Origin of the sequence: Nostoc foliaceum FACHB-393 (genome assembly GCF_014698505.1) — a bacterium.
Classification (GTDB): domain Bacteria; phylum Cyanobacteriota; class Cyanobacteriia; order Cyanobacteriales; family Nostocaceae; genus Nostoc; species Nostoc foliaceum_A.
Map to the genome: position 1 here is coordinate 1 of NZ_JACJTD010000059.1, position 42,576 is coordinate 42,576.

At 41.1% G+C, this 42,576-nt stretch carries 33 protein-coding genes; 18 read left to right on the top strand and 15 right to left on the bottom strand.

Going from position 1 to position 42,576, the window contains the following annotated elements:
- Positions 1 to 13 precede the first annotated feature (13 nt).
- The 5 genes from H6G92_RS30410 to H6G92_RS30430 all read right to left on the bottom strand — a co-directional run bounded on the left by H6G92_RS30410 (position 14) and on the right by H6G92_RS30430 (position 2,762).
- On the bottom strand, positions 14 to 772 hold the full coding sequence (locus H6G92_RS30410) for a hypothetical protein (protein ID WP_190899440.1): 759 nt from the start codon (positions 770 to 772) through the stop codon (positions 14 to 16).
- 169 nt (positions 773 to 941) lie between these two features.
- Positions 942 to 1,187, bottom strand: a complete 246-nt coding sequence (locus H6G92_RS30415; RefSeq protein WP_190899441.1) for a hypothetical protein — start codon at positions 1,185 to 1,187, stop codon at positions 942 to 944.
- Complete coding sequence (locus tag H6G92_RS30420) at positions 1,184 to 1,399, bottom strand: hypothetical protein (protein ID WP_190899443.1); 216 nt, start codon at positions 1,397 to 1,399, stop codon at positions 1,184 to 1,186. Before H6G92_RS30420 ends, H6G92_RS30415 begins: the two co-directional genes overlap by 4 nt.
- A gap of 98 nt (positions 1,400 to 1,497) precedes the next feature.
- Positions 1,498 to 1,917, bottom strand: a complete 420-nt coding sequence (locus H6G92_RS30425) for a hypothetical protein (RefSeq protein WP_190899445.1) — start codon at positions 1,915 to 1,917, stop codon at positions 1,498 to 1,500.
- Positions 1,918 to 2,195: 278 nt separating this feature from the next.
- Positions 2,196 to 2,762, bottom strand: a complete 567-nt coding sequence (locus H6G92_RS30430; RefSeq protein ID WP_190899447.1) for a hypothetical protein — start codon at positions 2,760 to 2,762, stop codon at positions 2,196 to 2,198.
- 559 nt (positions 2,763 to 3,321) lie between these two features.
- Between H6G92_RS30430 and H6G92_RS30435 the strand changes: the two genes are divergently transcribed.
- From H6G92_RS30435 to H6G92_RS30455, 5 genes are all read left to right on the top strand, one after another.
- On the top strand, positions 3,322 to 3,690 hold the full coding sequence (locus H6G92_RS30435; protein ID WP_114086169.1) for a helix-turn-helix domain-containing protein: 369 nt from the start codon (positions 3,322 to 3,324) through the stop codon (positions 3,688 to 3,690).
- Between the two features lie 180 nt (positions 3,691 to 3,870).
- Positions 3,871 to 5,475: a hypothetical protein gene (locus H6G92_RS30440; RefSeq protein ID WP_190899449.1), complete on the top strand. Its 1,605-nt coding sequence runs from the start codon at positions 3,871 to 3,873 to the stop codon at positions 5,473 to 5,475.
- 92 nt (positions 5,476 to 5,567) lie between these two features.
- The gene (locus tag H6G92_RS39805; protein WP_242059366.1) at positions 5,568 to 6,932 is read left to right on the top strand and encodes a hypothetical protein; all 1,365 of its coding nucleotides are present in this window, start codon (positions 5,568 to 5,570) and stop codon (positions 6,930 to 6,932) included.
- A gap of 100 nt (positions 6,933 to 7,032) precedes the next feature.
- Complete coding sequence (locus tag H6G92_RS30450) at positions 7,033 to 10,503, top strand: helicase-related protein (protein ID WP_190899451.1); 3,471 nt, start codon at positions 7,033 to 7,035, stop codon at positions 10,501 to 10,503.
- 610 nt (positions 10,504 to 11,113) lie between these two features.
- Entirely contained in the window at positions 11,114 to 15,178 is a 4,065-nt protein-coding gene (locus H6G92_RS30455) for an Eco57I restriction-modification methylase domain-containing protein (protein WP_190899453.1), read from the top strand.
- Between the two features lie 325 nt (positions 15,179 to 15,503).
- Here H6G92_RS30455 and H6G92_RS30460 read toward each other — a convergent pair whose 3' ends face one another.
- Positions 15,504 to 15,653 (bottom strand): hypothetical protein, encoded by a 150-nt coding sequence (locus H6G92_RS30460; RefSeq protein ID WP_190899455.1) that lies wholly within the window; start codon positions 15,651 to 15,653, stop codon positions 15,504 to 15,506.
- Here H6G92_RS30460 and H6G92_RS30465 point away from each other — a divergent pair.
- The 3 genes from H6G92_RS30465 (at position 15,644) to H6G92_RS30475 (ending at position 20,373) form a co-directional block, all read left to right on the top strand.
- Positions 15,644 to 17,533, top strand: a complete 1,890-nt coding sequence (locus tag H6G92_RS30465) for a hypothetical protein (RefSeq protein WP_190899457.1) — start codon at positions 15,644 to 15,646, stop codon at positions 17,531 to 17,533. The genes H6G92_RS30460 and H6G92_RS30465 overlap by 10 nt on opposite strands.
- A gap of 61 nt (positions 17,534 to 17,594) precedes the next feature.
- A complete protein-coding gene (locus H6G92_RS30470; RefSeq protein ID WP_242059367.1) occupies positions 17,595 to 18,959 on the top strand; it encodes a hypothetical protein in 1,365 nt (454 codons plus the stop codon).
- 220 nt (positions 18,960 to 19,179) lie between these two features.
- Positions 19,180 to 20,373: a hypothetical protein gene (locus H6G92_RS30475; protein ID WP_190899459.1), complete on the top strand. Its 1,194-nt coding sequence runs from the start codon at positions 19,180 to 19,182 to the stop codon at positions 20,371 to 20,373.
- On the opposite strand, the gene H6G92_RS30480 is transcribed toward H6G92_RS30475, so the two are convergent.
- Positions 20,363 to 20,980 carry a response regulator transcription factor gene (locus H6G92_RS30480; protein ID WP_190899461.1) on the bottom strand — a complete coding sequence of 206 codons (618 nt, stop codon included), beginning with the start codon at positions 20,978 to 20,980 and terminating at the stop codon, positions 20,363 to 20,365. The genes H6G92_RS30475 and H6G92_RS30480 overlap by 11 nt on opposite strands.
- A gap of 509 nt (positions 20,981 to 21,489) precedes the next feature.
- Positions 21,490 to 22,356 (bottom strand): hypothetical protein, encoded by an 867-nt coding sequence (locus tag H6G92_RS30485; RefSeq protein WP_190899463.1) that lies wholly within the window; start codon positions 22,354 to 22,356, stop codon positions 21,490 to 21,492.
- 324 nt (positions 22,357 to 22,680) lie between these two features.
- Between H6G92_RS30485 and H6G92_RS30490 the strand changes: the two genes are divergently transcribed.
- The 10 genes from H6G92_RS30490 (at position 22,681) to H6G92_RS30535 (ending at position 37,293) form a co-directional block, all read left to right on the top strand.
- The gene (locus H6G92_RS30490) at positions 22,681 to 23,118 is read left to right on the top strand and encodes a helix-turn-helix domain-containing protein (protein WP_190899465.1); all 438 of its coding nucleotides are present in this window, start codon (positions 22,681 to 22,683) and stop codon (positions 23,116 to 23,118) included.
- Positions 23,119 to 23,255: 137 nt separating this feature from the next.
- On the top strand, positions 23,256 to 24,665 hold the full coding sequence (locus tag H6G92_RS30495; protein WP_190899467.1) for a PDC sensor domain-containing protein: 1,410 nt from the start codon (positions 23,256 to 23,258) through the stop codon (positions 24,663 to 24,665).
- A 98-nt stretch (positions 24,666 to 24,763) separates the two neighbouring features.
- Positions 24,764 to 25,552 (top strand): MinD/ParA family ATP-binding protein, encoded by a 789-nt coding sequence (locus H6G92_RS30500; RefSeq protein ID WP_190899468.1) that lies wholly within the window; start codon positions 24,764 to 24,766, stop codon positions 25,550 to 25,552.
- Positions 25,553 to 25,600: 48 nt separating this feature from the next.
- Positions 25,601 to 26,791 (top strand): DUF7005 family protein, encoded by a 1,191-nt coding sequence (locus H6G92_RS30505; protein ID WP_190899470.1) that lies wholly within the window; start codon positions 25,601 to 25,603, stop codon positions 26,789 to 26,791.
- 123 nt (positions 26,792 to 26,914) lie between these two features.
- Positions 26,915 to 28,009 carry a cyclic nucleotide-binding domain-containing protein gene (locus H6G92_RS30510; protein ID WP_190899472.1) on the top strand — a complete coding sequence of 365 codons (1,095 nt, stop codon included), beginning with the start codon at positions 26,915 to 26,917 and terminating at the stop codon, positions 28,007 to 28,009.
- Positions 28,010 to 28,176: 167 nt separating this feature from the next.
- Positions 28,177 to 28,446, top strand: coding sequence for an NHLP leader peptide family RiPP precursor (locus H6G92_RS30515; RefSeq protein WP_206758393.1), 270 nt, complete (start codon positions 28,177 to 28,179; stop codon positions 28,444 to 28,446).
- Between the two features lie 166 nt (positions 28,447 to 28,612).
- Positions 28,613 to 30,643: a RiPP maturation radical SAM C-methyltransferase gene (locus H6G92_RS30520; RefSeq protein WP_190899476.1), complete on the top strand. Its 2,031-nt coding sequence runs from the start codon at positions 28,613 to 28,615 to the stop codon at positions 30,641 to 30,643.
- Positions 30,644 to 30,653: 10 nt separating this feature from the next.
- Positions 30,654 to 32,099, top strand: a complete 1,446-nt coding sequence (locus H6G92_RS30525) for an NHLP bacteriocin system secretion protein (protein ID WP_190899478.1) — start codon at positions 30,654 to 30,656, stop codon at positions 32,097 to 32,099.
- Positions 32,086 to 34,344: an NHLP family bacteriocin export ABC transporter peptidase/permease/ATPase subunit gene (locus H6G92_RS30530; RefSeq protein ID WP_190899481.1), complete on the top strand. Its 2,259-nt coding sequence runs from the start codon at positions 32,086 to 32,088 to the stop codon at positions 34,342 to 34,344. Before H6G92_RS30525 ends, H6G92_RS30530 begins: the two co-directional genes overlap by 14 nt.
- A gap of 57 nt (positions 34,345 to 34,401) precedes the next feature.
- A complete protein-coding gene (locus tag H6G92_RS30535; protein ID WP_190899483.1) occupies positions 34,402 to 37,293 on the top strand; it encodes an NHLP bacteriocin export ABC transporter permease/ATPase subunit in 2,892 nt (963 codons plus the stop codon).
- A gap of 66 nt (positions 37,294 to 37,359) precedes the next feature.
- On the opposite strand, the gene H6G92_RS30540 is transcribed toward H6G92_RS30535, so the two are convergent.
- The 7 genes from H6G92_RS30540 to H6G92_RS30570 form a co-directional block, all read right to left on the bottom strand.
- The gene (locus H6G92_RS30540; RefSeq protein ID WP_190899485.1) at positions 37,360 to 37,917 is read right to left on the bottom strand and encodes a WGR domain-containing protein; all 558 of its coding nucleotides are present in this window, start codon (positions 37,915 to 37,917) and stop codon (positions 37,360 to 37,362) included.
- 97 nt (positions 37,918 to 38,014) lie between these two features.
- Positions 38,015 to 39,637 (bottom strand): AAA family ATPase, encoded by a 1,623-nt coding sequence (locus tag H6G92_RS30545; RefSeq protein WP_190899487.1) that lies wholly within the window; start codon positions 39,635 to 39,637, stop codon positions 38,015 to 38,017.
- Between the two features lie 77 nt (positions 39,638 to 39,714).
- Positions 39,715 to 40,068 carry a hypothetical protein gene (locus H6G92_RS30550; protein ID WP_190899489.1) on the bottom strand — a complete coding sequence of 118 codons (354 nt, stop codon included), beginning with the start codon at positions 40,066 to 40,068 and terminating at the stop codon, positions 39,715 to 39,717.
- Between the two features lie 13 nt (positions 40,069 to 40,081).
- A complete protein-coding gene (locus H6G92_RS30555) occupies positions 40,082 to 40,336 on the bottom strand; it encodes a hypothetical protein (protein WP_190899491.1) in 255 nt (84 codons plus the stop codon).
- A gap of 43 nt (positions 40,337 to 40,379) precedes the next feature.
- Positions 40,380 to 40,592 (bottom strand): DUF2997 domain-containing protein, encoded by a 213-nt coding sequence (locus tag H6G92_RS30560; RefSeq protein WP_190899493.1) that lies wholly within the window; start codon positions 40,590 to 40,592, stop codon positions 40,380 to 40,382.
- Between the two features lie 2 nt (positions 40,593 to 40,594).
- Positions 40,595 to 41,044, bottom strand: a complete 450-nt coding sequence (locus H6G92_RS30565; protein ID WP_190899494.1) for a DUF1257 domain-containing protein — start codon at positions 41,042 to 41,044, stop codon at positions 40,595 to 40,597.
- A gap of 111 nt (positions 41,045 to 41,155) precedes the next feature.
- Entirely contained in the window at positions 41,156 to 42,229 is a 1,074-nt protein-coding gene (locus tag H6G92_RS30570) for a hypothetical protein (RefSeq protein ID WP_190899496.1), read from the bottom strand.
- Between the last annotated feature and the right edge of the window lie 347 nt (positions 42,230 to 42,576).

Below are 42,576 nucleotides of genomic sequence, written 5' to 3' on the forward strand. Positions count from 1 at the left end.
TTGTAATGTCTAATTACTTCCGTTTCCCTTGCGGCATTGCTGTCTGATTCTGTCCTTGCAGAGATAGCCGTGCCTCAGTCTCCGAAACTGGGGGTAATGCTGGTGCAGTGACAGCATTACTAGCCCATCGCTCATAAGTATCATTCGTCACCCAGTGAACTGTTGCCCCAGATTCAGCACCAGTACGAATCATTTCGGCAGCCTCCAATGCATCTTTCTCAAAGTCAGACTGAGGATTGCGATAGCTCCACTGAATGAACCAGTATGTTCCAAGCGTCCCTTCCACTTTCTGAAATTCGGCGCAGAAAATGTAGTTTTTGAGTACGCTAGCGATCGCTTGATAACAGAACTCTTTGGGATCTCCGGGCATCCCCTCTTCGCACCACTGCTGGAAAGCACGATGGGCGAAGTGGTTGTACAGTCCAGCGAAATTGTCTTTACTGCGGCGGTGGATTAGAAAACTAAGCAGCATGGAGGCTGGCCCCTTAAACTGGTCTTTGAGTCCGCCAGTAACAGGAATCACCCAGAGTTCAGTAAATGGCTCGTTGGTGAAATTCTCGTTGATGGTCAATGCACGGTCAGGGCGAGAAATAGCGATCGCAAAGTCAGCTTTGTTACCTTTGAGATATCCTCCTGCTTGTGCTTCTAGAATTGTCAGTTTTGGGGGACAATCGAGAAGGAATTGCCCGTATTCTTTAGCGCAATTCGCTTGTAGTTTCGGTTGGCTGGGTGGGATGAGAAAGACGCTGTTGTTGATTTTGATGGTTTCCATAATTGCGTTGTTGTTGCTAAAAATTGCGTTGATACTGGATAGTGTTTGACTTAGCTATTTATGACAGTGCAGGAATTGCTTTTAATTCGTATTTCAGCACTTCGAGTTGATATAGCCGCTTTTTAATCTCTGCTTCTAGAAGTGTCTTTAATTCCTGTGGCTTGAGCAATTAAATCTCATTCTCTAAGTGATTTTCTTCATTATTATCAACCATTTTAATGCTGAGTATTTGAGATAAATCGCTAGCTTTTACACCAACAATTCCTGGCTCAATTTCAGTAGTTAATTCCTCAATCATTGAATGAAAGCCAGGGTCTTTATCATTGATTTCAACCTCAATTAAACCTGATTTATTCGATACAATAGTTGCCCAACTTGGTAAAGTTTGAGGGATACTTGTTGCATAGAGTTTCATGATTTTGCCTCCCGATTAAACTTGACCTCGACAACTTCTTCTACACACCCCATTGCTTGATCCAAATAGTGCAGGACATCGCCCAAGTGAGTCGCTGCCTCTGGGTCAATCTTTTTATCAGCAATCAACAAGAGCCAAGTTTCATCTTGAGCAATTGTCTGAATATTCTGGTAGCACGAGTTGAATTCTTTCAGTATTTCTATGGGTGACATTGGTTTATCTGATGAGTTGTGTTGTTCTATTTCGATAAACTAATAATTTAGTTTTGCTCCTTGCCACACAGGTGGGTTTGCCCTGCCCACCCGTTTCCTTACGCTGCAACCAAATCTCTAGTTTCTGGCACGTATCTCTTTAACCTTTCCCACTCCTCACTTGTGAGCAAATCAAATTCCTTATCTAATAATTCTTCTTCTGTGAATGGTTCTTCTGTAGTCGCTGTAAAGTAGCCTGTCATCGTCATAAATTCGTCTAGTCCAACTGCTGCATCAACCGATTCGGCGTATCGAAGAGAATCCAGTCCGTTTGACCAGTGCGTAATGTACTGAAATATCACCCCAATCATGGAATCGCCTTTGTACACTCGATAGTTTCTGGGGCAGGCTCCGTCAACGTATACGAGTTTGTAGGGAGGAATTTCTTGTACCTCTGCATTGGGGTCGGTTGGAGGAAGGAGAATTTTCTCTGGGGATTCATCCAACTGAGCCTCTTGAAGAGAAAATGGGCTAATCATATTTCATGTGCCATGATGATTTCGATTGTCTAAATTTCGGTTGAACGGCGATTGCTTTTCTCTTGGTCTGCGATCGCCTTTTTCACTTGCAGTACTAAGGATTTCTTACACCTCTGCATTCGCATCTGTAGCAGGTAGGAGAATTCTCTCGTGACAGTTACCTACTTAAAGCAAGAGGTTACTTGCTACACTTTGTGTCATGATTCACTTCATTAACGATTTAGCTTGAAGGCGATTGCAGTTGCTTGGTGTGCAATCGCCTTTCTCGCTTCAGCCACTTACGCCGCTACTGCCGTTCGGACTCCCAGCAGCGCAATCACATCTTTTGCACTGCCAGCAACCCGATTTACCCCGTACTGTCTGGGTCTTGCGTACCAACTTTGGTGATTGCACCCGACGAAGCCGACAAAACGCCCGTCTTGGTAGAGTTTGGTGCTAAATCCTAACCAGTCGATTTCGCCATGATACAGACCAAAAACAGTGCAGGCTTTCTCTAATTCATTGCTCAATCGTTCGTTTCGTTCTAGTGGGGTTTCTGGGAGAGTCGCTTTGACCTCTGCAACTCTTGTAGCGAACCAGTTGCGATCAAATGGTAGTCGTCCCCCTTCCACAAACTGCACCCAGACTGTGATTCCGCCTTCAATCCAGATAGTGCGGACGGATTCGGGTTCAACTTCGATAATCTCACCGATGATGCGGCGATCACGAGCAGTCAGGGGGTCTTGGGTTGGGGCTACAGCTTCGGCTTGGGATTCGAGGTGGTGGTTTAGTTCTGCTTGGGCCAGCGCTTGTTCATCAACAGAAAAATCAATGATTGCTTGCGGTGTATGTGTTATGTAGGTCATAATATTGATCTCCATTCAGTTGGATAAAAGGCGATCGCTTTGTTTACCAGACAGGGGCGATTGCCTTTGTTATGTGTGCAAACAACGTTGTGGTTTGGCACAACGCTCTCAAAAAGATTTGGCGTAGCCATATATTTGCGACTCAAAGCCAGTAGCACTTGAGTTGTACCAAAACAGGAGATACAGCGTATCAGGCGACGTGTACGACTTCAGACGCTTCAACTGTCGTCCGCCGTCCTGCTGGTAATTTCTTATTAAGTGCAATATCCATTCCCGGCTGTGTACCCCTCGCCTTCTCTGGTTGTGCCAGTGCCTCGGTTGCTCCTCAAGCAGTCACTCTGGATTGTGCTGTCAAAGTTCAGATAGTGCAAACCCTTTATTGCGTCCGGGTGCAGGCAGTTTGCTTTCCCTTGCCCCTTATGATTAATAATATAAAATCTAAAACTGGATTTGTCAAGTCTAAACTTGTATTTATAAGGCTTATTTATTGATTTATGTAGTACTAAGCTTGATTATTTGTGGTAAGGTAAGGATAGAAGTAAGCTTAAGGTGTAGAATTATGAATCAAGCCTTGATTAAGTGGAAGTTAAAAGAAGTAATGGCAAGGCATAACATTAAAGCCCGTGACCTTGCCGCAGAAATGGGGGTTAGCGCTAACTCCGTATCGAACTTACGAAACGCTAGAACTATGCCACGGTTGGATGGTGAGATTTTAAACAATCTTTGTGAATGCTTAAATAGACTGGCACAAGACTTGGAAGGAGAGATTACCCCTTCTGACTTAATTAGCTACGCCAGAGGGCCAAACCCAGTTGTTGATGAGAATTATGAAATCAAAGGAGCCAAAGCACCAACCCAGCAAAAAAAATCTCGTATAACGAGTTCTAAAACTGAAATAGAAAATACTTCGTTATCAACTGCTGCCTAGTAAAAGCGACCGCCGCCGACCAAAGCTATGCGATCGCCTGCTCAATCCGTTAACGACAAAGTGAGCTAACTATAATGCTGACACATTTTTGGAAAAATCCCCCAAATCAGCTGCTCTTGTTCACTTTGGTTAAACTGCAACACCTCAATTTTTAAGCATTTACCATAGTGGGCAAGAGATATGCTGACACTAGACAGAGAACAAACATCAGCACTCGATTACAGCAACCTCAACACCAGCATCCAGGAAACCTTCACCGCCATCGACAGGTTCGAGTGGCAAGCGGTAGATGAAATCCTTCAGATGAGGGAACAACAGCTTTACCTACAAGCTGGCTATAAAAACTTTGAAGAATACTGCCAGCGTGAATTATACGCCTGGGGTGGATACCGACGAATCAACCAACTGCTAGGAGCTAAAAAGGTCATAGACGCAGTTGGCGAGTTGGGGGAACACATCAAAAACGAGCGTCAAGCCCGCCCACTACTACGGTTGGTTAAGGAACCAGAGAAACTAAAACAAGCTGTAGCGATTGCTCTCAAAGATAACCCCTCCCCTGGTGAATCAGACTTTGCGGCTGCTGCAAATATTGTGGTTCCTCAACTTCCACGCAAAAAGCAATCTATTCAGGAACCAATGGTTCCTAAGATTCAAGAACCAGTGGTTCCTCAAAAAGCTATTGTCACAATTTCACAACAGTCACACCCAAGGTATGGAGAAGAAGGAACCATTGAGGCAGATGCACCAAATCATTGGCAACAGATTGTGACTTTTGCTGATGGCGAGAGGCTGCTCATCAACAATACTGATTTGGATGCCCCAAGCGTTCCCTTTCCCAAAGAGCGCACTTACCCTACAGAATATGCTGAAGCGATCGCTGCTATTGAAGAACGCCATAAACAGGAACTAGAGAGACTTTCCCAGGAATTGAGAATTGGGCTACAAGCAGAAGCTAATGCCAGAGCCGAAGAACAAGCTAAAGAGCAGGTAGAGTCTTTACAAAAACTCTTCAAGCAACAAAAAGAGCAAAACATCCAGTTGCAGCAGCGCCTAGACGAAATGGAATCACTACGGCAGTTGGAAGCTGAGAATCAACAACTCAAGCAACGTATTCAGGATTTGGAAAACGCTGTAGAACAACGCCCTTCTCAAGAATGGGGAAATACTCTCACGCAGCAAGCGACTAAAGCGCTGAACAAGCAAGTAAAACAGGCGTTAGAGAAAACTATTGATTTGCGATCGCTGGCACAAGAACCACCCAAAGAAAATGCCCAGGAATGCTTGCGGTTAATGGGTATGGCTTTGAAGAATCTCGCTAGCGCAATGAACAATACCCAAGCGCTCGAAGCGGCGGCAATCATTCTGGGGACTGAGCCAACACCAACTGCGATCGCATATCGAGCCGAACAACTGGAAATGCTGTCCCAGGCGGTTAGTGATATTCGGCGGGTGCTTGCAAAGCCTGGGTGTACATGGCAGGAGTTTTTGAATATTGCCCAAGAGTATGAAGTGATTAAATCAGACTACTGGACGGAATTAAGCACAAAGGAAACAGATTTAATAACTGCTCTCCAGAACGCATCTCGTCAACCGGACACAATTGGCGTTGGTTCTATTGTTGCCCACGCTGACCCATATCGCACTTTGTATGTCGAGAGAGGAGAAGTTGTAGAGGACTTGGGAGAAGAGTTGGTAGTGGCTTGGGATTGCTGGAAAGAGCGCTCAAAGAAGACTGAGAGGTACTTTCGAGATGAATTGCGGTTTTGGCAAGGTGAGAACCAGTAGATAAAAATTCGCTTTGAGAATAGCTAAAAAACTTAGACGCGGCATGACTTAAAAAGCCGCCCAATTTGTAATGAGAAAAATCGGAGGAGAATATGACTACAGCACTACAAATAATTGATGGTGGCAACAAACGTGACAGGCGCTCATCTGAGAAAGCTACTACTCGACCACATTGCAAAGTTTCAATAGATGATGTCAACTGGATAAGACAACAAGCTCCATGTGTGCAACAGTTGTGGCTTGATTGCGTCGCGGCGGAACAGTTCGGCGGGGCAGCGCATAAATTAGACACCAACCTCAGCCGCAACTCGTTTCTCAAAGCCAGCGCTGTTATAAATGGTGCTGGACTGTTTGAGTTTGAGGAAGTTAGGAGCAAAACTCAATCTGGTAGATCCGGTGTTACCAGTTACCGTGTTAAAAACTTGCATGGTTACTTTAACAGGTACTATTGGGAAAACTTTGACAATCAATCCGTGACAGCCGAGAGTCAAGCCGTCATCCTAGAGAATCAACAGGTGATGCGCCAAAATCATCAAATGATGTCTGAGCGTCAAAAATTGACATTTTCAGAGGCTAAAAAGCCTACACAGCAGGAGTTTCAAAATCCTAACAACGTTTCTAACAACCCGTTAACTACCTACCAACAACCAACTAAGGTTGTTGGTATGGTAGTTGGTTCTGACGCGCCAACTGAAAATCCGCGTGTTGAGAAAACGGCTCATGCGCCCTTGAGGGGCGCGTCGCCTTCACATATCGAAAGCGCGTCAGAACTTGAAGAATTGCCTGTGGCAATGGACTGCACGACGCTGGCGCTTGTGGATGCTGTACCAAGTCAACCTGCTCCGTTGTTGGCTGAAAATCAAGATTGTGGTGTTGAAGCGATATTCCCTCATGAAGGTGCTTGTTCCGCCGCGCCCGTTGCCCAAAATGAATTTTCTGAAAAGGAAGCGATCGCTAATCAAATACAGGGGCAAGTAGAACAAGGTCAATCTGCTTTCTTGCCAGGAGAAAACCAAGTTTCCGATGTAGAAAAGAAAGCAGATCATAAAGGCACTGGTTCCGTCGCGTCGCCTGCCCAAATTGAAAAATCTTCAACTTCAGCGATTGCAGATCAGAAAATAGAACCGAGTCGCCCCTCTATTTCGTTGTTGATTGAAAACTCGGTTTCGGGTGTAGAAGTCAAAGCATCTGATGAGGATCAAGGTTCCGCCGCACCTGTCACCAGTGCTAAGAAATGGTCACAGGAGGCGATTGTAGCGCGGTCAAATATGCGACCGGAACGTATGCAGAAACTCAAGGTTGCGGCGAATTCGGCGCAGAATCCGGGGTTTGAGTATTTGCAGGAGTGCTGGAATGATGATCCAGCACTTGTGATAGTGGTCAAGAAGTTGCTGGTGAAATATCCACAGTGGGGCATTGTGATTGTTGATGGGGCGTTGGTGAAGTGGAATGAGTAGCAAATGCGAATTTCAACTATTGGTACAAACAATTGCCAGAGCTTATACTCATAAAACACTACCATTAAGCCACTAAAAATTTCCAACAGAGTATGAAATCATGCCACGCATATTTGACAACATCGACTTGCAACTGCTACCAATTTTGCGGGATACCCTTAAAGTATCTTACCGGGCTGACTTTTGCGTAGGTTATTTTAACCTCAGAGGTTGGCGCAAGCTTGATGATTTAATCGAACAGTATGTGGGTGGAGAAACTTCTTGTTGTCGGTTGTTGGTAGGGATGCAGGGTCTACCCAGCGATGAAGTGCATACAGCATTTACGTTGGGTACTGGGGAGGGCAGGCTTGATAATAGCACTATTATCCGTCTCAAAAAAAAGATAGCGGCGGAGTTTCGCCAACAGCTTACCATCGGTGCGCCAACAGATGATCATGAAATGGGGTTACGTCGCTTAAGCCGTCAATTAAAAACAAAGAAATTAGTTATTAAATTATTTTTAGCGCATCCTCTCCACGCTAAGTTATACCTGGTTCATCGTAACGACCCCAATAGTCCGATAGTTGGATTTTTAGGTAGTAGTAATTTGACTTTGGCGGGTTTGAGAAAACAAGGGGAATTAAATGTTGATATTTTAGACTATGATGCAACGAATAAACTGCAAAAGTGGTTTGAAGACCGTTGGAAAGATTACGGCTGTATCGATATTTCTAAAGAGCTTGCAGAAATAATTGATAATAGTTGGGCAAGGGAAGAATTAATTCCCCCGTATCATATTTACTTGAAGATTGCTTATCATTTATCACATGAAGCGATCGCCGGAATTTCCGAATTCCGAATTCCCCATGAATTTAATAATTTGTTTGATTTCCAAAAAGCCGCCGTACAGCTAGCAGCGCGTCATGTAACTCGCCGTGGTGGGGTAATTATCGGCGATGTGGTGGGGCTTGGTAAAACATTAGTTGGAACAGCTTTAGCAAAAATATTACAAGACGATTGTTTTTTAGAAACTTTAATTATTTGTCCAAAAAACTTAACTTCGATGTGGCAAGAATATGTAGATAATTATCGGCTTTATGCTAAAGTGATGCCCATTAGTAAAGCCCAAAACTTATTACCAGAATTACGTCGTTATCGGGTCGTATTAATAGATGAAAGTCATAATTTACGCAATCGAGAGGGTAAAAGATATCGGGCAATCGCCGAATATATTGCAGCCAATGAAAGCAAATGTATTTTACTTTCGGCAACACCATATAATAAAACTTATCTTGACCTTTCTTCTCAATTAAGATTATTTGTTCCTGAAGACCAAGATTTGGGTTTTAGACCTGAAGCTTTAATCAATGAATTGGGTGGCGGTTCGTTAGGCGAATTGCAATTTATTAGAAAGTATCAATGTTCTGTTAAGTCTCTTGCTGCTTTTGAAAAAAGCGAACATTCCGACGATTGGCGAGAATTAATGAAACGCTATATGGTGCGGCGGACTCGTTCGTTTATTAAAGATAATTATGCCAAATCAGACCCAAATTCTTCTTCCCTGAGTCAGGATAGACAAAAAGTAATACGTAAATATTTAGAGTTTTCCGATGGTAGACGTTCTTATTTTCCCGACCGTTTACCACGCACTATTAAATTTACTTTAGAGACTCCTAATGACTCCTATTCTAGTCTTTATTCAGAAGCAGTAATTGAAGTAATTAATCAATTAAATTTACCCCGTTATGGATTAGGTAATTATGTAGTTACAAAACCTAAACAACCACCAACAGAGCCAGAACAGCGCCAAATTAGTAGCTTATTTCGTGGGGGGCGGAGGTTGATGGGTTTTTCCCGCACTAATTTATTTAAACGCTTAGAAAGTAGTGGTTCTGCTTTTATTCAATCAATTGAACGTCACGTTTTACGGAATTTTATTTATTTATATGCTTTGGAAAACGAGCTTGATATCCCTATTGGTACTCAAGATGCAGAATTATTAGATACGAGGAATAATGATGAGGATGCTGATTCGGTTATAGCAAGTTTATTTGATGTAGAAATAGAAGAAGATGACCTCACCTCCTTACCCTATTCTTCGCAAGCAGAGAAGGGAGAAAAAGCCGGAGAAGAAATTCTCACCTCCCCAACAGGGATGGGGTCAACAGAAAAAGTTTTTAGACAACAAGCAGAGTCAATTTATCAGGAATATACTACCCGATATCAACGTCGTTTTAAGTGGTTGCGTTCGTCATTATTTGATATTAAAAAACTAAAAAAAGATTTATTAGCCGATGCAAAAGCACTAATTAATATATTACAAAATATTGGTAAATGGAATTCTCAAGCAGATGAAAAATTGATAGCCCTAATAAATCTGTTAACAAAAACTCATTCTGGTGAAAAAGTATTAATTTTTACACAATTTGCAGATTCGGTACGCTATATAACAGATAACTTACAGGCAAAAAATATTACCAACGTAGCAGGAGTAACGGGGCGATCGCAATATCCTACGGAACTGACGGGAAGATTTAGTCCTGTGAGTAATAATCAGCGACATAGGGTATCGTCAACAGATGAATTACGTATATTAATTGCTACAGATATTTTAAGTGAAGGTCATAATTTACAAGATTGTGCAATTATCGTCAATTGGGATTTACCTTGGGCAATTATTCGATTAATTCAAAGGGCTGGACGCGTTGATCGAATTGGACAAAATGCTCAAGAAATTCTCTGTTATTCTTTTCTTCCTGCTGAAGGTGTGGAACGGATTATTAATTTGCGGGGAAGACTCAAGCAAAGATTACAAGAAAATGCCGAAGTTGTGGGAACTGATGAGGCATTTTTTGAGGACGATGATGCACAAGTAATTTGGGATTTATATAATGAAAAATCTGGTATTTTAGATGGAGATGAAGATACAGAAGTTGACTTAACATCGGAAGCATTTCAAATTTGGAAAAAAGCAACTGATAATAATCCTGGGCTAAAAAAAACCATTGAAGAGATGCCCAATGTGGTTTATTCTACTCGTGAACATATACCTCAAATAGTGCAACCAGAGGGAGTATTAATGTATATGAAAACCACTGAAGGGAATGATTCTTTAATTTATGTTGATCGCAATGGCAATAGTGTTACCCAATCTCAAATAGCTGTGTTAAAAATGGCATCTTGTGATGAATATACAGTAGCAATAGCTAAAGATAAACAGCATCACAATTTAGTTAAAAAAGGTGCGGAATTACTGGCTGAGGAAGAAAAAAATATGGGTGGTCAATTGGGTAGACCATCGGGTGCGAGATTTCGTAGTTACGAACGATTGAAAAGTTATGCACAGGAGATGAAGGGTACTTTATTTGTAACTGGCGAACTATTAAAAGCGATTGATGATATTTATCGTTACCCATTAAGGCAGTCTGCGGTCGATACTTTAAATCGGCAATTAAGAAGTGGTATTAGTAGTCAGCAATTAGCAGAATTAGTAGTTGCTTTGCAGATGGATGATCGCTTGTGTATTGTCAGCGAAGAAATTGAGAAACGGGAACCTCAAATCATTTGTTCTTTAGGATTGTTTGAGAAATAATATTGGATATTTAAAAACTCACGCCAATGGAACAAAAAAATATATGCTTGAAAATGGGCAAACTTAGAAATTGTACAAGCGCATTCCCCATTCTACCGTCAGAAGAATTTGTAGTGTGATCGCATTCCCCAATATAACCCTAAGCAAGCACATATTCTACGTTTTCGCGTTTCTGCGAGTTGATAAAACTATACATTTTTGTGCGTATTAATTTTATATTTTATTTCAGTGATACGTAGGCTATTTTTAGCTTTTCTTAAGTAATTACCTATGGTTCTCTAAAGTCTTACTAGATAAGCTTTTAAGCTATTATTGGGTTTCTAGGCTGAGATTTGGTCAAAAAGTATCTCACTTAGCTAGATTTTATACTTATATTATACTATTACTGACAGTATATAGCCACTTGCGAAATTGCCATTTATCAATATTAACACTGAGCTTTTCTGTAACTAAAAAGGTTATTACAGTAGCAGTATTATAACGGTTTTATAAATAAATCCTTATTTATTTATTAAGGATTATGGCTCCAAGATTTTGGTCTATGGGCATATTTTTTATGCTCGTTTTTTACTACACAGAATTCTATTTTTATCTGCAAGGGTAGTATATAATGACGTTAAATTTCCAACGAACACGCGAATTATTGCATAAATTTCAATTTCAGGATTTGTTCATCCAAGAATTGGGTTGGTCAGATTCTTCGCAGAAAAAAGCTGTAACCTTGCAAATTGAGGAGGGGAGTGAGTTTTACCAATACCAGCGAATAGCTGAGAGTTCTGGTGTAGCTATTTTTGAAGTTACAGCAGCAGATGGTACTATTCCTGATGCAAAAAGTCGGGCTGCGATTCATAAAGAAGTTACTAATTTAATCGCTGAAAATTTGTTGATATTTATTGATGGTCAGCGTATTCAAAGTCTTTGGTATTGGGTAAAGCGAGAAGAAAATAAAAGTTACATTCGTGAGCCTTTGTACGTAAAGGGTCAACCGGGAGACTTATTTTTAAGTAAGCTTGGTTCTTTAGTTATTGACATTACCGAACTGGAAGATGATAATCTTCCAGTTGTAGAAATTGCACGTCGTCTTCAAGAGGCATTTGATGTAGAACCTGTAACAAAGAAATTTTATAAAGATTTTCAAGAGGAACATAAACAGTTTTTACAGTATATAAAAGGAATTAGCGACGAGGCAGATAAGCGTTGGTATGCCTCTGTAATTCTGAATCGGATGATGTTCGTCTATTTCCTCCAGCGTAAAGGTTTTCTAGATAATGGAGATTTAAAATATTTACAAAATCGACTCAAAAAAAGTCAAGCTCAAGGGGATAATCTTTTTTATAATAGCTTTTTAAAAGTTTTATTCTTTGGCAGTTTTGCTACACCAGAAGAAGACCGTGACCCATCAGTTGAAAAGTTAGTCGGCGTTATTAAATATCTTAATGGTGGATTATTCCTTGAACACCGCATTGAACAAGAGAATAATATTTCAATTCCTGATATAGCATTTGAAAAAGTTTTAGAGTTATTTGCAAACTATTCTTGGAACTTGGACGATACGCCAGAAGGTAAAGATGATGAAATATCTCCCGATGTTTTAGGATACATATTTGAAAAATATATTAACCAAAAAGCATTTGGGGCTTACTATACTCGTCCGCAAATCACTGAATATCTTTGTGATAGAACAATCCATCAACTCATTTTAGATCGTGTTAATGATTCTTTGTCCGACAAGTATAAACCTTTTGAAGATTATAATGAACTGATATTTAAATTAGATACAAATATCTGTCGCTTATTAATTAATGATATTCTACCAAAACTATCAATTCTTGACCCTGCTTGTGGTTCGGGTGCATTCCTTGTTGCTGCAATGAAAACACTCATCCTAGTTTATGGTGCGGTAATTGGGATGATTGATGTAATAGGAGATGCAAGTTTAAAAAAACAGCTTCAAGATATCAGAGACAAACATCAGTCTATATCTTATTACTTAAAAAAACTGATTGTTACTGATAATCTTTATGGGGTTGACATTATGGAAGAAGCGACAGAAATTGCTAAACTTAGGCTATTTTTAGCTTTAGTATCTTCTGCTCATGATGTTAAGCAATTAGAACCATTGCCTAATATTGATTTTAATATTATGGCGGGTAATTCACTGGTTGGATTAATGAAGGTTGATCCTACTGTCTTCGATAAAGTTAAACTAACAGCAAAAGCAAAAGCACGAGGATATAAACAAGAAAATCCCGATTTGCAGTTAAGTTTATTCCAATCTAGTTCTTATTATACATATCAGTCAATTTTAGAGAAGAAGAATGAATCAATTGATTTGTATAAAAAGTACGCTTTCATTTCTGCAAAAGATAAAGTTGTTAGTTTAGATGGTAAAACACCTCAAGATAAAAAGCTCTTGTTACTGCGTGCTTCTATTGATGAAATCAATAATAAGTCACAAGAAAAGCTAAATGTTTTACTTTTGGATGAATTTAGTAATCGCTTGGGTATTAAATATGAGGAAGTTCAATTAACTGGTAAACCGAAGAAGCGGGTTTTAAATGTTGATGATATTGCTGCATTGAAACCTTTTCACTGGGGTTATCATTTTGATAAGGTTTTGGGAAGGGGTGGTTTTGACGCGATTATTACTAATCCACCTTGGGAAATTTTCAAGCCTCAAGCGAAAGAATTCTTCGCACAGCATAATGAATTAGTGACAAAGAATAAGATGCATATTCATGTATTTGAAGAAGAGCAAGAAAAGCTTCTAAAAAACCAAGAAATTGCTGGGGCTTGGTTAGAATATCAAAGCCAGTATCCTCATCTATGTAACTATTATCGTCTGGCAGAAAATTATAAAAATCAAGTTCCTACCGTTAATGGGAAAAAAGTAGGTACTGATATTAATTTATATAAGCTTTTTTTGGAGCAATGCTTTAACTTATTACACCCAAATGGTGAGTGTGGAATTGTAATTCCTAGTGGTATCTATACTGATCTAGGTGCTAAACAACTACGACAAATATTGTTTAATCAAACAAATATAACTGGATTATTCTGTTTTGAAAATCGTAAAGAAGTATTTGAAGGTGTTCATCGCAGTTTTAAAATTGTTGTACTTACCTTTGCTAAGGGTGGAAAAACAACAGAATTTCCCTCAGCTTTTATGCGTCATAATGTGCAAGAGCTTCAAAGGTTTCCTAGCGATGATAGTTTATATATAAATGTTGATCTGGTAAGTAAGTTTTCTCCTGATTCTTTATCTATTATAGAATTCAAAAATAAGGAAGATGTAAGAATTGCTACAAAGTTACTTGATTTCCCTTTACTAAATGATTCTAAGCTTGGTTGGGGGCTAGAGGTTTATGGGGAAGAACTTCATATGACTCGCTCAAAAAAATATTTTAAGCAATCTCTAACGAAGTGTCCTCTTTATGAAGGAGGAATGATTTGGCAATTTCAAAATAGCTATGATAAGCCTCGTTACTGGATAGAAGAGTCTGATTTACGAGAAATATTTTTACATAAACGTGCTAAGAGAATCGGATTTGTAGATAAAATACCTAAAGATTTAAAAAATGATTATGAGACCTATCGTATTGCAATCCGTAAGATAGCGAGAAACACAGATACAAGAACATTGATATCCTCTCTAATTCCCCCTGGTTCTTTTACAGGAAATTCTCTTACAGTTAATTTTCCTTACTACCATTTCAGTAATAAATATAATGAATTACGATACTGTGATTCGGAACTGCTAGTTCTTACCTCACTGTTGAATAGTTTTGTTACGGACTATACTCTTCGTTCACGAATGACCGCAAACTTAAATACATTTTATCTTTATCAACTGCCGATACCACGTCTAAAAGAAAGTGATCGCCACTTCAACGAAATTGTACAACGCGCAGCCAAACTCATTTGCACCACCCCAGAATTTGACGAATTAGCACAAGAAGTTGGACTCGGTTCCCACACCAACGGAGTCACCGACGCAAGCGAAAGAGCTAAACTCCGCGCAGAACTCGACGGAATTATAGCTCATCTCTACGGTTTAACTGAAGCAGAATTTGCATACATCCTCACCACATTCCCCATCGTTCCCGAACAAATCAAGCAAGATGCATTAATAGCATATCGGGACTTTGCACCGCTAACAGGTGACGCAGAAATTGTGGAACTCATCATCAATCAAGACGAGAGTTCCACATTAGAATTCAAATCTACCGCTCGTTGGGATGTGGATAAAAACCAAAAAAATCCTGAAATGGAGCAAGTCATTCTCAAAACAGTTGCATCTTTCCTCAACACCGAAAAAGGTGGAACATTATTAATAGGAGTCACCGACGACAAAGAAATTATCGGACTCGAATTAGACTATCAAACCTTCAGCAAATCAAATAAACGTGATGCATTTCAGCTATTTCTCATCAACGATTTATTACTACGGGAACTAGGAAAAGATTTAGCAACATTAATCGATATCACCTTCCACGAAGTCGAGCGCAAAGATGTATGTCGTATCACCGTAAAGCCTTCACCACGTTCAGTATTCATTGAAGTCAAAGCCAAGGGTGAGAAAAAGCAACGCTGTTTATTCGTGCGGAGTGGAAATTTAACTAGTAAGCTAACAACAGACGAAGAAATTGAAAACTATTGCAAATCTCGCTGGTAAATAAATGGTTCACTTGGTGAGTTCTCAGTGTGGATATGCAATTTAGAAATTTTTGTAAAAAATAATATACTAATGGAACAATTCGGTATTCAGCATAACGAGTCTGATTTAGGGCAACTGCTTATTGATTATGAGGAGGCTATTAAAAATTTGCCTTCTGAAGCCAAGTTAACCTGTCGGCAAGTTCTTAAGGTACTGCGAGCGCGAGATCGAGTTCAAGATGCGCTTCAAGTTTTACAATTAGATGATGAATACCTGGCAAAACTGGTTGAGCTAGACCTAGAACTGAAGCAAAAATCTGGCATTATTTGTAATGCTGAAAACCTTAGACAACTCCGTCAGAGTTTTCAGCCTCCAGAATCGTCTTGGTGGTGGTATCTTGAGCCATCCGCAGAACCTTCACATCTAAAACCTCTTTCAGATAAATTTGATTGGCTGTGGAATGTCGGAACAGTTGCTTGCTTAGTGCTGGCAACTTCTTTCATTACTCAGACGGCCAAAGTTTTCTCAAACGAAGGTTTTGACTTTTTAGGTACTTTGAGTACAATCAGCCAAGGGGCAGGCTTGGCATTTGTAGCAAGTGGAGCGCTCACAGATAGGGGAAAGCAAGCTGTAGCGAAAACGTTGAACACTATAAAAGTCCCTGCTTCACTTCATGCAGAAGTCACATTTGGAGCTTCATTAGTATTGCTTGGGGCTGCCTATGGAATCAATCAAAACTCGCACTTAGTCGGAAATTGGTATTTTGACCAAGCACAGCATCATGAAGCTCAGGGAGAGTGGTCACAAGCATTCAAAAGCTACAAGCGAGCCTTAAACTTCGCTCCAGACGACTACAAAACCCAGATTGCATTTGGCTTCTTGCATGAGAAATTAGGCAGTTTTGACCAAGCTGTTGAAGAATATAAAAAAGGAACTGCCTTTGGAATTCCAGAATTCTTAAATGCCCAAGCACGGGCAATGCTCATGGGAGGATTTCAGAAGAATAGTTGGCAAGGTGGGATTGATAGCAAAATAATTCATGAAGCAGAAGATTTGCTTGAGCGTGCTGAAAAATCCACGCTTGATTTAAGCCGTAGCCTTGGTAAAACCAGGAAGAACAGAAGATTATATGCAGATATTAAGATTAATCAAGCTATTGCTCAAATGGCAAAAATCAAGTTTAAGGAAAAATTAGACGAAACTACTAAAAATTCCTTGAATAAAATTGTAGATAGGCTGATCTCTATAAATGAATCAATTAAACAAGATCAATCTGAAGAGCAAAATGTTCTAACAGCAACATCTACTTTGGGTAAGACACGGGCAGAGTGTTTTTATCAAAAAGCCTTTTCTATTGGTAAATTATCAGGCTCATCGAGTGTAAATGGAATCGACTATTTAGTACGAGACGACGAGATATTTTATGCATGTAGCCCATTTAGGTGGGGAGCAATGCTCTCAACAGTACCCGATGCTTTTTTGTTAAGAAACTATCAATTTGCAAAAACCTCAACAAATCAAGAAGGAGAAAATTTATTAAATACTTCTTACTTTATGGAATTAATTTATCAAATTCCATTTGCAAATGAGGTAGGAATTGAGTTACCAGAATATGCAAATAGAATAATATTATCTCAAGACCCTGATACTTGGTTAAGTTTAGCAAATCAACTTTCTAAATTAATTCAAAATAATTATGTCAAAGGCTATAGCAAGGATAATAAAAAGATTATTTGGAGGTTTTTACTGAATAAAGATGGGCAGGTAATTGCATATTTTGCTTATGATGCATTCTCGCAAGAGATGGGTCATGCTCAACCTTTTATTGAAAAGGCACTCAATAAAAAAGTGCTTGAGCAATTAAGTGGTGAACTACTCAAGGGTGGAAAATTAGAGTTTGTTGACTTCAAAGTTGTTTTGTCTGAAGAGGGTAAAATTTTGCATCTTTTACCCTGGGAGATGGCATATCCGACTGTTTTTGCAAAATGCCAAGAAAAGTGCAAAAATCTTTTTTTTGCATCTCATGTTCGCTCGGTATTCCCAAACTATAAACCCGATCTTAGAGATTTAGCAGAAATAGGTGCTTTACAAGCCGTGCTACATATGAATCTAGAATTTTTAGCTATTGATGTAAACAAAGGTGCTTATTATGAAGAACCTGCTATTTTTAAGTTGAAAGTCTCAGCAGATGGGCAAACTGTTAATTATGAAGCTGTTAATCAGGTGGCTATTCATAGGCTTGGAAAACACATCCCATTATCTGACTTAAAAGTACCTCAATTTCCTGAGTTGCAAAAGCCGCCTTATGCTGACTTAAAACTAGAAACGAAGGGATTGCCATCTCGATTAACTCCTTGGTCGGAGTCAAAGTAAACAGAACCACATAATACACTACAAATGGGAGGGACTGTCTACCCCTGCTCGATTGAGCTAGTTGTCGATAGACGCAGTTGGCGAGTTGGGGGAACACATCAAAAATGAGCGCCAAGCTCGTCCACTGCTGCGGTTAGTTAAGGAACCAGAGAAACTAAAACAAGCTGTAGCGATCGCACTTGAAGAAAATTCCTCCCCAAGTGAATCAGATTTTGCTGCTGCCGCCCAAAAAGTGGTTCCTCAACTTCCACGCAAAAAGCTATCTATTCAGGAACCAATGGTTCCCAAAATTGAAGAACCAGTGGTTCCTCAAAAAGCCAAAGTCACAGTTTCACAACAGTCACACCCAAGGTATGGAGAAGAGGGAACCATTGAGGCAGACGCACCAAATCGTTGGCAACAGATTGTTACCTTTGCTGATGGTGAGAGGCTGCTTATCAACAATACTGATTTGGATGCCCCCAGCGTTCCCTTTCCCAGAGAACGCAATTACCCCACAGAATATTCTGAGGCGATCGCTGCTATTGAAGAACGCCATAAACAAGAACTAGAGCGACTTTCCCAAGAAATGAGGATTGGTTTGCAAACAGAGGCCACAGCCAGAGCAGAAGCCCAGATACAAGAGCAAATCCAATCTCTGCAAAATTTGTACAGGCAACAAAGGGAGCAAAACGTTCAGTTACAGCAGCGCCTAGACGAAATGAAATCATTACGGCAGTTGGAGACTGAGAACCAACAGCTTAGGCAGCGTATTCAAGATTTGGAAAACGCTGTTGAACAACGCCCTTCTCAACAGTGGGGGAATACCATGACGCAACAGGCAACCAAAGCGTTGAATAAGCAGGTAAAGCAAGCACTGGAGAAGACAATTGATCTGCGATCGCTAGCTGTTGAACCACCCAAGGAGAATGCTCAAGAATGTCTGCGGCTCATGGGCATGGCTTTGAAAAACCTTGCCAGTGCTATGAACAATACCCAAGCGCTCGAAGCTGCGGCGATAATTCTGGGGAGTGAGCCGACACCATCTGCGATCGCATATCGAGCCGAGCAATTAGAAATGTTGCCTCAAGCTGTCAGTGATATTCGGCAGGTGCTTGCAAAACCTGGGTGTAGCTGGCAGGAGTTTTGGGATGTTGCCCAAGAGTATGAGGTTATTAAACAAGACTATTGGGTGGAATTGACCAGTGAGGAGACTGATTTAATTACTGCACTCCAGAACACATCTACTGAACCGGACACAATTAGCGTTGGCTCTATCGTTGCCCACGCCGACCCATACCGCACTTTGTATGTAGAGAGAGGTGAAGTAGTAGAGGATTTAGGCGAAGAGTTGGTGGTTGCCTGGGATTGTTGGAAGGAGCAATCAAAAAAGACTGATAGGTATTTCCGAGATGAATTGCGATTCTGGCAACCGGAAAAAGAGTAGGTGAAGTTGTTGATTAGAGCGATTGCTTAGTTAAAAACTGTGCAATCACCCTATGAAAAGTGTCTCCGCCGCAAACGGTAGACAACAACACGATTATAACAATGTAGCTAGTTGTACCGCCAAATGTACTGATAACTTTTAAGACCGATAAGTATCAAACCAAACCCTGCAATCGCTGTAGGGAAAATTCCGTGCGTCAACATAAACAGGAGATTGTAAAATGACTGCAACCATTACTCGTCCTAAGCTCAAAAAGTCTGCTGCTAGCAAGAAGGAATCCCCGTATAAAAGGCTTCATGTGATTATTCCCATAGAAGACATGTTGTGGGCATCGCAACAAAAGCCTTCAGTTAATCAGCTATGGCAGGAGTGCTGGACGGCTGACCCTTACGGTTCTCGGTGGATGTCTTTGACCTCAGCTTTGGGTTACAGTACTTTTATCTCTGCGAAGAAAATTCTCTCTGAAAGCGGGTTGTTCATTTTCAAGCCTGACAAGTCGATTCAAGACGGGCGAGAAACGGCTAGCTGGATGGTGAAGAATTTACATGGCAGCAGAATGAAAGAGTTCTGGGAGAAACCCAATGCTGAAAATCAGGAACCAGATTCTACAAAACAAGAATCAAATGCTGAGATTTCAGACAAAGATGCTGGCTCTGAAGAAATGGGTGCTTTGTATAAAGCATCTATTTCAGATCAAAGTCAGTCAGAGAAAGGGTTCCAGAAAACCTCACGAACTGTTCAGGAACACCTAACGAACTCTACAAAAGAGTTCGTTAGGTGTATCTCTGACACGCTTACAGAAAATTCGCGTGAGGAGAAGACGGCTCATGCGCCCTTGAGGGGCGCGTCGCCTCAGTCTGTCGAGGGCGTGTCAGAGAAGGAGGAAGAGTTACCTGCGGTAACGAACTGCACGACGCTAACGCTTGTAAATGCTGCACCGAGTCAACCTACTCCGTTGCTGGCTGAAAACCAGAATTGTGGTGTTGAACTGAGGGACTGTCATGAAGGTACTGGTTCCGCCGTGTCCGTCGCCGTAAATGAATTTTCTTCAACTTTAGCGATCGCTAATCAAACACCGAAGCAAGTAGAACAGGGTCAATCTGCTTTGTTGTTGGTTGAAAATTCAGTTTCGGGTGTAGAAGTCAAAGCAGTTGATGAAGGTGAAAGTTCCGCCGCGTCTGTCCCCAGTGCTGAAAAGTGGTCACATGAAGCAATAGTTGTAAGGGCAAATGCGCGACCTGTAAGAAGGGAGAAACTAAATCGAGCAGCAAATTCAGGGGAGAATCCGGGCTTTGACTTCTTGCTCTCATGCTGGAGTGACGATCCGGCTTTGCAGATTTTGATCAAGAAGTTACTAGTGAAGTTTCCGCAGTGGGGGGTTGCGATTGTGGATGGGGTGTTGGTTAACTCGTAATGTCTGAAGTTGAAAGAGCAGAGCAAAGTAAGCGATCAATCTCTGCTATATCGGGATCAAGAGTTTGGTCGTTCATAGCTGATTGAGCAACGTTTCCAGATTGACTACTTGCGGATGTTTGTTCTTGCATTGTGCGTAACTGGTGCAAACGATTAATTAGTGAAGAACAGTGATAAACCATAGCGGAACGACTATTTACTTTTAACTTAATAAAAATACGGCGTAGGTGAGCAGAAACAGTCGACTCGCTGATTTGAAGTTGGTTAGCAACTTTTTTATTAGATGAACCTAAACCAACCAAAGCAGCAATTTGTAACTCTCGTCCTGTTAAAATACTAATTAGGCTAGGATCTATAACCTCTGGTGTGTTCTGAGTTTTTACAATTGCATAGTGATTTCCATCAGCTTCAAAATGCCCAACTACAGAACAAAATGAAATAGTGTCAATCATAACCTCTGAAGTAAACTGTTGGCTATTTTCTGTAGGCGATTCAACTGCAATAATAAGAAAACCAGAGTTTTTTATGAAAAACTTACTAATGATACAGGAATCTGAAACTAATTTTCCAGCAAAAATACTAGAAGTTTGATCAACGTGTCCTTGCATAATTTTCTTAACTCTAAATTTAGGTATTAAGGGCTTGAGGCTGGTATGTACCTAACAGGCTGAATGGTCTGTAGATGAGAAGATATGCAGAAACTTTTTTGATCAGGAACTTAATGTTTTTGGAATCTAGATGAGGTATGAAGAAAACCATTTTAAAGTTTTTCCAACCCCCAATGTTTTTATCATTTATGCTTATCCCTGCTATTTTTAGGTTAATACAGCACACTTTCGGTTCTTATGTACAGTCATAAAGATGTACAGAAGAATCCAAAGGCGTAATCTAAAAACATAAAACTGCGGGAAAACAAATGTATTAATAATCAGGTTGCCTAAAAATAACACTGGATAGTTGCTTCAACATTTCCCGTGATAAGTAAGAATACGGTTACTATACACTAGGTGCTAACAGCTTGATCCAGCTAAAGGATGATGTAATTAAAATTTAAGATTTCGGATTCAATAATTCAACATTTTATAAATATTAATTAAGTAGTATCACTTAGCACAAATTAAACTAAATACCAAAATCCTCTAGCGCCTATCCAAGGCTTATTTTGTAATTTTGGGCTGTCTGCCCTATCATCAGCTAAGTCAGATGGGCTGAATGGTAATTGGGATAACACATTAGCTTTTGGAGATTCTGGCACGAACAGATGCAAAACTGTTAAGCGTAATCCTGCCCAAAGAAATTTGATAGTACCAGTAGAAATCAATAATTGTCGCAAATAATCTCGCTCTACTGAGACAAAAGAATCTCTAGGTGTGAGAACTTGACAAGAAATGCCCCAAAATTGTAGAGCTTTGCAAATTTCTGGAGGCAGGTTTTTTTCAAAATCTGCTTCTTGCTGATAAGTCAGAATGAAAGCAGAACCTAAACTTGCAGCCAGTGCTATGGTATCGCGGAAGGCAAAAGGTAAAATGTAGTCTATAGTTTGAGATTCGTCAATTCGGCTATCGAGGGATTTTGCCAGCGCTTCCCATTGCCAGAAGATTTCTAGATTTCTATTTTTTGGAAGGAGAGATTCTCTAAGGCTATCTCCTAGCCAAAATAAATTAAGTCTTGCTAAGTCATTCTCCATACGGAATTGTTCCCATCTCTTAAGTGACCAAAGCGTTTCCTCCAGTGCAACACGTTCTTGCTTGGGCGTTCTACAAGAGTTAATTCCTTTTGGAGTAATTAATTCTGGATGCTGTAAGTAAAAGGAAGAACTGTCAAGTATATGCCAAAGTTCTCGTACAACCCATAACTCCATCACTTCTCCTAACTGTTGAATTAGAGAGACTCCGTGGACAGAGAGAGCTAAGGCTGGGTCAATAATGCATATCTGAGGTTGGGAAAGAGAGAAATTGGTTTTGGGTAAGAGATCGTACTTCATTACATTTGGCTATGGCATTAGGTTTTGATGATTTTAATGTGTATCCCAGCCGTATTTACCCTCTGGGAAGAAAGATTGCTTAATTTAGTGCTTACAAGATAAATCAGAAAGCTTTTAAATACAATGCATAAAATTTGGATTTCGACTACTAGTTAAAATTAACTAAGTATAAAAGCTTAGTTAAAATGGGTGACTTGCAAAAATTATGAAACAGTAATATCACTATAGAGAAAGTATTTTTTGTTCACTCTCAAGAAAATCAACAGATTTCTTAGTGAATTGATCAATTTAGGGATCATCACTGCTTAAACCAAAAAAGCATTTATGAACAAGCATTGCACTGCTGATTTTCAGATAGTTGCAGAACAAGCCCTTGCCAATACTGCTGGATCACCAGATAGTTTACTATCGATATTTCCTAGTAATCCTCAACTGAGTCAGGTCTTTCAATTTATTGAGACAAATTATAATCAACCAATCAGTTTATGTGACGTGGCTGTTGCCGTTGGTTACTGCGCGGCTTATTTGACCGATTTAGTACGGCGCAATACAGGATATACAGTGAATGATTGGATTGTTGAACGTCGAATGGTAGCAGCACGCGCTCTACTGCTAGAGACTGACCAATGTGTAAGTCAAGTCGCTCAAGCAGTTGGTTATCAGCATGAAGGTTACTTTTTTCGCCAATTCCGCCAACATCATGGGATTACACCTAAAGCTTTTAGAAAAGCCCAACGCAGCCAGAGTAGTAGCAGCCATTAGTGTTAATTGGAGTAGAGCAATAAAGCTGTAAATCCATTTAAATATTTGGCATATTTAACTTTAAATTTGGGAACTCTAAGCCATTTTTAAAGTATCAAAATATTTATTATACCTTAAAGCTGAAGAGCATCTTTCAAATGAAGCATTTACATCGGTTATTTAACCCACTTGCTTGGCCAATCGCTGCTAAAATTTCGGTAGCATTGGTTTGTGCTGTGTTGATACCGATGATCTTCACCGCCTACTACAATCTCCAACAGAGCTTAAACAGTGTGGAGGCTGGGGAATACCGCAAACTGGAATTGTTAGCTAGCAGTAGCGCTAGTCGTTTTGACCAGTTAATTATTGACCACCACCGTGTGGTTGCCCAAGTCAGTAATAATCATCATGTAGTAGATTTCCTGGCTGCTGACATATCAGAAAAGCAAGAAGCTCACCGCCACAACCTGCAAGCAACACTACAAAACGTCCTCCGCTCTCATCCAGATATTGATAATGTCTTGCTGATGGATAACAAAGGTGAATGCCTTGCTGCAACAGATCCAAAATTCATTGGCGAAAACTATTCGACTATTCAAGATAACTTTTATGGATTTGGTAGCTTGGTGAGCCAAACAATTGAAAATCCAGGAATGTTTTTCTCTGGGCGCGTGCGATCGCCTAATGGAGAGATTATGGGAACTACCCTACTCAATATTCGGGGAGAAGATATCTGGACAACTATTAATGCCTTACATATAGACTTTCAGACCAATGTCTTCCTGATTGACCAACAGGGAGTAATCATTAGTCATGCCGATCCATCTCTGCTCTACCATAGCCTCCTGACGCTACCAACTCAAACATTAAAACAGGTTGTTCAAAACAAACGCTACGGTGTGGATCAGGTTGAGAGCTTGGACATTCCTGACTTAAAGGTGATGATGAGAGCCAAAGAACCAGGACACGCCACCTATCAATTGCCGCGATCGCAGTCGCAAATAGTCGGCTTTGCACCTTTAGCAACCCAACCTTGGGTATTGGGAGTTAGCCAACCGAAAGCAGAGTTTAGCATTCCTTTGAATCGCCTGATTTGGCTCAACAGTACCAGCGTGGTAATAGTCGGCGGAATTACGGCAATCATAGCCCTGCTCTTGGGGCTAAGTATTTCCCGACCAATTCGTGCCCTCACCGTCGCGGCCCAAGCATTGGAAGATGACGATTTTGATTCTCATGTACTAGAACTCCATCAGAATTTAGCTCAATTTGCTCATAGTCAAGATGATATCGGTCAATTAATGTGTGTCTTTTTAGAGATGGCTGAGTCAGTCAGAATGCGAGATCAGCGCCTAAAAGTGCAAGTACAGGAACTTTGCATTGAGATTAACGAAACCAAAAGAGCTAGCCACGTTGCCGAAATTACTGAGAATGAACACTTTCAGCAATTACAACAAAAAATCCAAAAGCTTAGAGAACAGCAAGTTACACAAAGTGAAACTGAGACAGAATACTACCAAAGATTGCAGAATCAGGTGCAATCTCTCAAAGAGCGATCACACGAGCCATGAGCCATTGAATTTATTGATTAGCGTTGATGGCAAGACTGAAAGTTTGGGAGATATTTAAAGGGAAAAATTACTCTTGATTAATGACTTTGAGGTAAATTATGGCACAGATTATCGCAGTTCATTCATTCCGTGGTGGCACTGGCAAATCCAATTTGATTGCTAATATGGCTGCTACTATGGCCTTGCAAGGAGAACGTGTAGGCATTATTGATACTGATATTCAATCACCAGGAATTCACGTTATTTTTGGGATTAATGAAAACAAAATGGAACGCACCCTCAATGATTATTTGTGGGGGTACTGTAATATTAAAGATGCTGCCTATGATGTTACTGAAGCTTTAGCTGTAGAGCAGGGAAATACAAGTACAGTTAAAGGCAGTCTTCATTTAGTTCCTTGTAGTATTAAAGCTAGTGAAATTGCCAGAGTTCTTCGGGAGGGATATGATGTCGTTCGGCTGAATGATGGTTTTCAAGAATTCATTCGTAGTCTGAAATTAGATTATCTGTTAATTGATACACATCCTGGTTTAAATGAAGAAACTTTGCTTTCTATTGGGATTTCTAATGTTTTAGTAATACTTCTACGTCCAGATCATCAAGACTTTCAAGGAACTGCCGTGACAGTCGATGTAGCTCGGAAGCTGAAAGTACCAAAAATGTTGTTAGTTATCAATAAGGTGCTGCCAAACTTAAATTTTCTTGACTTGCAACAACAAGTAGAAAAAATCTATAAAACTCCTGTTGTGGGGATTTTGCCTCTTTCAGAAGATATGGTACAGCTAGCAAGCAAAGGTCTTTTTTCTCTACGTTATCCTCAACATCCCATCAGTCAAACTATCAAAGGAATTACTAATCAGATTGCTAGTTTAGTCGTTAGTCATTAGTCATTAGTTTTTTGCTTTTGTCCCTTTATGAGGGTGATGTCTACGCTTATGAGCAATCAACAATCATTTCGTACTGATGTTCTTACCTACTTTGGAGCCACTGCTGCACAAGTAGAAGAATTATTGGTATACAATCAAAACGTCTTTGATCACAACACATTAACCGATAGAGTCAAGTTTCCCCTGACTTCTGAACCCCATATACCTGCTTGGGAAGAATACGCTGTTTCAGCAAAAGTTTTAGGAGTATTTGAGGTACTCAAACAGCGATTAGTACAATTCCAATTTCCCATAATCGAGGGTATTAGCCAGACTGAAGCGTATCAGTCTGCTACTCGTCGGGGTGTTGCGACAGATAGGATGGTTGCAACTGGCTTAGTCTTGCAAGAACCTGAGAAACTGCAATTAATACTACATCAAAGCTTTGCTGGAACAATCCCAGTATTATTAACTGGAAACCGAGAGGACTTTGTTTGTTTAGTTCAGGCTTTGACAAAACGAAATGAACCGCAGCCAGTCCCAAACTCTATAGGAGCCTGTATAGTTAGCGGTTTTAATAACTGGGATAGAATTCGCCAATATCGCCAACAATGGTCGGCTGAAAATCCTACTAATTGCTCTCAAAGTAGTTGGCTAGCAGAGTTTGGGCGGTTAATACCACAAAAACAGCTTTATCAGGATAAGTTTGTTGTTTTGAGTAATAGTTCTTATAGTAATGTTTCAGCCAAAGATATAGGACTTGAAAAAGCACAATGGCAGCGTTTATCCTTGACAATTCGGCTGGAACATGAATGCACTCACTACTTTACACGTCGGTTGTTTAATTCCATGCGAAATAATATATTCGACGAGCTAATTGCTGACTATAGAGGGATTGTAGCCGCTATTGGGACTTATCGAGCCGACTGGTTCTTGCACTTTTTGGGGTTGGAGTCTTTTCCTAATTATCGAGAGGGAGGTAGACTGCAAAATTACCTTGGTAATCCGTCACTTTCTGATGGGACTTTTAAGATTTTACAGGTATTAGTGAAAGCTGCTGCTGAAAATTTGCAGTCTTTTCATGTTGAGTATGTGAGCCAGTTGAAAGATGCTAACATTCAACCCCTAATGTTAATGGCATTGACTCAATTGACGTTAGAAGAATTAGCTGATAAATCAGCTGACTTTTGCATTCAACAAATATTAAATAATTTGCTGAATATTCAATCTACAGACAGGATTCAGTCCAAGGTCATTTAATTCTATATCTTGCCTATATTGACTATTCTTTTTTAGTTGTGTCCTTTGTAGTAATTTGTGACAAGCACCTTGGTATCTACGTTTTTGACAATCACCATTAGTAAGATATAGGAAAATTGATTTATGACGGAAGTTTTACTTAAAGAATTAACTAATAGTGACATTGATTGGATGATTGCTACAGGTCATCAAAGAGAAATAACTGCTGGAAATTTACTTATCCAAGAAGGAAAAAGTGCCGATTCTCTACATATATTACTGGATGGAATTTTAACGGTTAGCGTTTCTCAACCAGACAACAGCCCTTTGACTCGTGCTTTTGCAGCAATCGAAGGTGGTGAAATCTCAGGTCGGGAAATTGCGAGATTATTCAGTGGGGAGGTAGTGGGAGAACTACCATTGATAGGTAATCGCCCAACTGCTACAACTATTAAAGCTATAGAAAAATCGCTAGTGATGTCAATTCCTCAACAGAAATTGGCAGCAAAGTTGCAGCAAGACGTTGGTTTTGCTTCACGCTTTTATCGGGCGATCGCCATTATGCTTTCAGATAGGCTACAAAGTATCATCAATCAGCTTGGTCGTAGCAACTTGGCGCAAGGTCAACCACTCAGAGATGTGCTATTTGTTTTGGGAGAATTACATGATAGTGACATTGATTGGATGATGGCTTATGGTACTGTGCAAAAAATTCCTGTTAATACTACACTGATTCGTGAAAGAGGGACTGTAGATGCACTATATATTCTTTTAAATGGCATAATGTCTCTGTCTATTACTGAAGATGAACGTAATCCTTTAGCACGTGCTTTTGCTGCGATCGAGGGTCATGAAATTTCTGGTAGAGAAATAGCAAGATTATCCAAAGGCGAAATTGTCGGTGAAACACCCTTTATTGATGGTCGTCTACCTTCTGCAACCGTTAAGGCGATTGAAGACTCGATTGTTTTGTCAGTTCCTCGACAGGAAATGGCAGCAAAGTTACAACAAGATGTAGGATTTGCATCTCGTTTTTATCGTGCGATCGCTACTTTGCTTTCCCAGAGATTGCAAGGAACGCTGAGTCAACTTGGTTCTGGTAGGCGGGTTTATAGCCAAGGTTTGCCGTTGACTAAAAGTGCGGAATATGAAGATGAGTTGAATAATACCGTTTTAGATAGTGTGGCGATCGCAGGTAAAAGATTTGATTGGATATTGGGGCGGTTAAAAGTAAGTTGAATTGCTGGGTATAGAGCGCATTAGATTATCGGCTAGTGAATTCATAGTAACAAAAAGCAAAACTTAAAAATCTAATTTCATCTAAAAATTGTGCATTGTATTCAAAAGTATTTTGGTGGCAAAATTATAGGATAACCTTCAAGGAGAAACAACAAATGAGTCTGGTAATGACATGGAAAGAACTCGAAGAAAAAATTATACTTCGGGCTGAAACAGATGAGTCTTTCAAGCAGGAGTTAGTATCTAACCCTCGCTCTACTCTTGAAAAAGAAGGAATTGATCTTCCATCCAGTATTGATATTAATTTAGTGGAAACAACTCCAGGAAATCTATCTTTACAGGCGTTACCAAATTCTGAGCAGGAGGAATTATCTGACGCAGAGCTAGAGTCGGTATCAGGTGGTCGTGTAAAAATTTCAGTTTCAGTTGAATTTTAAGTTAAATGTATAGCCTGAAAAATAATAATTTTCAGGCTATATAAATAGCATTCTCAAAAAAACAACTCATCTATTGTTGATTGTGTTTATTTTACAATCATAAAAAGTATCCAGAAATATAAGTTTATATTTTCCGCAGTACAAACTACAATTCTATAAGAAAATTATGAGTGATGTATGCTTAGTATTAATGCCTTATGCAGCAGTTGAAAGACCATCAATTGCTCTTGGTTTGTTAAAAGCTCGTCTACAAGAAGCAAAAATTAAAGCAACAACCCTGTACCCAAATATTCAGTTTGCAGAAGAAATAGGTCTTGATCTATACGCAATGATTAGTGAAAACTTTATTGAAACTTTCTTAGGTGAATGGACATTTTCTGGGGTGTTATTTCCTGAATTTAATCCTAATCATTCAGAGTATTTCGCTCTTATTTATCCATATTTCAAAAATTACGAAAACTATTTGCATAATACGAACCTGAAAGAAGCATTTTTGGCAGTACGTGAGCAGGCTACAGCATTTATTGAAAGTGTTGCTCAGTCTGTACTAAGTTTAGAACCTCGTCTTGTCGGCTGTAGTTCTACATTTCAACAGCACTGTGCTTCACTTGCTCTCCTTAAGCGTATACGAGAGTTAGACCCGGAAATTATTACTTTTATGGGAGGTGCTAACTGTGAAGGGGCCATGGGATTAGCTACTCACACACAGTTTTCTTGGGTGGACTTTATCATTTCGGGAGAGGGGGACGATCTGTTTAATGAGTTTTGCTGTCAGCTTTTGGATCGCGGTCGTGAGGTTGATGCATCAATATTGCCCTATGGAGTAATTTGTCCATCTCATCGGACTTCTAACAAAATCAGAATAGCAGCGCCAAGAGCTTCAGTGCAGAACTTAGATCAAGTGCCAATTCCTGACTACGATGATTACTTTCAAGCCCTCCATGCTTCTACGCTTTCTCCCTACATTCAGCCTGGCCTTCTTATTGAAACCTCTCGTGGATGTTGGTGGGGGCAAAAACATCATTGCACTTTTTGTGGATTGAACGGAAGTGGTATAAATTATCGTTCTAAATCTCCTGATCGTGTGCTTAAAGAATTTACCCATTTATGTGAACGTTATGGACTGCGTAAATTTCAGGTAGTCGATAACATTCTAGATATGAATCACATGAATACGGTTATTCCGGCTCTTGCTGCTAAAGATGAAGCCTACAATATTTTTTATGAAACGAAAGCTAACTTAAGGTTGGAACATATGCAACAATTGGCAAAAGCAGGTGTTCGTTGCATCCAACCAGGCATTGAAAGTATGCACAACTCCATTTTAAAACTGATGAACAAAGGTAACACAGCCTGGATGAATGTGCAGTTATTGAAGTGGGCTAGAGAATTAGGAATCCTTGTATTTTGGAACATACTTGCTGATTTTCCTGGGGAGTCAGATGAGTGGTATGTCGAGATGATGGAATGGCTACCTTTAATTGCTCATCTCCAGCCACCGGGGGGTGCATCAGAGATTCGTTATGACCGATTTAGTCCTTACTATGAGCGACCATCAGACTGGGGATTAAAGCTGTCTCCTTTACGCCCTTATAAATACGTATATCCACTCCCACCAGAAATACTTAATGAACTTGCTTACTTCTTTGAAGATCAAAACAATTTGGTCACTCGTTATGTAAAAGAAGAAAATAAACAAACAAGTGAGAAAAAAGCTCGTCCAGGGTTAGAAAACTTGAAGCTCTGGGTAAAGCAATGGAATCGTTTATGGCAATCTTTGGATCACAAAGAACATAAACCAGAGCATTTACCAATTTTGAGCATGAATGACAGTGGTAGCTTAATCACAATCTATGATAGTAGACCGTGCGCTACCGAAAGCCTATTGTTTTTGGAAGGATTGGCTTATTGGGTTTATAAAGTTTGCGATCGCGCTTTAACTTACCGAGAAGTAGTATCAGAAATTAATACAAAGCTTGACATTCAGATATCCTGGGATGAAATATTCCCTATTGTATCTGAGTTACGAGAGCGCAAGATTTTGCTAGATATCGATGGTAGATTACTCAGCTTGGCATTAAAGGGGTCTTGTTCGCCTTATGTACCAGTTTCAGAATTACCTGCCGGCTATATTGATATTCATGAGTTCCGTCGCCACCATAGTAAATCTAGTGAGAAAAGTTTGTTACCAAAATAGCCTAAGATAAATGTCACAGCAAAAAGGCAGTATATTCCGCAAAGAATCTTTAGAGCGGCTATCTTCTCCTGAAAGAGTAGACCAACTGATGCAGGTAGTCAGCCCCAGAAGCTGGCTACCCCTTATCGCTTTGGGTTCTATCGTCGGAGTAGCTGTCATCTGGAGCATTTACGGACGTATTCCCATTACTGTCGAGGGTCAAGGGGTACTAATTTACCCCAGCAATGTTGTGCCGTTGCAATCAAAAAGTGCTGGGCAATTAATGGCTCTCAATATTAAAGTTGGGGATGTCATCAAAAAGGGGCAAGTATTCGCAACAATTGACCAAGCGGAACTTCGCAAGGAACTGCAACAGCAACAAGCGAAACTCACCCAACTAGAGTCACAAGACCAAGCTGTTGGTTCACTGCAAGGGCAAAGGCTGGAACAAGAAAAACGCTCGCAATCCCAACAAAGCCAATACCTCCAACAACGTATACTGGAGCTGCGAGCCATTACACCTCTGCTTAAAACCAAAGGCAACACCTCAATTGAACAGCAACGTCAAGGTTTAGAACAACGCCTCAAGCAAGCCCAAGCCTTGAACCCCGTTTTTCTCCAAAGAATGGAAATTCGCAGACAATTCAAAAAAGAAGGTGCGATTTCTGGTGATGAAGCTCTCACGGCTGAACAAGAATATTTGCAAAACCTGGAAAAAATCTCTGACATTCAAAATCAGTTAAAAGAACTGGATGTAAAAACGACTCAAACAGAAAAAGATTACCGTGAAAACTTGAGTACGATTTCTGATCTGCAAGCTCAGTTAAAAGAATTAGATAGCAAACAGGCTTCTGTGGCTCAACAAGACTTAGAAAGCGTCACTACCCGGAAAAAAGAGATTCAAGAAGTTAAGCGGGAAATTGCTCAATTAGAAGTGCAATTAGGCGATAACAGCCAAATTATTAGTCAATATAGCGGACGCATTCTCGAAATCATGCTGACACGAGGGCAGGTTGTTGAAGCTGGTACACGCTTGGCAACTATTGAGGCGGAGAACCCTAAAAGCAAGTTAATTGGTGTTACATATTTCCCTGTAGCAGAAGGTAAGAAAATTAAACCAGGGATGAAAATCCAAATTACTCCCCAAACTGTCAAGCGGGAACGATTTGGCGGTATCGTTGCAAATGTTACTAATATCTCGCGCTTTCCGATTACGAAAGAAGCAGCTGCATCGGAGGTAGGTAATGCAGAGGTGGTGGAAGGTCTAGTATCTCAACAAAAAGATGGTTTGATACAAATATTTTCTGACTTAGAGATAGATCCCAGCACCCCAAGCGGCTATAAATGGTCTTCTTCTACAGGGCCAAGGCTGGCTGTTTCTTCTGGAACTACCACTGTTGCACGAGTCAAGGTAGAAGAACGCGCTCCCATCACTTTCGTTTTACCTATCTTGAGGTCTGTTAGTGGTATCTACTAAATCTACTTTAGTAACAGTGTTTAATCCTTGGCAGTATTTACAAAAATTACTGCCAGGCAGAAGCATACGGGTAAAAACACCCACTCTTCTACAGATGGAAGCAGTGGAGTGTGGGGCTGCTGCTTTAGGAATTATTCTAGGTTACTACGATCGCATTGTACCTTTACCACAGCTGCGTCAGGAATGCGGAGTTTCCCGCGATGGCAGCAAAGCATCTAACATGGTGAAGGTTGCGAGAAGCTATGGACTCGAAGCTAAAGGCTTTAAAAAAGAACTCAAGCAATTATGGGAACTGCGACCACCTTACATTATCTTTTGGAACTTCAACCACTTTGTTGTCGTAGAGGGATGGAATAAACAGCGAGTTTATCTTAATGACCCCGGTACAGGACCGCGCCATGTATCTTTACAAGAATTCGACCAGGGGTATACTGGCGTGGTGCTGGTAATGGAACCAGGCGCGGAGTTTGTTAAAGGTGGTCGTAAACCCAGCATGATTTTATCGCTGGCGAAAAGGTTACAAGGCGCTGGAGATGCTTTAATTTACTGCATAGTCGCGGGATTTTTCTTAACTGTAGTTGGGCTGGTAATACCTGTATTTAGCCAAATGTTTGTAGATGATATCTTGGTGGAGGGACGGCAATTATGGTTGCGTCCTTTGCTTGTGGGCATGGCGATCGCTGCTATACTTCAAGGATCACTAACTTTACTACGGTTGCGCTACCTACGTCGCTTGAAAATCAAATTAGCTGTGGGTATGTCCAGCCGTTTCCTGTGGCATATTCTCCGCTTACCTATTAGCTTTTACGCTCAACGATTTAGCGGAGAAATCAGTAATCGTACTACTCTCAATGACCAAGTAGCTGATGTTCTGGCGGGACAATTAGCAACTACAATCATCGATACATTCATGGTGTTTTTTTATGCCCTGGTTATGGTGCAATATGACTGGGTGCTGACGTTAATTGTAGTTAGCTTTGCGACTGTAAATGTCTTAACTTTGCAACTGATTTCTCGGCAACGTGTAGACGCGAATCAACGATTGATTCAAGAATATGGTAAAGCTGCTGGTGTATCTATTGCTGCACTTCAAAGTATAGAAACACTCAAAGCATCAGGGTTAGAGTCAGATTTCTTTTCTCGGTGGTCAGGTTATTACACTAAGGCTCTTAATTCCCAGCAGGAACTGGGGATTACAAATCAAACATTCTCAGTATTACCCACGCTTTTATCCGCCCTTTCTTCGATGTTGTTGTTGGTTGTCGGTGGATTACGGGTTATGGATGGACATCTCAGCATCGGAATGCTTATAGCCTTTCAAGGTTTGATGCTTAACTTTCAGCAGCCTGTTAACAATCTGGTTAACTTTGGTACAACTCTTCAAGAACTGGAGGGAAATTTGATTCGCCTTGATGATGTGCTGGATAATCCCATTGGGAAGGCAGGGGAGGCAGGGGAGGTAGGGGGCAGGGGGCAGGGAGCAGGGGGAGTAAATTCTTCATCCGCTTATCTTGTTCCCAAATTGCAGGGATATGTGGAGTTGCAGAATATTACGTTTGGCTATAGCCGTCTGGAACCGCCACTAATTGAAAACTTTAATCTGTCAATTAAGCCGGGACAGCGAGTAGCTTTGGTAGGTGGAAGCGGTTCTGGGAAATCTACCGTTGCCAAACTTGTAAGCGGACTTTATCAACCTTGGGCGGGAGAAGTTTACTTTGATGGTAAATCTAGAGAGCAGATTCCCCAACAACTGCTTACAAATTCCGTTGCAATGGTGGAGCAGGAAATTTTGTTGTTTGGCGGCACGGTTAGAGATAATTTGACTCTGTGGGATACTACTGTACCAGATAAAAGCCTGATGCGGGCATGTCTTGATGCTGCGATCGCAGATGTAATTCTCTCTATGTCCGGTGGATTAGATGCCGAACTTATAGAAGGTGCTGCTAATTTAAGTGGCGGACAACGACAACGCTTAGAAATCGCTCGTGCTTTAGTGAATAATCCTTCAATCCTGATCATGGATGAAGCCACCAGCGCCCTAGATGCAGAAACAGAACAAATCATTGACCAGAATCTCCGTCGCCGAGGATGCACCTGTATAATTGTCGCTCATAGATTAAGCACTATCCGCGACTGTGATCAAATCATCGTTTTAGAACGCGGAAAGGTAGTACAACTTGGCACTCACAAAGAATTATGGCAAGTGGATGGTGCATATTCGCGCTTGCTGGGCACCCAAGGGTAGAGACGGTGAGCAGTAAATTACCATAAAACATTTAAAAATCTAAACCTAAAATCTAAAATGCTAATACAGGGGCAAGTTTATATAGTTAATGGCAATGAACCGATTCTACTGGATGACCCTTCACGGGTGTGGATAATTCAGTCTGGCTCTATGGCTTTGTTTGCCGTCACAGTTAAAGATGGCTCTATTGAAGGGACACGCCGTTATCTGTGCAGTATTAGCCAAGGTGAAGCACTTTTTGGAACTGCTGCTAATTCTGGTAATCAGCAGCGTCAGATTTTGGCAGTTCCAATTGGTGAGACTGAATTACTACAAATACATAAGGAATGTTACTGCGAGTTAATAACCAATGGAGATGGTAAGGCGATCACGTGGATAGAAAATTGGTTGTTACAAATCGGTAGTGTATTGTCCCAGATTACCATGCCAGCAATTCATGTAAAAGCTGAGGGTCAATCACGATTTTCCTTAAACAATGGTCAGACTTTTCAGCCACAAGCAAGCGTCACCTGTTGGGTTCAACTGAATCAAGGGACTGTCCGCTTTCTGGGGTTTGAGGAATTAATTTTAACCACATCCACTACAGCATTCCCCCTGACTGACAAAATGTGGTTAGAAGCAGTGGAAGAAGTGCAACTTACTACTAAGACTACTAGCGAATTCCAAAATTCAGATATCCTTTTGACTGGGTTATCTCAACTGCACACTCAATTGCTACAATGCCTTAACCTGTTAGATGAGCGGGAAGTACAGGCAGAGATGACACGATTGCGCGATCGCCAACGCCTGAATCGTCAAGTTACAGTGCAAGCTATAGGCTCTTTAGCATCAACATTAAGTTCCCAAGATGGAGATTTCTTCCTAGAAGGTACTCCTCTGTTGGTTGCTGCTGGAGCCGTAGGGAGAGCTATGGGTGTAGAGATTCGCCCCCCGTCTCGTTCTGAAAACCTCAAGCGAGTTAAGGAACCATTAGAAGCAATTGTCCGGGCTTCACGTATCCGAATGCGGCGGGTACTATTGCGAGATAACTGGTGGGAGAAGGATTCTGGCCCAATAGTTGCCTATACCCAGCAAGATAATCGACCAGTAGCACTGCTACCAATTAGTGCAACTCGTTATGAAATTTTTGACCCAGTTGAGCATACCCGCTTTCGAGTGGATGAGCGTATAGCTGCAACACTGGCCCCTGTTGCCTATATGTTTTATCGCTCTCTACCGGATAAAGTACTGCAAGCTGTTGATATACTGCGGTTCACACTTAAAGGACGTAAACAGGATCTGTTAGTAATTTTGTTTACGGGTATTGCCGTCACACTACTAGGGATGCTTACACCTTATGCCACGTCAATTATCATAGATAACGCAATTCCTGATAGCGACAGGGGATTATTGCTACAAATAGGATTGGGACTACTTATTGCAGCATTGGGGACAGGTCTATTTGGGGTAACTCAGGGATTTGCTCTGCTGCGAATTGAAACGGCTGGGGATGCTTCCACTCAGGCTGGTGTCTGGGATCGTCTGCTCTCCTTACCAGTATCCTTTTTCCGAGAGTACACAACCGGAGACATCTTCTCTCGTGTATCATCTGTGAGTACGATCAGCCGGCGAATCAGTGGGAGAACCTTAATCAATCTCCTTACCAGCCTGTTCGCGCTGTTTTACTTAGGACAGTTATTTTATTACAACTATAAATTAGCTTTGATTGCAGTTGCCTTTGCCATAGTTGCGATCGCTTTCACTACAGTCTCTGGTTTACTCTTGCTATCTAAGGTGCGTCCGCTTTTGGAACTGCGGGGCAGTATTTTTGGACAAACAGTGCAGCTAATTAATGGTATTTCTAAGCTACATATTGCTGGGGCAGAAGAACGTGCATTTGCAGCTTGGAGTAAAAACTACACTCAACAAATTAAGCTAGAACTTAGTACACAGCGGGTTGAAGATGCTGTTGTGCTTTTCAATACAGTAATGCCCATATTAACGAATGGTGTGCTTTTCTGGTTTACTATTAAGCTCATCGAAAATCCTCAAACTTCAGGGGCTATTGAAATATCACTAGGAACTTTCCTCGCTTTCAACGCCGCTTTTAGTAACTTTACTAGGGGAACCACAAACCTCAGCAATACAGTTACAGAAATCTTGCAAGTCATTCCCCAGTGGCAACGCACCCAGCCTATTCTCTCGACTATACCAGAAGTGGATCTGTACAAAGCCGATCCGGGCAAGCTGATTGGTAATATTACTTTAGAACATATTACTTTCCGCTACCGCAGTGATGGCCCTCTGACACTGGATGATGTGAGTATCTCTGCTGCACCTGGGGAGTTTATTGCTTTAATTGGTAGTTCTGGCAGCGGTAAATCAACTATTCTCCGATTACTATTGGGATTTGAAACTCCAATGGCGGGTAGCATTTACTATGATGGTCAAGACTTATCTGGCTTAGATGTAGATGCAGTCCGCCGACAGTTGGGCGTTGTTTTACAAAATGGTCAGTTGAGTTCAGCTTCAATTTTTGAGAATATTGCAGGCGGCGCTCAGATTACTTTAGATGAAGCTTGGGAGGCAGCGCGGATGTCGGGGTTTGCACAGGATATCACCGCCATGCCAATGCAAATGCATACTGTAGTTAGTGAAGGAGGCGGTAATCTTTCTGGAGGACAACGACAACGGTTGTTAATTGCTCGCGCTCTGGCATTAAAACCCCGTATTTTGTTATTCGATGAGGCGACAAGTGCGCTCGATAATAGAACGCAGGCGATTGTTAGTGAAAGTTTAGATAACTTACAAGTTACCAGAATTGCGATCGCTCACCGACTTAGCACTATTCGCAACGCTCACCGCATTTATGTACTCCAAGCTGGCCGGGTTGTACAACAGGGAACTTTTCAAGAGCTAGCTGCTGTTGAGGGGCTATTTGCCCAGCTAATGGCTAGGCAAATGGCGTAGTTAGCTGAAATTTGTGAAAGCCAAATTAAGGCATGGAAAGTATTTTCAATCCATGCCCAACTAACTTTACAAATGCTGCCAAAAGTTCTTACTGATAGTCTTGAGACTGACTACCTTGGGTTCTGCTGCTTCAGGGACATGACCAACAGCCACCGCAGCAGCAATTGGTGCAGGTGTCGCTAACAAAGAATTGAGTAATTCTTGTTGATAGTCAATATCTGCTACTGTGCGGTAAACTCTGTGATAATCTATCTGCATCCCCAAAGGCGTAGGGACAATTTTCAGATATTCATTTAGAGCGCTAATGTAGCCATCGTGAAAAATTCTACTAGCAATACAAGGACGAATAATATTCAACAATTGAATAGCTCGTCTAATGTCTACAACACTGCGGCTAGCATCAATCTCTGGCTGACTTTCACGGTAGCCTTTACCTTTTTTCTCGGCTACCAGATTGTTAAATTTACTAACCGCCCTCTGATGATTGCCTAATGTGTGGACTTTGGTTTGCGCTTGATAACCGACTCTGCCCCACTGCACTGTTAAGTTACCATCTTCGACAATGGCAGACCAGAATTTATTGCTGTTCTGGATAGCATCAACATACACTAAATAGATTTCCATCTTTCTTACCCCATCTGAGATAGATATACTGAACGTAATCGCTACGAACCTAAAAGAGCGATCGCCCCCATAGAATCAGGAGACAATCGCTTTTTCATCAGTTCATATTCCGAAACTTAGCAGCACGCAAAGATTGAGTTTGCGCTGCAACCACAGGACTACTAGCTCGTCGTGCGGTAGATGCCCATACCTGCATACACTCAACTGCCGCAGCATCAGTAACAGCAAGCGGGGTAATGGTTTGACGGCAGGTTTCCAGATCAGCAAGCGTTACCTGCTGCGGTCTACCCTCATCAAATGCCAGAAGTGCCGCTTCTGAAGCAAGGGTTTCCAGTTCTGCCCCTGAAAACTTTGCAGTGTTGGCAGCAATCGCTTCGAGGTACTCTGATTCCAGGCGAATACCAAAGCGTTGTAGATGAATCCCCAGAATCTGTACACGCTCAGGCTCTGTGGGAAGATCAACAAAGAAGTTTTCATCAAATCTTCCCTTCCTCTTTAGTTCACTTGGCAGTGCAGAGGGGTCATTGCAAGTTGCCACGACAAACACACCACACTGTGATTCCGACATAAACGTGAGGATATTACCCAGAATCCTCTGTGAGACTCCACTACTGTCACCACTGCCAGAAAGGGCTTTTTCTATTTCGTCTATCCATAAAATGCAGGGTGCGATCGCCTCAGCAGTCTTTAATGCGCGGCGTACATTGCCCTCTGATTCACCAACTAAAGAACCAAGAAGAGACGCAATATCTAGCTGGAGTAGCGGTAGATTAAGGATGTTAGCAATGTTTTTAGCCAATAACGTTTTTCCAGTACCGGGTGGGCCAGCCAGCAACACACCTTTTGGTTGGGGTAAGCTAAGACTTCGCGCCTCTTGTGTGAATAGCCGCCGCCGCCTCATCAGCCATTCGCGCAGTAGATCCAAACCGCCGAAGGGTATGCTGGCTGGCTTACCCAACTCGATACCCATTTGAGACAGTAGCCGAGTTTTGTACTCGACGGCTTTGGGGATGAAATCAGCGCCGACAACGACACCATCATTAGTTAAGTTTTCTTTGACTGTTAACCGAAGGAAATCACTAATCTCCTCCAGGGTTAAACCCAGGGCAGCACGAGAAAGAGATTCAATTTCACTTTTATTAAGGGAAATAGTGAAAGTCAATTCCTGTTCAATAGCTGACTGTTGTAGGTCATGCAAATAAGAAGTGATATGAAGTAGTATTTGGTCAATACTAGGTAAAGGGACTTCACAATAAGGAATCAATCTGATTAGGGATTCGTGTAATTGTATGTTCTGACCCAACAAGACAATGCGTTTATCTGTGGGTTTTAACCTGTGGTAAAGGTTTTTTACCTTGCTTAAAATTTCCCAACTCAATTGGGTTGAATTCTTAGCAATAAAGGGGTGAATATCTCCGAGGATAAATACACCATTTCCACTAAAGTTAGCAATGTAATCAAACACATACAATAGTGGATCAGCCTGTGGAGGTCTTTTGTACTCTGCAACTGGCTTAAACACCAATCCCCCATCTGCTGCGATTAAACATTGCTCTAAGGTTGATACTCCCAGATTCCAGAAGAACACTGGACTTGATAGTTTATTGTTAGCTTCAGTTGTCAGCCACTGAATGATAGTTGCCTCATCAGGAGACAGAACATCAAGTGCTGCGATCGGGATTTGTGAATCGAGTGTGGAGAGAAGATTATTTAGGTTCATGATTTAACTAAAGACAAAATTAATCGCCGATGAATTCAGACGATTCAACGGCGTAATGATTAACTAAATGCAGATTGTCATGCAACTTTTTCTAATGAAACAGGGCTGATTTCATAGTCAGGAATAATTAGATCAGCCTTGACTTTTTGTGCAAGGTCTTCTAAAGACACAAAACGATGAAAATCACTTCTTGTGGAGGAGACTCTCACTAATTTATCGATGTTTTTGCCCTGCTCGTACAAAAAGCCTTTTGCCCACAACCAAGGATCTTCGAGTGCCAAATCTTGAGAAGATGCCACTAAGATAATTTCATCACAAAGTTCATCCTCTTGTAGTGGCTCTCCCAAGGCTAATTTCATGATGATTTTTAAATTATTTGGCAACGTAACTAATGATTTTAACGCTTTTTCTAGGCTCAATGAAGTATCCATGATTTTCACCAAGTTATTTTTCCTGCTGGTATGGTAACGAAGTTAATTCTTCATGCGTATTTACAACTTGAACAATCACTTCATAAGCTTCGGCATCGCCGTCAAAAACTTCTGCTGTACCGTTGTTCTCTTGGTAGGCAATCGCTGTTACTATTGCATTCAACAGCACGCACAAACCCTCTGTACTAGCTTTGATGATCACGGGTTGTCTTGGTTTTTGCTGGGCGTAAACGTGAACAAATGGGTATTCTTTAGCTAATTCGTTCATGATTGTTTTTGAGGGGGGAAGAAAGTTGATTCCCCCGTGTTGATTACTGACGCAGGCGTGTTTGGCTGCTTAGGGTAGTCCGAAGTTGTTGGGTTTGGGCTTCATTCTTGTAAGTGCGATCGCTCTCGCTCACAACACCCAATGCCTCTTCAAACGGTTGCGTAGCCGATAAACAACTTAGCCCCTCAAAGCCCTCAGCCTCCACACGAACTTCACCTGTAGCGCTGTCGAAATGAATCAGTATTGAACGTTCCATATTTATCTCCGCGCAAATTGTTTAACTTCCTGATGTCCGGCAAAAGTCAGCCGTAGAGTTTGCACAGTGCCGCTAGTTTCTTCAGCGATCGCACATTCACCAAATTTTTCTTGTAACTCGGCAGCTTTGACACGAACCAAATGCTTACCATAAGCCAGCATTAGTTTATTGCTGAAAAAGTCTTTGCCCAACTTCGGAACCGTCTCATAGCTGTCGTGTATCACATCGTACACGCCACTTGACTGATTCCACTTGAAACCGATGTCTGCACGGGCTTTTATGGTGTGACCAGACACAATGATTTCAGCGCTTTTTCCTTGAGAGCCACCGTAGTATCCTTTTAGTGACTGTGGTGTTTCGTGTACTTGCGGATTCAGTTTCAAATCTTGTAAAGCTTGTATCAGACATTCGCGGTTGGTAAGCTTGGTTTTAACGGTTGAGAAGTGTGACATGAGAATCTTGTTCCTGTAGTGGTAGAAGTGCGGTATTCTTTGTGAGGTGTATATCCATTTTTCGTTTAACGTATTTAGTCTTGAGCGAATGCACCCGCCCAAGACTGTTTTTTACCTGAACCTAAATGCGGCAACTGTAGCCTTCGATAAGCCCACGTCCTCAGTCGCAAGTGATTGTAGATTGCGTTGTTCATCTAACAACTTGGCGCGGATAGAATCTATTTTTTGCTGTAATTGACTGCGCGTATCAGAACCAAGATTTTTGGACTCAATCGCCGGATCGTTAACGATAGAATCTAAGTGCGCCATCATCGCCTCCAAGCTACTGCCAGCCTCCGGGTCAGCATTCGCTAGCAGTACCTGAACCTTCATCAGATGGCGTTGCATCTTCTTTTTAAACTGTACGGGCTTGCGTCCTGGCTCCCAGTCGCTCAATTCTTCAAGCAACTGTGCGGCAAGTTGTTCACCGCCAGCGATCGCTGATTCCCGTAGCCTTTGCTCCAGATTTTGGTCATACTGTTGGATGAACTTGGTAATCTGATCAAGACATTCGGCTTGTTGCTGGTTCAGTTGTTCGGACAATGCCGGGATAATTACCGGACGACCAATAACGACTTGTAAATAATCTTCAAGGTCAGTCAGAGTCGGGAATGCTCTTAACAAGTTGGCTTTGACTGACTCTTGCTTATCCTGTGCTAATTCCCAAGTGTTAAGTGAGAGGAACTGGTCAATCCGCTCTTGGTAATCTTCAAGTCCTGATTCATAATCAACTTTTAATTGATTACGCAAGCCAGGAGCAATATTATCTCTAATATTAAGAAGTTGACTCCAAACGAGCGGAGCCAAATCAATAGGACAAATCCAATCACCAGTATCAGCAGACATCCACTCTTGAACTGAAGCAATCTCTTGCCTCAATTGGGCAGCAGCTTCATCCAATTTCTTAAATACCTTGATACCCCGCAAACCGACTTCGGAATTAGTAACTTTAACAAGGTCTGATTCAATTTCAGAAACTTCAGCTTGTAGTACATCTGCCCATTTAGGAGCAGCCGATTTTGTACTTTTTTTCAACTGAATACGAAATCTGATGCGGGTTTTATTTAATTGTGAGAAATTGTGGCGCTCGACTACTGCATCAGTTAGGAAATTTGTAGCGATAGTGTTGTCCATTACTTGTACCATTATTATTGACCTCAATCATTATTTTTCACTTTCGATTAAGCGAAGCTTTCTTTGTGGTGATTTCTCAAAAGAGCGAATGTCTGTAGTAGCTCTATAGATTACTTTTGTAGAGCTATTCTGTAGGCGAATATGTCTTTTAATGACTGGTGGTTTATGTATTGACATGGCTTAAAATAGCTGAAGTTGCTGCGAATTATCCTGTACCACAGGCTTGTTATAAGAACCTATCCCACTAATGCCAGATTATGGTAATCTATTTCTGAATTGAGTTGGGTGTATCCGTTGATGGCTGGACGTTTTGAGGGCTTGAGCGACCTGGAATGGAAGTTATTTGAGGATATATTTCC

What these genes read in the sequence shown, in the direction of transcription:
- H6G92_RS30450 (WP_190899451.1), top strand. Translation starts at nt 7,033, where the DNA reads ATGCCACGCATATTTGACAACATCGACTTGCAACTGCTACCAATTTTG.
- H6G92_RS30490 (WP_190899465.1), top strand. Translation starts at nt 22,681, where the DNA reads ATGAACAAGCATTGCACTGCTGATTTTCAGATAGTTGCAGAACAAGCC.
- H6G92_RS30495 (WP_190899467.1), top strand. Translation starts at nt 23,256, where the DNA reads ATGAAGCATTTACATCGGTTATTTAACCCACTTGCTTGGCCAATCGCT.
- H6G92_RS30425 (WP_190899445.1), bottom strand. Translation starts at nt 1,917, where the DNA reads ATGATTAGCCCATTTTCTCTTCAAGAGGCTCAGTTGGATGAATCCCCA.
- H6G92_RS30550 (WP_190899489.1), bottom strand. Translation starts at nt 40,068, where the DNA reads ATGGATACTTCATTGAGCCTAGAAAAAGCGTTAAAATCATTAGTTACG.
- H6G92_RS30415 (WP_190899441.1), bottom strand. Translation starts at nt 1,187, where the DNA reads ATGAAACTCTATGCAACAAGTATCCCTCAAACTTTACCAAGTTGGGCA.
- H6G92_RS30545 (WP_190899487.1), bottom strand. Translation starts at nt 39,637, where the DNA reads ATGAACCTAAATAATCTTCTCTCCACACTCGATTCACAAATCCCGATC.
- H6G92_RS30540 (WP_190899485.1), bottom strand. Translation starts at nt 37,917, where the DNA reads ATGGAAATCTATTTAGTGTATGTTGATGCTATCCAGAACAGCAATAAA.
- H6G92_RS30420 (WP_190899443.1), bottom strand. Translation starts at nt 1,399, where the DNA reads ATGTCACCCATAGAAATACTGAAAGAATTCAACTCGTGCTACCAGAAT.
- H6G92_RS30455 (WP_190899453.1), top strand. Translation starts at nt 11,114, where the DNA reads ATGACGTTAAATTTCCAACGAACACGCGAATTATTGCATAAATTTCAA.
- H6G92_RS30520 (WP_190899476.1), top strand. Translation starts at nt 28,613, where the DNA reads ATGAGTGATGTATGCTTAGTATTAATGCCTTATGCAGCAGTTGAAAGA.
- H6G92_RS30480 (WP_190899461.1), bottom strand. Translation starts at nt 20,980, where the DNA reads ATGCAAGGACACGTTGATCAAACTTCTAGTATTTTTGCTGGAAAATTA.
- H6G92_RS30525 (WP_190899478.1), top strand. Translation starts at nt 30,654, where the DNA reads ATGTCACAGCAAAAAGGCAGTATATTCCGCAAAGAATCTTTAGAGCGG.
- H6G92_RS30510 (WP_190899472.1), top strand. Translation starts at nt 26,915, where the DNA reads ATGACGGAAGTTTTACTTAAAGAATTAACTAATAGTGACATTGATTGG.
- H6G92_RS30435 (WP_114086169.1), top strand. Translation starts at nt 3,322, where the DNA reads ATGAATCAAGCCTTGATTAAGTGGAAGTTAAAAGAAGTAATGGCAAGG.
- H6G92_RS30515 (WP_206758393.1), top strand. Translation starts at nt 28,177, where the DNA reads ATGACATGGAAAGAACTCGAAGAAAAAATTATACTTCGGGCTGAAACA.
- H6G92_RS30440 (WP_190899449.1), top strand. Translation starts at nt 3,871, where the DNA reads ATGCTGACACTAGACAGAGAACAAACATCAGCACTCGATTACAGCAAC.
- H6G92_RS30565 (WP_190899494.1), bottom strand. Translation starts at nt 41,044, where the DNA reads ATGTCACACTTCTCAACCGTTAAAACCAAGCTTACCAACCGCGAATGT.
- H6G92_RS30570 (WP_190899496.1), bottom strand. Translation starts at nt 42,229, where the DNA reads ATGGTACAAGTAATGGACAACACTATCGCTACAAATTTCCTAACTGAT.
- H6G92_RS30560 (WP_190899493.1), bottom strand. Translation starts at nt 40,592, where the DNA reads ATGGAACGTTCAATACTGATTCATTTCGACAGCGCTACAGGTGAAGTT.
- H6G92_RS30485 (WP_190899463.1), bottom strand. Translation starts at nt 22,356, where the DNA reads ATGAAGTACGATCTCTTACCCAAAACCAATTTCTCTCTTTCCCAACCT.
- H6G92_RS30535 (WP_190899483.1), top strand. Translation starts at nt 34,402, where the DNA reads ATGCTAATACAGGGGCAAGTTTATATAGTTAATGGCAATGAACCGATT.
- H6G92_RS30410 (WP_190899440.1), bottom strand. Translation starts at nt 772, where the DNA reads ATGGAAACCATCAAAATCAACAACAGCGTCTTTCTCATCCCACCCAGC.
- H6G92_RS30500 (WP_190899468.1), top strand. Translation starts at nt 24,764, where the DNA reads ATGGCACAGATTATCGCAGTTCATTCATTCCGTGGTGGCACTGGCAAA.
- H6G92_RS30505 (WP_190899470.1), top strand. Translation starts at nt 25,601, where the DNA reads ATGAGCAATCAACAATCATTTCGTACTGATGTTCTTACCTACTTTGGA.
- H6G92_RS30555 (WP_190899491.1), bottom strand. Translation starts at nt 40,336, where the DNA reads ATGAACGAATTAGCTAAAGAATACCCATTTGTTCACGTTTACGCCCAG.
- H6G92_RS30430 (WP_190899447.1), bottom strand. Translation starts at nt 2,762, where the DNA reads ATGACCTACATAACACATACACCGCAAGCAATCATTGATTTTTCTGTT.
- H6G92_RS30475 (WP_190899459.1), top strand. Translation starts at nt 19,180, where the DNA reads ATGACTGCAACCATTACTCGTCCTAAGCTCAAAAAGTCTGCTGCTAGC.
- H6G92_RS39805 (WP_242059366.1), top strand. Translation starts at nt 5,568, where the DNA reads ATGACTACAGCACTACAAATAATTGATGGTGGCAACAAACGTGACAGG.